Here is a 48,149-nt window from a genome sequence, read left to right as displayed (position 1 = left end):
CAATGCAAGTGGGGAGGCTATCCGCCAGAGCAATTCCAGCAAAAGTGCATAGCGGTTTTGCGTCCGGAATTGCGTGGAAACAAAGAGAGCATTTCCGTGCTTCGAAGAAAAATGGAAAGGCTCTAGCTATGCATGAAGCTCAGAATGTCGTCTACGAGAGCCGAATGGGCGTCCGTGAGGTTACCGTCTCCGCCGTGGCCTGCGATGCCGGCCAACTGGAGCGCATGTTGATCATAGAGAACATGGTCGACCTGTTGGGCGTCCGCCGTCCCACCGGCGGGAACGGCAATGTTGATGGGATGGAAATAGCCGAAATTGACATCGACCATGCTGCCGGTTGACGATCCGACCCCGTCACCGCCACCGCCGAGCGCATGGTTGCCGGTGAAAATCGTGTCTGACGACAGGTTGAAGCCACCGCCATTGCCGCCGATGCCTGCGATCTGCACAGCTCCCTGATCGAAAATGACATTGTTTGTCTGATGGGCCTCCGCCGAGCCGCCCGCGGCGCCGATGGCGATATTGATCGGCGAGAAGATGGCGATACTCACGTCAACCATAGTGCCGACGAAATATCCATCGCCACCATGACCTGCATAAAAGTCGCCGGTCAATGTGAGCGCAGTTCCCGGGCTCATCGACGGGCCATGGCTCGCGACGTTATGGTCTCCGCCCGAGCCGCCCATGCCGCCGATCTGGGTTGCGCCCTGTAGGAACAGGGCGTTGTTCGATTGGTCAGCGTGAGCCGTCGCGCCGGGGCCTGCAGCCACGGCGGTATTGACGGGGGCAAACAGCGCGACTTCGGTGCTTACGAGTCCACCGTAGAAAAGCCCACTGCCCCCGGTGCCGGCATGATTGGTGCCATCGCCGCTGCCGACGGCAACATTGCCGCTTCCGCCATTCCCGCCTATCCCGGCCATTTCGGTGGGATGCTGATTGATGAGCGCATCATTGCCCTGGAAAGCGTCGGCACCCGAATGAGGTCCCGCAATAGCGGCATTGGACGGCATGAAAACGGCCGACGCGTTGCTGCTGATCACGCCTTCGCTTATCCCGTCACCACCGCTGCCGGCTGAATTAGAGCTTGGACCGGAAGCGACATCCAATGGAAGCCAAGTCGGCACCAGCGCCAGATGTCCCGCGGCCACATTGGAGGCGAGGTGTTGATCGGTGCCCGCCTTGGGCAAGTCTTCCAATAAGGAACGAGTTTCCGCCATTACCGTCTCCATCCGCGGTCAACCGCACGTCCACCGAGCGTGCGGCGCCATGCAGCCTGAATTGTTCAGGCATTGTGCCTCTGAACGTCAGAAAAGCAGAGCCTGCAATTCGTCTACATCCCATCGGCTAGTTCTGTAGCCATTTGGCCGTCATGACCGCAGCGCCCGTTGTGCGAGTTTGCGAGCACTCAATCCCCGTTTGGGTTAGAGGCCCTACATCTTGCACCCTCGTTCTCGCGGCGGGTCATGAAAGCTTTTCAGCTCCAAGCGGGGGTCTCCTCCGCCAAGCGCAGCCTGATCAGAAGCCCGGAATGCAGTCGGTTCGCTTGGGCGGCCGTTGTTTCGAAAAGCGGCGTCGTTTCGACGAGGTCGCAGACATGATCATGACAATGCCATCCGGCCTCAAATCACTTCGTACTAATCAAAAATAACGCTTCGTCACCTGCAAGTATACATCCGAAGGAACATCACCGAATATCTAGATAGTTCACAGATTAAATCGCAGGCAGTATTTGACTGCGGTTGTATTGGCTGGCGGTGACATGCTGGATACCCACGCCGTAAAAGTAACACTGATGAAACGAAGTAGAAGGAGTGACATCAATGCCTATTCCACAGATATCCGACACGATTCATCTCAACAACCCGGATGCGGGTGACGCGAAGGCCGGCAACGGCGGAGATGGCCACAACGATGGGAACATCAACTACAACCCGGTTGCATATGTGGACCCCGTGCAAACGGTCTACGGGGCGGATACCCATCTGCACAATGGCGATCACGTTTGGCAGAAGGCAGGTTGGGACGCCGGCAGTGGCGGAGACGGTGGCTTTGCTCAGGCCAAGAACGGCTTCCTGGCGGCGGTCACGAACAGCGGCGACGGCGGCGCGGGGGGAGATTCCCACTCCAACGGCAGCCAAGGAAACTCGAGCGGCGGCGACACGGCTACCGTGAATGCGGCGACGACCGCGACACAATATACGCAGCTTCTGGCCGATCAGCATGCGACCATCCTCGCAGGCGTCGGCGGCAACGGCGGCAACGGAAACAACGCTCTGGGCGGCGATATCTCGTCAGCTCTGGTTCACACGGATCCCGAAACGACGACGGTGAACAATTCTCTCGATCACTTCATAAACGCCTTCGGCCATATCGACGTCGACCATCTCGGCTCCTGAACTCAGACCTCAAGGGCCGCTGGTTTCGGCCGGCGGCCCTCAAGGTAAGCAGCCTCTTCTTGTCAGTATCAAGTGCAGCGAGATCTGATAATGACAACAATTTCCATAAAGCCACCGCGCCCGCCGACACAGCTTGTTGTTGCGCTCCGGGCTTGTGCCGGGGCATTCGGGCTGGTCTTCCTCTATAGCTGCGGCTACAATCTCTTTCTTCTCGCGCCGTCCATCTATCTCCTGCAGATCTATGACAGGGTCCTGTCGAGCCGAAGCGCTGATACGCTCCTGATGCTGACGATGATCATCGCCATCGGCGTGATGGTCGGGTCCACGCTGGATATCGTGCGCAGAGCAGCTCTTTCGCGCATCGGCAGTTGGCTGGACCACAGGCTGCGGCCCATGGTGCTGACAGCATCGTTCGAATATGCCGCTCGCGCCGATACGGGAGCCGCCACGGAATGCTACAGGGACCTGGCCGCACTACGCCAGTTCCTCGATTCACCGGCTAGCTCGCTCTTTTTTGATGTTCCCTGGGCACCGGTATTCCTGTTCCTGCTCTTTCTTGTTCATCCGCTGCTTGGGACCATCGGTCTTCTGAGCGCGCTTGCACTTCTGCTGTTTGCGTTCCTGACGGACCTGGCGACGAGAGAGCCGCTTGCCTACGCCAATCTTGCCCTTTCGAGGAGCTATATCCGATTTGCGACCGCCCTCAAAAACATCGAGGTGATCCGGGCAATGGGCATGCAGGATGGCGCAGCGCTGATCGTCTATCGCGATGCGGAAATGGCAAGAAGGGCGCAGGACATCGCGATGCATCGAACGGAGATCATTCTTGGTTTCTCCAAATCGATCCGCACCCTCGCGCAGATCCTCATGATGGGATCCGCCACCTGGCTGGTGCTCGCAAACAATGGCAGTGCCGGGATCATCTTCGTTGCGAGCCTGCTGCTCGGACGCGGGCTTGCACCAATCGAGGGCGCAATAGGTGCATGGCGCTCCTTTACGTTTGCGCGCAATGCCTTCACTCGCTTGAACGGAATGCTGATATCAGTTGCATCTGAACACGATGCTCGAATGGTGCCGTTACCGGAACCCAATGGCCTCGTTCTCGATAACGTCAGCTATATCAAGCCATTCGCCGATCGGCCGATATTGACAGGCATCACATTGCGCCTCGCGCCCGGCGATTGCATAGCGCTCATCGGTCCTTCGGGATCGGGAAAATCGACACTCGGTCGCGTCATAGCAGGCGTTGTGCAAGCAACGAGCGGATGTGCTCTTCTCGGCGGGGTCGATATCTCAGCTCTGCGCCTTTGCGGGGGGACCCGCCACGTCGGATATCTGCCACAGGACATCGAACTTTTCGGCGGAGCGATCAAGGATGTGATCGGCCGGCTGGACGGAGGAGATCCCGGCAAAGCGATCGACGCCGCAAAGCTGGTTGGCTTGCACGACGCGATCATGCGGCTGCCCCAGGGCTACGAGACCGATATCGGTGAAGGTGGAAACCTGCTCCTTCGAGCGCAGCGCCAACAGCTGGGCTTGGCACGGGCGGCCTATGGAAATCCGTCTCTGATCGTTCTCGACGATCCGAATTCGAGCCTGGATTATGACGGCGAACGCATGCTGTTCACGGCAATCGAGCGCATGAAATCCAGGGGGATGACCGTCGTTATCATGACTCACCGGATGGGGATCCTACCGGTCACCAACAAGATTGCCATCATGCGTAACGGGACGGTGGCAGCCTTCGGCGACAGCGAGCGGATTTACGAAACCTATCTTCAACCACCGTCGCGAACAGGAACATAGGGAGAAACGCTGCCATGGCCCTTGTTCAACTGGACGCAACGCCGGCGAAATTTTCAAATTCGTCATTTCCAGATTCGTCGGGGACGGGTCGGCGGTTGGTTCCACGATCGACAGCGACGGCCAGGCAACAGACGGCCTATTTGCCGGTGATCGAGTCGAAACAGCGCGGACCCGCCCCCCCTTCGCCCATGCCGGGGCTCAGAGGTGTTGTTTGGACGGGGAACTTGTTGATCCTGGTCTTCATAGTCGGATTGGGAATCTGGTCGGTCCTGGCGCCGCTGCAAAGCGCTGCGATCGCATCCGGCGTTGTCGAACCGGAGTCCAGCCGCAAGACCATTCAGCATCTGGAAGGCGGGATTGTCCGACGGATACTCGTTAAAAACGGCGATGCGGTCATGGGCGGGCAAATCGTGATAGAGCTCGACGATACGAAGTCCCGCTCGGAGCGCGACAGCATTCAAGGGCAACTTTGGGACGCCGAAGGAAGCCGCGCCCGCCTGCTTGCGGAGCAGACGGGCGGCGACCATGTCGCCTATCCTGAGGATCTCAGGGCAGCAATGGACAAATATCCTTCGGTCAGCGCAATTCTGATCGGGCAACAGAAAATCTTCGAAGCCCGTCGCCGGGTCATGCAGGCGGAAATTCAGATCGCCAACGAAAAGATCGCGCAGGTGCGGCAAGAAATCGTCGGACTTGGCGCGCAGAAGGCAGCACTGGCCGACAGAGCGACAATCTCGAGCCAAGAACTGGATCAGGTTACGATCCTCAGCGCCAAAGGACTGGAAAGAAGGAGCAGACTTCTCAACCTCCAGCGGGAAAAAGCAGACCTTGATGGCCAGCAGGGTCAAGTCGAGGCACAGATCTCTCGCGCCTACCAGGTGATCAGCGGGTCGCAGGCCGATCTCGCAAAGCTGGAGAGCGACCGGTTGAGCGAAGTCGCCCAAGGCATGCGCGATACGGAGAGCCGGATCATGCAACTGCGCGAGCGTTTGCGGGCGATCGACGACCAACTCTCAAGGACCGATATCCGTGCTCCCGAAGATGGAACAATCATGAACCTGCGCATCCACACATCAGGTGGGGTGATCGGCGCGGGTGAACCGCTCGTCGATCTTCTGCCACGCTCCGATCGCCTTGTCGTGTCTGCCCACGTCAGACCGGAAGACATCAATCTTGTCCATGCCGGGCTCGAGGCACAGGTCCACCTCCTTCCATACAATCAGCGGCGCGTTCCACTCCTGAAAGGTCGAGTGGAGTATGTATCAGCGGACCGTCTCACCGATCCGCAGAGCGGCCAGCCCTACTTTGCCGCGACAATCCGTGTAACGGACGAGCGGTTGGCGAAAATGAAAGATGTCGAGCTGGTCGCCGGGATGCCCGCACAGACACTGATCGAAACCGGCAAAAGCAGCGTGGCGCTCTATGCTGTCAGACCACTCCTCGACAGTTTCAACAGAGCATTTCGCGAGGACTGAGACCGTGATGGGCAAGCGAAAATTCGACGATGATCAGATTACCGGTATTCTGAAGGAGCACCAAGCCGGAGTGACGGTGGCAGATGTTTGCCACAAGCACGGTATCAGCGAGCCGACCTTCTATCGGTGGCAATCCTTGCAGTTCGGAAATGTCGGTCTCCATGCCAAAAGGGTGAGAGCACTGGAGGAAGAGAACCAGAAGCTCAAGAAGCTTTTGGCCGAATCCATGCTCTCGGCGGCAACACTGAGCGAGATGCTGGCGAAGACATTGAAAGGGCGACACTAACCCTTCAAACTGAGGGGTTTGTTGGCCGCCTTCTGGCCCTGCATATCAGGAGGGCGGGATCATATTTTTGGACGAGGGAGCCTCCCCAAGTGGGGCAAAGGGATACGGCTCGAAAAACAGTAAGCTCGATCACAACGTGGCCGCCCGGCGCGTCTACGTCTTCAAGCGCAGGCTGCCGATCGTTACTTCCGGTGTAATGAACAGGTCCAACATGTTGCGGAATGCGGCATTCGCGAATTCACGATCGTCGGTGCTCATCAGTCCTCCCATGTGGGGATGCGTATGCATCAAGCCACATCGTCAAGGTCGACGTCCAGCGCGCTGGCGATCGACCTGAGTGCGTCCAGGGAGCCCTCCTTCTTTCCGGTCTCGATTTCGGAAAGGTAGGGCTGGGAGAGCCCGGACTTTTCAGCCAGCTCCTTGATACTCATGCCGCGATGCTTACGGAACACCCGGACAGGATCTTCACCGGCGATCAGCGCCTTGACGACGTCTTCAGGCCAGGTCTCTTCGCCAGCGTCGATACGCGCCTTTGCGGCACGCGCGTCGCTGACGTCGACAAGGTCCTGATAGTCGTCTTCGGAAAGCAGCACGTACCCCTTGCCGTCGATAGTCAGTTTCTGGATTTCACCCATGGTGGTCTCCTATTCGTTATAGACGTCGCCGCGTGGGCCGGCCTTGATGACGAGGACCTGCATGGTCTGATCGTCGATGATGACGCGGTCCTGCCCGACACGAATTCGAAAAAATTCGCTGCCTTGCAGCTTCTTGAGGTCGACCGTCTCGCCGTTGGCGAAGGCTTCGACCTTGGCGACGATCGCCGCTGCGCGCTTCGGCTGCATCTTGCGGAGTGCCTTCGCGGCAGCCTTGCTGTAGGCGATCCTTTTCATGAGCCAAATATAGCTGAAAGCGAATTATTTTTCAACAATAATATTGCCAATGGCGATATTTGTGAAATTCTGCAGGTTCTTTCGATCGGATGCCCGCGCGCACCGATGATGCGGATATAAAAAAATACAATGAAAACTACGTTGATAGCAGTGGTGCCCAGGACCGGAATCGAACCAGTGACACGCGGATTTTCAATCCGCTGCTCTACCAACTGAGCTACCTGGGCTAACCTGCTTCCGATGGTCCCTTTTCGAAAAAGAACCGTGGGGCCTTGGTTCACCCCGGAAGCGAGCGGGGTTATAGCATCTTGTTCGCCCATGGCAAGCGTCAAATGACTCTTTTTTGACGGTCTTGCCGGCTTTGCGGATTCATGAGGAAAAATAAGAGCTTCGCGGGCGGAATTCTCTAGTTTTCCTCATCCGGATAATCAGCCTTCGTCTCGTCGTCGGCAACCGGAATGGCATAGGCTCCGGTCAGCCAGCGGGAGAGGTCGGCCTCGCGGCAGCGGTTTGAGCAGAAGGGGTAATGCTCGCGGTGGGAAGGTTTGCCGCATTCGGGGCAAGGGCGCGTCTTGCGCAGCGGTTCGACCTTGGCGGCCGGTTTCTTGTCTTCAGGCATATCGGTCCGTCCTAAAGCATGTCGCGTAAAAGTGTGTAGCGGTCTTGCGACAACGACATGCGTAAAAACAAAGCCTTAAAGCGCGACGCGCGGATCTGAAAAATCGTGACGCACTTTAAGCATCGGCCGTCGGGCTCAGCCCTCGGGCCACCGGCTATGCACATCGAAGCCTTCGCCGGTCAAAAGCAGAATGGTTTCATAAAGCGGCAGGCCGACGACATTGGTGTAGGAGCCCACCATCTTCTGCACGAAGGTGCCGGCGAGGCCCTGGATGCCGTAGGCGCCTGCCTTGCCGCGCCACTGGCCGGAGGCCAGGTAATTCTCGATCTCGAAGCCGGAGAGACGCTTGAAGCGCACCTTGGTCTCGACGATCTTTTGACGGACCTTGCGATCCGGGGTCACCAGGCAAACGCCGGTGTAGACCATATGGTTGCGTCCCGAGAGGAGATGCAGCGAGTTCAACGCCTCGTCAGCGAACTCAGCCTTGCCGAGAATTCGCCGGCCAACGGCGACCACCGTATCGGCAGACAGGATATAGCTGCCCTTCCAGGTGATATCGCCCTTGATGGCGGCAAGGGCTGCTTCGGCCTTCTCAGCCGAAAGCCTGCGGGCGAGCGAACGCGGATGCTCCGACTTCTTCGGCGCCTCGTCGATATCCATCGGCATCAGGCGCGAGGGCTCGATGCCGGCCTGGTTGAGCAGGTCGACGCGACGGGGCGAGCCCGAGGCCAGAATGAGCTTGTATTTCAGCGCCATGGAACCTCGACCATCGGCAGACGGGAGCAAAAACCCTTGCAGGACCTTCGGGCGAACTTACTTGAAACGGTAGGTGATGCGGCCTTTGGTCAAATCGTAGGGCGTCATTTCCACAAGCACCTTGTCGCCGGCGAGAACGCGAATGCGGTTCTTGCGCATGCGGCCGGCGGTGTGGGCGATGATCTCGTGTTCGTTTTCGAGCTTCACGCGGAACGTCGCATTCGGCAGAAGTTCGGTGACGATTCCCGGGAATTCGAGGACTTCTTCTTTAGGCATATAAGTGTTTTCTTCCTGTGGGTTGAATAGGCAGCGCAGCGCGCGCCTTTAAAATTTGGGCGGAAACTACACAATCAACGCAGGTTTGTGAACCTCGTTGATCAGGCTTTCCTTTATTTGTTTTCATGCCGATTGCGCGGCAATGCCATTTCGTTTGAGTAGCCGGCTTTCGATGAGGCCGGCCAGATGATCGCGGACCTCGCGATAGCTCTCCAGAATCTGCTCGCGCGTTCCGATTGCAACCGTCGGATCCATGGTCGGCCAGTAGACGACATCGACCGCATTCGACCGGGTCAGCTCAAGTGCTGCATGATGGGCCTGCGGTGACAGCGTGATGATCAGATCGAAATAATCATCCTCGAGTTCTTCCAGCGTCTGCGGCTGGCGGCGCCCGAGGGAAAGCCCGATTTCATCGAGCACGGCATCCACGAAGGGATCGCGCTCGCCGGCGCGAACGCCAGCAGACCTGATATAGGTGTTGGCCGGCAGAATGCTACGGGCGATCGCTTCGGCTATCGGCGAGCGGATGGCATTCATCCCGCACATGAAGAGGATGGCGCCTGGCCGCTTTCCCTCCTCGACATCGGCGGCGCGCTCCATTGCCGTCATCCGCGCCAGTAGAGCACGCAGACCAGCGTGAAAAGGCGCCGGGCGGTATCGAAATCGACCTCTATCTTGCCGGCCAGCCTATCCTTCAGCGTCTGCGAGCCTTCATTGTGGATGCCGCGCCGGCCCATATCGATCGCCTCGATGCGGCTCGGCGTCGACGAACGGATCGCTTCGTAATAGCTCTCGCAGATCATGAAGTAATCCTTGACGATCCGCCGGAAGGGCGTGAGCGACAGGATATGGGTGGCGACGCCGCCGCCCTCTTCGGTGGTGATGGCAAAAACCAGTTTCGAATCGACCAGCGAGATGTTCAGCCGGTAAGGTCCGCCGACATGGCCGAGCGGCTCGAACTTGTTCTCCTCGATCAGATCGAAGATGGCGACCGCGCGTTCATGCTCGACATCGGGCGTCGAACGGCCGATCGTATCGTCAAGGACGACGTCGCAAAGCCGGAATTCGCCCTTCGCCATGCCCTCACCTTTCGAGGTTGAGGCGGATCGCGACCGATCGCGCATGGGCATCGAGGCCTTCGGAAACGGCAAGGGCGATCGCCGCCGGGCCAAGGGTGCGGAGCTGCTGGGGCCCAAGGCGCAGGATCGAGGTGCGCTTGACGAAATCGAGCACCGAAAGGCCGGATGAGAAGCGCGCCGAACGCGCCGTCGGCAGAACATGGTTCGAACCGCCGACATAATCGCCGATGACCTCAGGCGTATGGGCGCCCATGAAGATCGCGCCGGCATTGCGGATGCCGTCGAGCAGCCGGTCCGGATCGACGACGGCGAGCTCCAGATGCTCGGCAGCGATACGGTTTGCCAAGGGAATGGCCTGCTTGAGATCGGCAACGAGGATGACCGCGCCGAAATCCCGCCAGCTCGCTGCCGCCGTCTCGGCGCGGTTCAGCGTCTTCAGCTGGCGTTCGACCGCCTGCTCCACCGCCTTGCCGAATGCGGCATCGTCGGTGATCAGGATCGCCTGGGAACTGACGTCGTGCTCGGCCTGCGCCAGGAGGTCGGCTGCGATCCAATCCGGATTATTGTCCTTGTCGGCAATGACAAGCACCTCGGAGGGGCCGGCGATCATGTCGATGCCGACGGTGCCGAAGACATGGCGCTTGGCGGCGGCGACATAGGCATTGCCGGGGCCGGTGATCTTGGCGACCGGGGCGATCGTCTCGGTGCCGTAGGCAAGAGCCGCGATCGCCTGGGCGCCGCCGACACGATAAATCTCCGTGACGCCGACAAGCTTGGCGGCGGCAAGCACCGCCGGGTTGACGGCGCCGCCGGTGGCGGGAACGGCGATGACGATGCGATCGACGCCGGCAACCTTGGCCGGCACGGCGTTCATCAGCACCGAGCTTGGATAGCTCGCGGTGCCGCCCGGAACATAGAGCCCGACCGCTTCGATCGCCGTCCAGCGCGAGCCGAGACCGACTCCGAGGTCGTCCTCGTAGATATCGTCCTTCGGCAGCTGCCGGCGATGGTGGGATTCGATGCGGAGTGCCGCGAGCTTCAACGCCCCCAGCACTTCCGAAGGCACCGCCTCGACGGCGGCGTCGATCTCTTGAGGTGTGACGCGCATCGGGACGGTGGCGTAATCGATGCCGTCGAATTTCAGCGAATATTCGGCCAGTGCCACATCGCCGCGGGCGCGCACGTCATCGATGATGGCGCGAACGACGATGTTCACATCCTCGGAGACTTCACGTTTCGTCGTCAGAAAGGCGGCAAAATGCTGCTCGAAACCTTCCGATGCCTGATCCAGCCAGATTGCCAAGGCCGATATTCCTTCTCAACTCGAAACTGCGATGTTCAAACTTTAGGGCGTCAAACACTCATTGTTTTATGCATGTCGTTATCCCGGAACCGCTGCACACTTCCGGGCGACATGCATTAGCGGTGACGAGGCTTGGAGGAAGCCTCCCAGGCACCGCCGATATCGGCCAGCTGGACCTCGATGCATTCGACATCGAGCGCAATCGAGGCCGTGCCGGACAGCGACAGCTCGATCGTGCCCTCCGGCCCCTCGCCCGTTTGCTCGAAGCGCAGCGCCAGCAGCGACAGCACCTCGTCGCGTTTGCCACGATCGATGCCGAGCGAGCGGACGGCCAGCACGCGCTTGAAGACCAGGGCAGCCCGGCGACGCTCGAAACCCTTGCGCTTGCGCTCGGCACCTTCCCAGACGAAACGATTGGCGGCAAGCGCGAACTGCGCGTCACGCGGCGACCAGTCGATGTCGCCGACCTTGAAGACGCTGTCCTGCATATGCGCGGACATGATCGCAAGATCCTCGTTATCGAGCGCAACAAGTTTCAGGTCGGTCATTCAGCCTCATCCCATTACCGGCCTAGGCCGGGCACCGCCGGAATGGCGATGCGTCAGACAAGGGAAATAAGGCGCGGCGACCAATTACGCAACCGGGATGAACGGTGCTTACTCGCTGATGCGCTCGACGATAGCGCCGCAGCGGGTCAGCTTCTCCTCGAGCCGCTCGAAACCGCGGTCGAGGTGATAGACGCGGGAGACCGTGGTTTCGCCCTCGGCCGCAAGGCCGGCGATGACGAGCGAGACGGAGGCGCGCAGATCGGTCGCCATGACAGGCGCACCGCGCAGGCGCTCGACACCCTCGATCTTCGCCGTCTGGCCGGACAGCGAGATCCTGGCGCCGAGGCGGGCAAGCTCCTGCACATGCATGAAACGGTTTTCGAAGATGGTCTCGGTGACATGCGAGACGCCGGAGGAGCGGGTCATCAGCGCCATGAACTGCGCCTGCAGGTCGGTCGGGAAACCCGGGAAAGGATCGGTGACGATATCGACCGGCCTGATGCCGGCGCCATTGCGCTTGATGCGCATGCCGTTGTTGGTCGACGAGATTTCCGCGCCGGCGCGGCGCAGCGTTTCCACCGCGGTCTCGAGCAGCGCCACGTCGGTATTTTCGAGCACAACGTCGCCGCCGGCCATGGCGACGGCCATGGCGTAGGTGCCGGTCTCGATGCGATCCGGCAGGACGCGATGGCGGGCGCCGGAGAGCGAAGTAACGCCTTCGATGGTGATCGTCGCAGTACCCGCGCCCGATATCTTGGCGCCCATGGCGTTCAGGCAGTTGGCGAGATCGACGACCTCAGGCTCGCGGGCGGCATTGCCGATGACAGTCGTGCCGCGGGCAAGCGTTGCCGCCATCATCATCACATGGGTGGCGCCGACGGAGACCTTCGGGAAAGTGTAGCGGGCGCCGATCAGGCCGCCGGCGGGCGCCTTGGCGTTGATATAACCGGCATCGATTTCCATGGTGGCGCCGAGCGCCGTCAGGCCTTCGATGAAGAGATCGACGGGGCGCGTGCCGATGGCACAGCCGCCCGGCAGCGAAACGCGGCAATGGCCTTCGCGCGCCAGCAACGGGCCGATGACCCAGAAGGAGGCGCGCATCTTCGAAACCAGTTCATAAGATGCGGTGGTATCGACGATGGTGCGGCAGGTGAAATGGATCGTGCGCGAATAGGCGTCTTCCTGGCGCTCGCGGCGGCCGTTGACGGCGACATCGACGCCGTGATTGCCGAGGATGCGCATCAGCAGCTCGACGTCGGCCAGATGCGGCACGTTTTCGAGCGTCAGCGTATCGCTGGTCAGAAGCGAGGCGATCATCAGCGGCAGTGCGGCATTCTTGGCGCCGGAAATCGGAATGATGCCATTCAGCTCATTACCGCCGACGATTCTGATACGATCCATGTGCGCTTACGGGCCGAGCCCGCCTTTCCTGAAAGTTCTGCCTTGGAATAAGGAGTGAGGTGTTTAGGGGATTTCTCGACACGCTTCAATTCGCGACGGACGGAACATTACGATTCGTCCATTTTTGCGGCGGGCAGCCCATTTGTTTCGTCGGCTTGGCCCGAACGGCGGGCGCGGACCTGCTGTTTGCGTCGCCCCAGATTTTCCCTGAGCTTTTCGGCGGCGCGCTCGCGGCGCAATTTCGCCTGCGCTTCGATCGCCTGTTTGCGGCTCTGCTGGCCGGTTTCGGTCTTTTCATTCATGCGACAGGATTAGCTGAATTCGCGCCAATCCAAAAGTCCCTTCATCCCAATCGACGCGAAGTTGGAATTTGCGGCTTGCGCTGGCCGCCAAGCTGTGGCAATAGCCCCCCGTTCTCGCGATTGAGCCACACGGCTCGCACGGGTCCTGGTCCTGCTGCCGTAGCTCAGTGGTAGAGCACACCCTTGGTAAGGGTGAGGTCGGTGGTTCAATCCCACTCGGCAGCACCAGTTTTCTCTCAACAAATTCAGTTGGAAGACTGGCAACGCGTCTGGCGCGATCTTGCACAAAACAGCATCAAGAGTACTCGTGGCGGCCCTGAATGGATATTCAGCTTGGGAAGGTTCGTGAACCCTTGAGCAAATTCAACGCGACGTTTCACTGCGATCAACGCCGAAGTCCCACATGAACTACTACGGATATCGGGCAATACTAAAATGCGATTGTGAAGAGAATTGCGGCAAATCAAACTCCGCCGCGCCCCTTGGTAAAACCATGACGTGGTTTCCCCCTGACTGGGATTTTGCCCATCTCTCCATGGTAGGCAAGAATTCATCTTCCGAAAAGGAGATATCGACCGTCACCCTCGGAGTTCGCCGTTTGGCGGACTTCGCAAAGCCGTCAAAATCATGAGCGGTTATGCGGTGGGTCTGGTTAAGATCGCACCATTTGCGGACCCACCATACCCACAGATCTGCTGCCTGCAGCGGAAGAGAGTTCTTGTCGCTTTCGAAGGTCGGTATTCCAGCGTAGCGCTCTCGCATCATGTCGCTTCGGTTCTGCATGTATTCTGGCCAAAGCTTATCAACCACTTTCCCGCTTGAGATTTGATCCATGTGAAACTGAACCGTTTCATCCAAGGGGATCAAGTCTGCAAGCTTCTCTCTTTCAAGATGGAATTTGTCCAACAGGCAGCGAAACGCGATCCAGTAATAGTTCGGGCGATCCCATTCCACGATCTTACCAGGAATATAGATCCGCCTCATCGCTCGTTCAAAATCAGACTTATTGAAGCGCACTGAAATGTACGCTGCGACATAAAGTTGCATTACGCAATAGAAAAAGCCGACCTCTTCAAGATTGTAAGCCATTTCTTGCATGTGAAAATATCGAAGCCCAGACTCGTCCACCCGACCAAATCGCGATAAGTAGGATTGCCACTCCGTAGAGAACGAAGCCCACTCCTCCTTGGTTGATATGCAGCCGCCAATAACGTAGGCATCCTTATCCGGTGAGTAGCTTTCATCAATGTATGCGTGCCAACCCACTACAAATCTCCTGCTCAGAAACAAGCAATTAAAAACCACCCCTTCAAGGGGCAATCAACGATGGGGACAATTGTCGACGGACCACAGGCGACCCTTGGTAAAAGTGAGGTCAGTGGTTCAATCCCACTCGGCAGCACCAGTTTTTCGGTAAGAATATGACCTCCCTTTGCGCCCCACGGCAAAGCTAGTGACAGCTGGGAAGCAGCACGCTGTTGTTTGCGCAGTCGGGAATCTCGGTTACCTCGAGATAGTAAGATATAAACGGCGAAAACTGCCACTGTTCAATCAGTTCTCTGGTGACCAACACTTCGTCTTTAATTGGCGCGTGAAGCCACGAAAAAGTTCCATCGAATATACCTTCGACATAACACCGATCAAAAGTCTTAGACAAAACATAGGCAGCAACATCTATCGCCGTGCCTTCATCCTGGGGTGTCAGGGTCGCCCGCAAATATTCCCGCTGGAGTCGTGGCACGGTTTCAATGGAGAGACGCGTCAGCAGAGCGTCTTCAGCAGACACCTCTGCCCCGCGGGCGAGGACCGGCATTGCCAAGGCCCCGCAGAGAAAAGCAGCCTGGATCAGATTTCGACCTAAACCCATGTGGAGCCCTCAGCTTCGAGAGCATGGTAGCTATGATGCCGCGCCGGCGCCATAGGAATGGTTGCACCCTCCAAAAATTCCCCTTGCGCTGGGGCGTCATGATTGCAAATCCCAACGAAATTCCTGGCCCGCGCACACCGGTCGCTTGGTGAATCTCATCAAGAGGACATTTCGCCTCATCAGCCGCAATGCATTCCACCATTGCTGACGGCAAAAATCAGGCTAGAGTATTAACTAACGCAAAGTCTCCCCGGAGGAACTGGGAGATGCTGCGCTCGTTTCTGTCGAAAATCGTGGAGGAGCGTCGATGGCAACTGAAAGATGGAACAGCCCGGTCAAGGTTGGTTTCGAAGATGCCGATGCGCGAACGGTCAATGGGCCGTTCGATGCGCTGAAGTGTCTGGCGGATCTCTGGCCGAGTATGCGCGGGCTTCGTTATATCAAGGCCCGCAGCACCTGCCGGGCAGCGCTCGATGGGCGCAAGAGCGTGGAAGAAGCAAGAGCCGAGTTTCTGGCGGCAGCCGAAGAGGCGAAGCTGAAGTTGCATTAGCAGTTCGGCAAGGAATTTCGGGCGATTTTCGCCTTCTGGGCGCGCAAGCGTGCCGGAACGGGACAATGCTTTAATTTTGGTTTAACCCTGCAAGAGGTGCGTGCCGGGTTTTGGTGCAAAGGGCGTTGCGCCTGGTACAGCTGCATCAATAAAAGATGCCCAGCCATCATGATGATGGTTAGAGGCTCGTCACCTCTGCGGAAACGCAGGCGAGCCTCGTCCGAGCAGGACCGCCTTTTTTCAGCAATCCGCGCCGCTCTCATTCTCGATCTCGACATAACCGACGCCGATGATCGTGCCGTCCGCCGCGCGAATGAAAGAGGGGAGATAGTGAGGCTCTACCGGCTGGCAGGCGACGGTCCCGGTATATTCGTTGAGGGCGATCTGGTCCTTCGGCAAAGCGGAATAATTCGTGCCGGTTTCCAGCGAAGCATGGGCGGAGCCGGCAAAGACACCGCAACCCACTATCAAGGTCGTTGCCCAGAGGCGAGGAAGCAACTGCATGAGAGTCTCCAGCGTTTAGGTCCGGCCTTTCAACACGCGAGAGAGCATTTTGGTTCCCTTCATGCATCGCAAAGAGATGAGCGCGAGCCGTCTAGCGTCGCAGCAAGCGAGCACGCACATAGCCCCGGCCGACGACGCCCTCGGCGATCTCGATCGCCCGCTCGACATCACCCCGCTGGCGCACGAAACCTTCCAGGATCACATAGGAGCCCGATATGCTGACGGTGATTTCGCCGGCTTCGATATCGGCGGCCGCATGAAGGGCGCTTTCCACCGAGGCGCGCGTCGCGGCATCGCTGTGGCCCTGCCGGCCGGGCTCGCCATGCCCCGTGAATGCTGGAAAGCCGAGCACCGTGAACGTTTCCTGATGTTGGTTGATGTCTGTTAACGCCGCAGCGACGCATTTCGTTGCGTCCCCCGGAAAAGAAGAGCCTGCTCGACAGCGATACCTGCGCGTTGGCATGGGCTACCCTTGGCGAAAGGCGCCGCGGCTTCCATATCTGGCTGCAATCGAAAGGGATGATGACGATGAAAGCGCTTTTGCCTGCCTTGTTTGCCGGGGCAATGCTTGCCGGCTGCTCCGCGGCCGATACGCCGGCACTGGAACCCATTCCCGGCAGCATTACCTATGGCGGCCAGCCGCGAACGAAGCTCACCAAATCGCCGGTCGGCAGCGCCGTCTACAACCAGTTCTACAACGGGACGGGCCAGCGCGTGGAGGAAACCTATATCCTTCAGCCCGACCGCAGCCTGAAGCTGGTACGGCGCGAGATCGGCCCGGATTTTCCCGACTGAGATGTTGCGCGCGCGCCAGATCGCTTGACAGGGACGGCAATCGCGAACATTCAAGGAACATCTAATCTTTCCCCAGTGATTCTGCGGGAGCCCGACCGGACGGCTGGATGTATCTCGAAAAGCTCAATCCGCAGCAGCGCATGGCCGTCGAGCACGGCACGCTCATCGACGGCAGCCATATTGCCGGGCCGCTGCTGGTCATTGCCGGCGCCGGCTCGGGCAAGACGAATACCTTGGCGCATCGCGTCGCCCATCTCATCGTCAAGGGCGCTGATCCCCGCCGCATCCTGCTGATGACCTTCTCGCGCCGGGCAGCCGCCGAGATGGCGCGGCGTGTCGAGCGCATCTGCCGCGATGTGCTTGGTGCGAATGCCGGCGTGATGGCGGATGCGCTTTCCTGGTCCGGCACCTTCCACGGCATCGGCGCGCGGCTGTTGCGCGATTATGCGGAGCAGATCGGTCTGGATCCTGGGTTTACCATCCACGACCGCGAAGACAGTGCCGATCTGATGAACCTGATCCGGCACGACCTCGGCTTCTCGAAGACGGAAAGCCGTTTTCCCACAAAAGGCACGTGCCTTGCCATCTATTCCAGGGCGGTGAATTCGGAAACCGCGCTCGACCTCGTGTTGCGCGACGTCTTTCCCTGGTGCGCGACGTGGGAGAAACAGCTGCGCGAACTTTTCGCCTGTTATGTCGAGGCCAAGCAGAGCCAGAACGTGCTCGATTACGACGATCTGCTGCTCTACTGGGCGCAGATGGTCGGCGAGACTGTCATTGCCGAGGATATCGGCAGCCGTTTCGACCATGTGCTGGTCGACGAATATCAGGATACCAACCGGTTGCAGGCCTCGATCCTGCTGGCGCTGAAACCCCAAGGCCAGGGGCTGACCGTCGTCGGCGACGATGCGCAATCGATCTATTCCTTCCGTGCCGCGACCGTGCGCAACATCCTCGATTTTCCCGCCGCCTTCAGCCCGGCCGCCAATATCGTCACGCTCGACCGCAACTACCGCTCGACGCAGCCGATCCTCGCCGCCGCCAACGCCGTCATCGATCTCGCCTCGGAGCGCTTCACCAAGAATCTCTGGACCGAGCGGCAATCGTCCGAGCGGCCCCGCCTCGTCACGGTGCGCGACGAGGCCGAGCAGGCGCGCTACGTCGCCGACATGGTGCTCGACAACCGCGAGGAAGGCCTCACGCTCAAGCAGCAGGCCGTGCTTTTCCGCGCCTCGCATCACAGCGGACCGCTGGAGGTCGAGCTGACCCGGCGCAACATTCCCTTCGTCAAGTTCGGCGGGCTGAAGTTTCTCGACAGCGCGCATGTGAAGGACATGCTGGCCGCTCTTCGCTTCGCGCAGAACCCGCGCGACCGGGTGGCGGGCTTCCGGCTGATGCAGATCCTGCCGGGGGTCGGACCGTCGACGGCGCAGAAGACGCTCGACCTGATGGCCGAGGATGCCAGCCCGATTTCTGCTCTTGCTGCCATGCCGGCGCCGGCGCGCTCCGGCGAGGACTGGACGACTTTCGTTTCGGTGCTGCAGGAGCTGAAGACCGGCAAGGCCGGCTGGCCGGCGGAAATCGGCCTGGCGCGGCAATGGTACGCGCCGCATCTGGAACGGCTGCACGAGGATGCAGCGACGCGGCAGGCCGACCTGCTGCAGCTCGAGCAGATCGCCGGCGGTTATGCCTCGCGCGAGCGCTTTCTGACCGAACTCACCCTCGATCCGCCGGATGCGACCAGCGACCAGGCGGGCGTGCCGCTTCTCGACGAAGACTATCTCATCCTGTCGACCATCCATTCCGCCAAAGGCCAGGAATGGACGAGGGTCTTCATGCTGAACGTCGTCGACGGCTGCATACCGAGCGATCTCGCCGTCGGCACCACTGCCGAAATCGAAGAGGAACGCCGGCTGCTCTATGTCGCGATGACGCGCGCCAGGGATGGTCTCGACCTCGTCGTGCCGCAACGCTTCTTCACTTACGGGCAGAACTCGCAGGGCGACCGGCACGTCTATGCCTCGCGCAGCCGCTTCATTCCCGCGACCCTGCTGCAGTTCTTCGAGGCCTGCAGCTGGCCGCAGGGGAAATCGGAGGCCGCTCAAGCCCAAGCGCGGCAGGTGCGCATCGATGTCGGCGCCCGCATGCGCGGCATGTGGCGATAACCGGATCGAGTTTAGAGTGAAAGCGGCGGCTCGGCCGGTTTCAGGAAATTCTCGACCGTTGATGCCTGCACGGCATCGACTGATGCCGGCGACCATTGCGGATTGCGGTCCTTGTCGATGACGGCGGCGCGAATACCCTCGAAGAAATCGGGATTATCAAGCATCTGCAGGCAGGCACCGAGTTCGCGGCCGAGGCATTCGGCAAGCGAGGCGCTGCGGCGCCCGGCTCGCAACAGCCGCAAAGCGAGCTTCAGGCTGGTCGGTGAACGCGTGTGCAGCACCCGGCGAGTCTCGGCGGCGAATTCGCTCTCCTCCTCGGCGAGTGCTGCCAGGATCTCCTCGACGCTGTCGAAACGAAATGCGCGATCGATCGTCGCCGCGTTCTGCCGCAGCCGACTTTCTCCCGCGGGCTCAGAAAGCGCCTGCAGCACGGCATCGACATCGCCGGATGAGCTGGCGTGGGGCAGGTTCGAGAGAGCATCGATCGCTTCGCCCAGCCGCGACGAGGCGATCTGAAGGTCGGCAAGCCCAGCGTGGATCGCATCGGCCGCACCGATATCGAGCCCTGTCAGGCCGAGCCATGTTCCGGCTTCGCCGGGGCCACGCGGCAGCAGCCAGGTGGCGCCGACATCCGGGACATAGCCGATGCCGGTTTCGGGCATGGCCAGCCGGGTGCGCTCGGTGACGACGCGGTGGCGGCCGTGCGCCGACATGCCTACGCCGCCGCCCATGGTGATGCCGTCCATCAGCGCGACATAGGGTTTGGGATAGGCGGCAATCATATGGTTGAGGCGGAACTCCTCGCGCCAGAAGCTTGCCGCCAGGCCGTCGCCGGCGCGGGCACTCTCATGCAGGGCGCGGATATCGCCGCCGGCACAGAAGCCGCGTTCGCCCTCTCCCGTCGCCACGACGCTCGCCACCTCGGGATCACCGGCAAAGTCGTGAAGGGCCGCAGTGATCGCCCGGATCATCGGCAGGGTCAGGCTGTTCAGCGCTCGCGGCCGGTTGAGCCGGATGACGCCTGCGGTACCCCGCCGTTCAATGATGACTTCGTCTTGCCGTTCGTTGTCCTGCATGTTCACCTCATCTATTACGACCATGAATAGACGACGATGACGGATCGCTCCAGTCGATTTAAGGTCGGCTCAGGCAGACAGCGAATTGCGGGCGGAGGCTGCAGCTTCGCACCGGGCGGCGTAGTCGATGGCAAGTTCCAGCGGCAGCGGCCGCGAGAAATGATAGCCCTGCGCCAGACGTACGCCCATCGCCTTCAATCCCTCGGCGATCTCTTCGCTTTCGACGCCTTCGGCGACGGAGGCGATGCCGAGATTCTGGCAGAGATTGGCGACCGAGCGGGTAATGTTCATGCAACGGGCGTCACGATCGAAATTCATCACGAAGGACTTGTCGATCTTCAGCTTGTCGAAGGCGAGACGATGAATATGGCTGAGGCTCGAATAGCCGGTGCCGAAATCATCAAGCGCGATCGAGATGCCGGCAGCGCGCAGCATTGATATCACCTGGTCGGCGGTGTCGAAATCGGAGAGCAGCGCCGTCTCGGTGATCTCGAATTCGATGCGCCTGGGATCGATGCCGGAGCGGGTGATCATGGCCAGCAGCGCCATCGAGGTTTCGTGGTCGCAGATATCGCGCGCCGAGAGATTGAAGGACAGCCTGAGATGCCGTGGAATGATCGCCAGCGCTTCGAGCGCCTTGGCGAAGAGGATGCGGGTTATGCGGCCGATGACGGCCGTGCGCTCAGCAGCCGGAATGAAGGCGTCTGGACTGATGCGGCCGAAGCGGGCGCTGTCCCAGCGGGCAAGCGCCTCGTAAGCGACGACGCGGCCGCTCCTCAATTCGACGATCGGCTGATAGTCGAGTTTCAATTCCTTGGCGAAATCGTTCGCCTGCAGTTCGAGTTCGATCAGGTGGCGCTGCGTCAGAATCTTCTCGTGGTCGGCCGAGAAGAATTCGACGCCGCTGCTGCGCTTGCTCTTGACCTGGTAGAGGGCGAAATCCGCTTTCTCGTAGAGATCCTCGGCGGTGTATGCGCCGATATCGGGATAGACTATGCCGCAGGAGCCGAAGACGCGGACCGAGCCGTCGGGGATTTCGAAAGGGTCGCGGACGGCAGCACAGAGCGCCTGGCCGAGATCGGCGATCGCCTGGCGTGTCATTGAGCAGGGAAAGATGATACCGAACTCATCACCGCCGAGACGGGAGACGATGCCCTCTTCGCCGACCAGCGCGACGAAGCGGCGGGCCGTCTCCTTGAGCACGAGATCGCCGGCGGCATGGCCGAAGACATCGTTGACCGGCTTGAAGCCATCGAGATCGAGAATGCCGAGGACGGGCGGCGAGGACGGATCTTTCTGCAGCCGTTTTTCCAGCGAGAGAAAGAAGCTGCGGCGATTGGCAAGGCCGGTCAGCTGGTCATGCAGGGCGTTGCGGCTGTTGACGAGGTTCAGCTCCTCGGCTTCCGCCTGCTTCTGCTTCAGTTCCTCGGTCAATTGCACGAGACCGACGAAATTCTGGAAATAGCTGTTGATCACCCGGAGGAAGGGCAGGATCAGGAAGAGACCGCTGACGGCAGTCGCGACGAAAACGGGATTGCCCGAAAACATGAAGGTCGCGACCATGGCCGAGAAAGTGATGACCGTGGTCAGCGCCGCCGCCATCGGCAGATGCATCAGGCAAAAGATGCAGGAAATGCCGGTGACAACGAGGAAATAGGCGATCTGGCCCTGCTGGGAGGCATCGCCATACTGGTAAAGCGCAATCGCCCAGCCGCCGAAAGCGACGGTCAGGATACCGGCCCCAGCCATCGTGAGCTTCATCAGCCTGTAGGCCCGCTCGGCGGTCACATCTTCCTTGCCCCTGATCTCCCACCAGCAGAGACGGAAGACACAGACGACGCTCAAGGTCACAGGAATGTAGAGCGAGAGCCAAAGGGGGGCGGATTTGAGGTGGGTGATCGCCACTGCAAGGGCGTTGATGATCAGCAGGACATAGAGAATGGGGATCTGCGACGACAGGGCCTGGAACTGCGCCAGCAGAAGCGTCGGATTGTCTTTTTGCAGCTGCAATGAGGCCAGAAAGTTCTTCATCGTCTCTTTTCCGTTGGCCAGAGCCAGCCAGACAAAGCTTGATTTTCCTTATTCACGTCACGCCATGCGGCCCCGCAGCCGCGGGGATGATAAACAGGCTATTGCATCAGGCGCCTGAAGCGCTGCGCACTTTTGCTGGACGTGCTCTAGAAAGAAGCGGCGGCCAGTGCCCGGTGGATGCTGTGCAGGTCGTCGACACTCTTGTTCGACAGGAACAGTTCCCAATCGAGCGAGCTCTGGACGATGGTTTCCAGCGAATCGTATCTGGGCTTCCAGTCGAGCACCTGCCGGGCGAGCGAAGCGTCTGCGACGACGCTTGCCGAATCGCCGGCGCGCCGCGGCGCCATGTGGATCTTGAAGGAATGCCCGTGCAGGCGGGTGACCATGTTCAGCACGTCGAGCACGGAATAGCCGCTGCCATAACCGCAATTGGCAACGAGCGAGCCCTTGTCCCTGCGCAGGTGCTGCAGCGCTTTCAGATGCGCATCCGTGAGATCGCTGACATGGATGTAGTCGCGAACGCCGGTGCCGTCATGGGTGGGATAATCGATGCCGTAGACATTGACGCTGTCGCGCCTGCCGAGTGCTGCCTCGCAGGCGACCTTGATGAGGTGCGTGGCGCCTGAAGTCGACTGGCCGGCGCGATGATGCGGGTCGGCGCCGGCGACGTTGAAGTAGCGAAGCGCGACATAGTTGAAATCATAGGCGGCGGCGGCATCGCGCAGCATGAATTCGGTCATCAGCTTCGACTGGCCGTAAGGATTTTCCGGATTGAGAGGGGCCGTCTCCTTCACCGGCAGGTCGGTCTTTTGCTGACCGTAGACGGCCGCCGTCGAAGAGAAGACGAAGTTGCGGATACCGGCCTTGACCGAAGCGCTCAGCAGCGCCCGGGTCTTGCCGGAATTGTTGTCGTAATAGGAAAGCGGATCTGCGACCGAGACCGGGACGACGGCGGAGCCGGCGAAATGGATGATCGCCTCGATGTCGTTTTCGATGAAGACCTTTTTCAATATGTCGGGATCGGCAATGTCGCCGAGATAAAAACGCGCCGCCGGCGCCACGGCCCAGCGAAAGCCCGTGGAGAGACGGTCGAGCACGACCACATCCTCACCCGCATCGAGCAGCGCCCAAACCATGTGACTGCCGATATACCCGGCCCCGCCCGTCACCAAAACCGCCATGTCCCGCGTCCCTGCTTTCGTTTTTATAAGCAGGGGCATCAGGCGCCGGTTTTTCTTTCCAATTTTCTTATCGAACGGCCATTGGAAGGCCTTTGAACGGGTATGTTTGGAGTCGTGGTTAGAGGCCGATTTCGGGCTTTGCTAGAGTTTTATCGATCCGGCGATTCCGGCACAAAATCGCGGCGTTCGCGGCTGATGGCTGCCCCTCACCCTAACCTACCGGGGTCGAGCCACTCGTCTCGACCCGTCCTTCGGACCCCCGTAAAAACGGGGCGAGGGGACGTGCCATGCGGGACGTTGGCGAGGGACGGAGAGGGCGCGGCATATCCCCTTCGCCCCGCGAGCGGGGAGAAGGTGGCGGCAGCCGGATGAGGGGCAGCCCTCGCCGATCTCCTGGGCCGTGGATGACGCTCCTTTTCGCAGCAGGCCGACTGATGTCAGAGCTTGAGGATATAGTCGCAGAGCCGCTCGGCGGCGGTCGCCACCTGCGCGGGGTCACGCAGGAAGCAGGCGCGTAGGAAGAGTTCGCCGCCTCGGCCGAAGGCCGTTCCGGGAGCGAGGCCGACGCCTGTCTTGTCGACGATGTCGAGCGCTGCCCTGCGGCTGTCAGCGACGCCGTCGATCTTCAGGAAGGCGTAGATCGCGCCGTCCGGCTTCAGCGTCTCGACGCGGTTGGTGGCGACAAGCGCATCGCAGAGGATATCGCGGGAGCGGGCCGCCTTGGCGATATTGGCAGCGACGAAATCGTCGCCGTGATCAAGGGCTGCGACGGCGCCCTTCTGCATGAACTGCGCCACGCCCGATGTCGAATACTGGATGAGGTTTTCGAGCACCTGGCCCATCTCAGGGGGTGCTACAATCCAGCCGACGCGCCAGCCGGTCATCGACCAGTTCTTCGAGAAGGAATTGACGAAGATGACCTTGTCGCCCTCTTCCATCACGTCGAGGAAAGAGGGCGCGCGGCCGCCGGCAAAGTAGTAGCGGGCGTAGATTTCATCCGCCATGATCCAGAGATCGTGCCGGCGGGCGAGCGCCAGGATATCGCCAAGATCCTGCTTCGTTGCCGTCCAGCCGGTCGGGTTCGACGGCGTGTTGATGAAGATGCCCTTGGTCTTCGGCGTGATCGCGGTTTCGATGCGGTTCAGATCGACCGCCCATTTACCACCTTCGAACTGCAGCTCGACACCAACGGAGCGCGCACCGGATATTTCGAGAGCGGCGGCGATGTTCGGCCAGGAAGGCGAGAGGTAAACCAGTTCGTCACCCGGCGAGGTCAGCGCCTGCACGGCGATCTGGATCGCCTGCATGCCGGAGCCGGTGACGTAGAAATGCTCGACCGGAAGCCGGATTCCGAAATGTCTGGTGTAATAATCCGAAAGCGCCTGGCGAAGCTCCGGAATGCCGCGCTGCCAGGTGTAGAAGGTCTCGCCGGCGGCAAGCGCGTCCATCGCCGCCCGGCTGATGAAATCGGGCGTCGCCAGATCGCCCTCGCCCACCCAGAGCGGCAGCAGACCCTCGCGGCCACGGGCGTAATTGACGACTTCGACGATCCCGCTTTCGGGCGCCGCTACTGCGCGCGGGCTAAGGCTGCTGACGATCGACATGCATATCTCCGGTTTCCGCCTTCATAGCGGATTTGTACCGGCAAATCCCATGACATCCAGTGATGGCTTATCGATTTTCATGATGATTGAGCCCGGCCGCAGCGGACGGGATCAAGCCGTCGGGCGCTTGGCGAGAAGATCGCGGATTTCCGTCAGCAGCTGAACGTCTGCCGGCGGCGGGGGCAGCTCTTCCGGTGCCGCCTTTTCCTGGCGCTCGATCTGGGCACGCATGGTGTTCACGCCCTTGACCATCAGGAAGATGATCCAGGCGAGAATGAGGAAGTTGATGAGCACGGTGAGAAAACTGCCATAGGCAAAGACCGCTCCCTGGGCGCGGGCGGCGGCAAGCGTCGGCGCGTTGACGGCCGACGACAGTGGAAAGAAGTAATTCGAAAAATCGAAGCCGCCGAAAATGGCGCCGACGATCGGCATAATGAGGTCATCCACCAGAGATTTGACGATGCCACCGAAGGCGCCGCCGATGATAACGCCGACCGCAAGATCCATGACATTGCCGCGGGCGATAAAGGCCTTGAACTCATTGAGCATCGGATCCGTCTCCCTCTGATACAATTGTTTTTATTAGCTACATCTTCATTGCAATTAATCAATCGGCAATCGTAATTATTTGGGGATACCCCGTGCGGTCTTTGACTTAAGGCCTAGACCGGCGGGAATTCTCAAAGTGCTCGAAATAACTTAAGCTGACCCATGTTGCGGGAGGTCCCGGCGGGTTTTCCGCCGGCGGAGGGTCAATGCTTCCAGGCTGGGTCATATTCGCGTCTGCCTTCGGCTATCTGCTCCTGCTTTTCGCCGTGGCGAGCTATGGCGACCGCAAGAACCGCGGCCCGGGCACGCGGCAAGGCGGCCCCGGCACGCTGGAAGGCGGATGGCCGGTAGTCTATGCGCTGAGCCTTGCGATCTACTGCACCTCCTGGACCTATTTCGGCAGCGTCGGGCTTGCGGCGCAGCGGGGCCTGGAATTTGCCGGCATCTATATCGGCCCCATCCTGGTCTTCACGCTCGGTATGCCGCTGCTTCGCCGTATCATCGAGCTCGCCAAGGCGGAGAAGCTCACATCGGTTGCCGACTTCGTCGCCGCCCGCTACGGCAAGAACTCGACGGTCGCAACGATCGTCGCATTGATCTCGCTGATCGGCGCCATTCCTTATATTGCGCTGCAACTCAAGGCGATCTCCAGCACCGTCAGCGCCATGGTCAATCCGTCCGATTACGGCATCGGCAGCGGCAACCTCTATTTCCTCGACCTGCCGCTCGTCGCAACGCTGGTGCTTGCCTGCTTCGCCATCATGTTCGGCACGCGGCATACAGATGCGACGGAGCATCAGGACGGCCTCATCCTCGCCGTCTCGATGGAATCCCTGGTCAAGCTCGTCGCCTTCCTGACGGCCGGCGTCTGCGTCATCTGGTTTCTCTTCGATGGCCCGACCGATCTCTGGCGCAAGACCGTCGACAATGAGCTGGTCATGTCGGCGCTCAGCTACCATACGCCGATCAGCCGCTGGATCACCCTGATCATCTTGTCGGCCTTTGCGATCATCCTGCTGCCGCGGCAATTCCACGTGACGGTTGTCGAAAACCGAACCCCGAAACAGCTGAAACTCGCCGGCTTCCTGTTTCCCACCTATCTCATATCAATCAATCTCTTCGTGCTGCCGGTGGCGATCGGCGGGCTGCTGACCTTCGGCGGCAGCGGCAATGCCGATTTCTACATGCTGTCGCTGCCGCTTGCCGGCCAGATGCCCGTTATTTCGCTGATCATCTTCATCGGCGGTTTCTCCGCCGCAACGGCGATGGTCATCGTCGATTCCGTCGCGCTGTCGATCATGGTGTCGAACGACATCATCATGCCGATCTTCCTCAGGCGCAAACTCGCCGGCCGCGCCAGCCAGCGCGACAATTTCGCCAAGACGCTGCTGAACATCCGCCGCAGCGCCATTTTCGCCGTACTGCTGTTCGGCTACGCCTATTACCGTTCGACCGACAGCACCGCCGGCCTTGCCTCGATCGGCCTTCTTTCCTTTGCCGCGATCGCGCAAATCGCCCCAGCGCTGTTCGGCGGGCTGATCTGGCGGCGGGCGAACGCGCGCGGCGCGATCCTCGGGCTTACCTCCGGTTTCGTCATCTGGATCTACCTGCTGTTCCTGCCCTCGCTCGGCGGCCCCAATTATTCCTATGTGGCGAGCGCCGTGCTCGGCTTCATCTTCCCCGGCACGACATTGTTCACCGCAGCCGACGCCGATCCGCTGGTCAATGCGACAGCGATGAGCCTGCTCGTCAACACCGCCTTCTTTATTGTCGGCTCGCTCACCCGCAACGCCAGGCCGCTGGAACGCATCCAGGCCGGCATCTTCGTCAAGCGGCATTCGCGCTCGCAATTTGCCACGCGCGGCTGGAAGACCCGCATCAGCGTCGGCGATCTCAAGGCGGCGATCTCGCGCTATCTCGGCGAAGAGCGCATGCAGCGCTCGTTGACGACCTACGAACAGAGCTCCGGCCGCAAGCTGGAGGACGAACAGCCGGCGGACATGGCGCTCATCCATTTCAGCGAACAGCTCCTCGGCAGCGCCATCGGCTCGTCTTCGGCCCGGCTGGTGCTGTCATTGATCCTGCAGAAGATCGAGGATGCCTCTTCCGACACGGCCTGGCTGCTCGACCAGGCGAGCGAGGCACTGCAATATAACCAGGACATGCTGCAGACAGCACTTTCGCAGATGGACCAGGGCATTGCGGTCTTCGACAGTTCCAACCGGCTGACGATCTGGAACCGGCGCTTCCGGCAATTGCTGGATCTGCCGGAAAGTGCCGGCCAGGTCGGTTTTCCCCTGTCCGATATCGTCACTACGCTCAGCCAGCGCGGCGATATCGCGCCCGGCGATCTCAGCCAGACGGTGCGACATTTCCTGACGCTCGACAAACCCTTTTCGCTGGTGCTCGGGGGCGGCGAGCGGATCATCGAGGTGCGTTCCAATGCCATGCCCGACAAGGGCATCGTCGCCACCTTCACCGACATCACCCAGCGCGTGAGTGCCGACCAGGCGCTGAAACAAGCGAATGAGACTCTGGAGCAGCGCGTTGCCGAACGTACGGCCGAGCTTACCCGCGTCAACCACGAACTCGGCGAGGCACGCGCCGCTGCCGACGAAGCGAATATTGGTAAGACACGTTTTTTTGCCGCCGCCGGCCACGATATCCTGCAGCCGCTCAATGCCGCCAGGCTCTATTCCTCGGCGCTGGTCGAGCGCATGGCGCAATCCGACAACAGCCTGATCGTGCGCAACATCGATTCCGCGCTGGAATCGGTCGAGACCATTCTCGGCGCGGTGCTCGATATCTCCAGGCTCGATACCGGCGCCATGCGACCGCGGCTTGCCTCCGTCGCGCTCTCCGACCTGCTGAAGCGTATCGAGACCGATTTCGCGCCGATCGCCCGCGAAAAGCAGCTGAAGCTGGTGGTCATGCCGACGTCGCTCAGGGTCCGCTCCGACCCCAACCTGCTGCGCCGGCTGGTGCAGAACCTCGTCTCCAACGCCATCAAATACACGATCAGCGGTAAGGTGCTGGTCGGCGCGCGGCGGCGCGGCAACCAGGTGATCATCCAGGTGATCGATTCCGGCATCGGCATTCCGCCATCGAAATTCCGCACCGTGTTCAAGGAATTCGCGCGGCTGGACGAGGGCGCGAAAACCGCCTCCGGCCTCGGGCTCGGCCTTTCGATCGTCGACCGCATCGCCCGTGTGCTCAACCATCCGGTCGAGCTGCACTCGACGCATGGCAGGGGCACGGAATTCCGAATCGCCATGCCGCTCGACGTCTCGCGCCCGGCCGAGGCCACAGCGGCCGTCACGCCCGCCGACCGTCCGGGACAGCCGCTGAGCGGGCTGAAAATCCTCTGCATCGACAATGAGCCGAAGATCCTCGAGGGCATGCGGCTCTTGATCAGCGGCTGGGGCTGCGAGGTGGCGGCGCTGGATTGTCTTGCCGACGTGATATCAATCGACGGTCGGGACGGACCGCCAGATATCGTCATCGCCGATTATCATCTCGGCGACGGCACCGGCATTGCCGCTATCCTGCATCTGCGCCGGCAATTCGGCGCCGATATTCCCGCTTTGCTGATCACGGCCGACCGCACGCCGGAGGTGCGCAGCGAGGCCGAGCGATACGGCATCGCCGTTCAGCACAAACCGGTGCGGCCGGCGGCACTGCGCGCCTATATCACCCAGATTTCCGGCCTCAAGCGCGCAGCCGCGGAGTAGCGGAGTAGCGGAGTAAGAGATCCGCTCAGTCCGTCGCGCCCATGACACGGGCGACCAGATCGCGCACGCGCGCTGCATCCGGCACGTCACCGAACAGGATGCGGTACATGATCGGCGCCACGACCTGGTCCATGACGCGGTCAACATCCGGAAAGACCTCGCCGCGGGCCTTTGCCCTCTCGGCGATGACGCCGATCTGCTGGCGGGTAAATTCAGCGCATTTGCAGGCATTTGCGCCCGCCTGCGCCGCCAGCACGTCGCGGATCATCTCGCGGCCCGGCCCGGAGGACATTTCCTCGGCATATTGCTCGGCCCAGGCTTCGAGATCGGCCTTGCCACTGCCGGCATCGACCGGCTGCATATCCGGGCGCAGCCGATCGACGGCGACATCGGCGAAAAGCTCCTGCAGGTCGCCCCAGCGGCGATAGATGGTCGATGGCGTCACCCCCGCCTTGCCGGCGATCAGGGGGATCGTCACGTCGGCGCGGCTCATCTCGGCCATCAGCTCACGGACCGCCTTGTGCACCGATGCCTGAACCCGGGCGCTTCTGCCGCCCGGACGGAGATTCTCTTTCACTGTCATGCGGGCAACCCGACTTTCTCTCCTTGATGCCGATGGTTCAAAATCTTTGACAGACCTATTAACGCAAAGAATTTGCTTTTACGAAATGCCTGCTCTACATAAGCTAACGCAACGGCTTAGCTTTAAGGAGCTTATATATGTTCGTCGCAGCCAAATCCACCGAGAATTCGCCGCGCGCCTCGATCGGCTTTCATGCGCTGACGCTCGCCACCTTCTTCGGCGCCTCCGCGGCGCCGACGCCGCTCTACCGGATTTATCAGGAAAACTTCTCCGTCTCGCCGGTGCTGATCACGGTGATTTTCGCGGTCTACGCCTTCGCGCTGCTGGCGGCGCTGCTGACCGCTGGCTCAATCTCCGACCACCTCGGCCGCAAGCCGGTAATCTTCTTCGCCCTTGTGCTCGAAATCGTCGCCATGGCGCTCTTCGTCGTCGCAAGCGGTCCCGGCTGGCTGATCGCAGCACGGATCGTGCAGGGGCTGGCAACGGGAATCGCCGGCGCCTCGCTCGGAGCGGCGCTCGTCGATGTCGACCGGGCAAAGGGACAGATCGTCAACTCGATCGCACCGCTTTCCGGCATGGCGGTGGGCGCGGTCGGCACCAGCGCCTTGATCCAATACGGCCCCTTCCCGATGCATCTGATCTATGCGCTGCTGCTCGTCGCCTTCACGCTGCAGGCGGCGGCCATCTGGCTGACGCACGAGACCGGCGGCACGCGGCCGGGCGCACTCGGCTCGCTGATCCCGCGGGTCACCGTTCCGCCGCAGGTGAAGCGACCGCTCTCGCTGGTGACACCGATCAACATCGCCAACTGGACGCTTGCCGGCTTCTATCTCTCGCTGGTCCCGTCCTTGGTCGCCACCACGACCGGCAGTCGGGCGCCGCTGACGGGCGGGGCCGTCGTCACCGCATTGATGGTGAGCGGAGCGATCGCCGTCTATCTCAGGCGCAGCAAGACGGCCTCGGCCAATCTCGCTTTCGGCGTATCGGCCAAGACGCTCGGCATCCTGACGGTCGTTGCCGGCGTGCATCTCGCCAATGTGCCGCTGCTGCTGATCGGCACGATTTTCACCGGTGCCGGTTTCGGCACCAATTTCCTCGGTTCGATCGGCACAATCATGCCGCTCGCCAAACCGGATGAGCGGGCCGGGCTGCTGTCGGCCTTTTATGTCCAGAGCTACCTCGCCTTCAGCCTGCCGGCGATCCTGGCCGGGTTCCTGGCGAAATCGGCCGGTTACGCACTGACGACGGACATCTATGCGACGGCGATCCTGCTTTTGATGGGCGTCGGACTGATGAGCATTCGCGCCGACCGGCGGAAGGTCGCGGGGAGTGCTGCCTGACAGTCTTTACGGTTTGAGGTCGAGCAGCGCCCGGCCGCTGCCGTCCATGGCGAAGGGCACCGAGGCGTGCTGATGGGCAACCAGCCAGCGGCCATCCTGCTTGACGAGGCCGAGGGTCTGGCGGAACCAGAGATCGACCGCGGTGCCATCGGTCTTGGTCCCGGTCATGCGCATGAGGCCGCTCCAGAAGGCGACATCCTCTCCGGCCGTCAGTCTGGCATCGCGCACCTCGCCGCCGATCGGGCCTTCCCAGGTATCGAACCAGACCTGCAGACCCGCTTCGTCCTGGCCGTAATAGACGAGCGGCGGCGCCAGCGAAAATTCGACGGAATCCTCGGCCTCATAGGAAAGCGCGTCGCTGGCGTTCTTCTCACCCAGCGCCTTGGCGCGCATCATCAGCATGGCGATGATCGCCTCTTCCTCAATCCTGGCGTTCTCTTCGTCTTTCACGATCGTTCTCCTTCTCCGTTATGGACAGAGGACGAAGGGGAGGACGACGATCCGACATCGACATCTGCACAATTCCAGCAAAAGCGCTGCGCAGTTTTGCTGGAATTGCTTTAGAGATAACTCGTCACTGTCGGTTCGTTCCACCAGGCATCGTGCCTGCCATCGGCATAACGGACAGGCAGTGCTGCCAGTTCCTCGGGCGTGATATTGTCGAGGCAGGCGATGTTGATCGAGACATAGGCGCCGCCGATCGCTTCGACATAACCGTCACCATAGGCCGGCACACCGCAAGTACGGCAGAAGCGATGATGACCGCTCATGGTGTTGAACTGATAGTCGGACGTTTCCGCCTGGTCGCACATCAGCCGGAAATCCTCCGGCTTGACGTTGGCGCCCCAATAGCGGCGCTTGGCGCAGATCGAACAATTGCAGCGGCCGGTGCCTTCCTCGAGGTCCATGTCCACCTCATAGTGCACTTTGCCGCAATGGCAGCTTCCCTTGTAGGTTTTCTTCATGGCGCTCTCCTCCTTCGACGTTGCCTTCAGTCTCCGTATATGACAATATGTTGTCATTATGGATGAGATACAAAATCGACAACATGTTGTCAAACAAAATCGACCGGAGCGGACAATGGAAGGGGATGCCTTTTCCGCTTTCGCCATCACCGCCCTTCGCCTCGCCGGCCATCTGACGGCGGCGGGCGACCAGCTGGCAAAGCCGGCAGGACAGACGAGCGCGCGCTGGCAGGTGCTGGCGGCGGCACGACGCAGCGACATGTCGGTGGCGCAGATCGCCCGCGCACTCGGCGTCGCCCGCCAAGGCGTGCAGCGGCTCGCCGACGTGCTGGAGAGCGAAGGGCTGATCGCCTATGCCGACAACCCGCAGCACCAGCGCGCCAAGCTGGTGCTGCTGACGGCAGAAGGGGCGGCGCGGCTCGGTGTCATCGAGATCGCGCAAGCCGGATGGGCCGACGGACTGGGCGCCGCGTTCACGCCAGCGGAACTCGATGCCGCACGTGCGGTGATGGCGCGAGTCATGGACAGGCTGGGGGGTGGCGAGGTGCCAGGAGATTGAGTATTCATGCTTCCGATGATGCGGCAAACATTCCTGCGGGCGAGCGGATAGAGCACAACATCAGCCAACCAGACACAAAAAAAGGCCGGGGTAACCCGACCTTCCCTGCTATCTCAACGAACCGTGCCAGTACATCCGTGGTCACGATCCGGAGATGATATTTAGAGCCTTGAAGGCTCAGGCCGCCTGGAGGCGGTCTGCCGACATCTTGCCGGACTTGTTGTCGCGGACGAGCTCGTAAGACAGCTTCTGGCCATCCTTGAGATCGCGCATGCCAGCGCGTTCAACGGCGGAGATGTGGACGAAAACGTCGGCTGCGCCGTCATCCGGCTGAATGAAGCCGAAGCCCTTGGTTGCGTTGAACCACTTTACGGTACCTGTGCTCATGACGATATCCTTTTCGAATCGTTCATAGAAGATTGCAGCTCGGATAAATGCCAAGCGGCGATGAAAACCGATTTTGGAGGAAGTTCGCCAGGAACGACGCGAGGCCGTTTCAAAGTTCATCTAGCAAGATCGATGCGCGAACATGTAATCGGAAATTGTGTCCGTGACAAGGCCGCAGCAAGGGAAAGTCGAATTCAAATGGCGAGGGTGAAGTCGAATAATTCTTGAACGTCGTAGCGCCGCGGCAGGATGGGTAAAGGCGGCCTAAGCCGCCTTCCCCAGCTTCGCATAGGGGTCGAACCGGCCGTAAAACGTCTCGCCCTTGGCGGCCATGTCCTTCAGCAGCGGCGTCGGCTTGAAGTGACTTCCGTAAGCAGTAGCTAACTTTTCCGCCAATTCCACGAAAGCCTGCGCGCCCATCCCGTCGATATAGCTCAGCGCCCCGCCGGTATAGGGCGCGAAGCCAAAGCCCAGGATCGAACCGACATCCGCTTCGCGCGGATCGGTGACGATGCCTTCCTCCACCGTGCGTGCGGCTTCGAGCGCGATGGTGACGAGGAAACGCTGTTTCAGGACGTTGACGTCGACCTCATCCGCCTGCTTCTGCGGATAGAAGGTCTTGAGGTCGGGCCAGAGGGACTTCTTGGCCGGCTTCGGCGGATAGTCGTAGAAGCCCTTGGAATTCTTGCGGCCGAAACGGCCCTCCTTTTCCACCATGCGGGAGATGAGTTCCATATGCCTGGGGTCGATGGCCTTTTCGCCGAGATCGGCGACCGTCGCCTTGAGGATCTTCAGCGAGAGGTCGATGGCGACCTCGTCATTGAGCGCCAGGGGACCGACCGGCATGCCGGCCATCTTGGCGGCATTCTCGATCATCACAGGCGGCACGCCCTCGATCAGCATGTCGTAGCTTTCCGACATGTAACGCAGCACGCAGCGATTGACGAAGAAGCCGCGGGTGTCATTGACGACGATCGGCGTCTTCCTGATGGCTGCGACATAATCAAGAGCGACGGCCAGCGCCCTGTCGCCGGTGTCGCTTCCGAGGATGACCTCGGTCAGCATCATCTTCTCGACAGGCGAGAAGAAGTGGATGCCGATGAAATCGGCAGGCCGTTTCGAGTTCCTGGCGAGACCTGAGATCGGCAGGGTCGAGGTGTTGGAGGCAAAGACCGCGCCTTCCGGCAAGACCGCTTCGACCGCCTCGATGACCGCCTTCTTCACCTCGCGATCCTCGAACACCGCCTCGATGACGAGATCGGCATTGGCGAGGTCGGCATAGTCTGCCGAGGGCGTGATGCGGGAGAGCAGTGTAGCCGCCTCGTCCTGCGTAAGACGTCCCTTACCGACCGAATCCTTGACTAGGCCTTCCGAGACGGTCTTGCCCTTGGTCGCCGCTTCGATGTCGCGGTCGATCAGCGTCACCGGAATGCCGGCGGCGGCCGTGACATAAGCGATCGAGGCGCCCATGAAGCCGGCGCCGACGACGCCGATATGTTTCAGCTCGGTCTTCGCGTGACCTGCCGGGCGGCGGGCGCCCTTGCCGAGCTCCTGCATGGAGATGAACAGCGAACGGATCATCGAGAAGGCTTCGCGGGTCTGCAGCACCTCGGTGAAATAACGCTGCTCGATCTTCAGGCCGGTATCGAACGGCACCTGGAGGCCTTCGTAGACGCATTTCAGGATGGCAAGTGCTGCCGGATAATTGCCCGATGTTTCCCGGCGCAAGATTGCCGGAGCCGCCGGCCAGAGCTGGGCGGAAGCCGGTGTCCAGATGCCGCCGCCCGGGGCCTTGAAGCCCTTCTCGTCCCAGGGGGCGACCGGCTTCAGGCCATCTTTGATCATCTGCTTGGCGGCGGGGATGAGCTGATCCGGCTCGACCACCTGATGCACGAGGTTCATCGCCTTGGCGCGGGAGCCGGTCAACGACTGGCCCGTCGTCATCATCTGCAGCGCATCCTGGGCGTTCGCCAGCCGTGGCACACGCTGCGTGCCGCCGGCGCCGGGGAAGATACCGACCTTCACCTCGGGCAGCGCGATCTTGACGCTCTTGGCATTGGAGGCGACGCGGCCGTGGCAGGCGAGCGACAGTTCGAAAGCGCCGCCCATGCAGGTGCCGTTGATGGCGGAAACCCAGGGCTTGCCGGACGTTTCGAGCTTGCGGAACAGGCCGCTCATGCGGCCAACCAGCCCGAAGAGGTTCTGCACCGCCGTCTCTGGGCTCTTTGCCTTCTCCTCCTGATAGGAACTGAACATCGACTTGATCATCGACAGATCGGCGCCGCCGGAGAAGGAGGACTTGCCCGAAGTGAAGACGACACCCTTGATGGCGGCATCGGCGGTCGTAGCGTCGATGATGGCGTCGAGTTCGGCCATCACCTCGGCGGTGAAGACGTTCATCGATTTGCCGGGCATGTCCCAGGTGACGACAGCGATGCCGTCGGCGTCGGTTTCGAGCGTGAAATTGGTGTAGGTCATTGGGTTTCCTCCCCGATCAGGCCGGCAAATGGCTGCGCTGCGCGTCTAAGGTCTTCGTCTTTTCGGTGACGACATCGCCGGTATGCTTGGTCTGCGACGGCTCGAAAAGCACGATCCAGCATTCCTCCTCGGCAACAGGATTATGCTCGACACCCCTCGGCACGACATGAAAATCGCCACTCTTGAGATGCACATGCGGGCGGTCGCGATATTCGATGGTCAGCGACCCCTTCCAGATGAGGAAAAGCTCGTCCTCGTCGCGGTGGGAATGCCAGGTGAGCTGGCCCTTAACCTTGGCGAGCTTGACGCTCTGGCCGTTGAGATCGGCGATGACGCGGGGCGACCAGTGCTCGGCGACCTCGGCATATTCGGTTTCGATCGTGCCGGTGTTAAAGCCCATCGTCAGACCCTTTCGATAACCGTTGCGGTGCCCATGCCGGCGCCGATGCAGAGCGTCACCAGCGCGGTGTTGAGATCGCGGCGTTCAAGTTCGTCGAGCACCGTGCCGAGGATCATCGCGCCGGTGGCGCCGAGCGGGTGACCCATGGCGATGGCGCCGCCATTGACGTTGATCCTGTCGTGGTCGATGTCGAAGGCCTGCATGTAGCGCAGCACCACGGCAGCGAAAGCCTCGTTGAGTTCGAAGAGGTCGATGTCGCCTAGGCTCATGCCTGATCGTTTCAACAGCTTCTCGGTGACGTCGACAGGCCCGGTCAGCATCAGGGCCGGATCGGAGCCGATATTGGCGAAAGCCTTGATGCGGGCGCGCGGCTTCTTGCCCATGCTCTCACCGCCGGCTTTGGAGCCGAGCAGGACGACGCTGGCGCCATCGACGATGCCGGAGGAATTGCCGGCATGGTGGACATAGTTGATGCGCTCGATCTCGGGATGGGCCTGGATGCCGACGGCCTCGAAGCCGCCCATCTCGCCGGGCATCTGGAAGGACGGATTGAGGGAGGCGAGCGCCTGCATATCCGTGCCGGAACGCATGTGTTCATCCTTTGCCAGGATCGTCAGGCCGTTCTGGTCCTTGACCGGGATGACCGACTTGTCGAACCAGCCCTTTTCCCAGGCATGGGCGGCACGCTTCTGGCTCTCGACCGCGTAAGCGTCGACATCGGTTCTGCTGAAGCCGTATTTGGTGGCGATCAGATCGGCCGAGACGCCCTGCGGCATGAAATAGGCCGGGAAATTTACCGAAGGGTCCATGAACCAGGCGCCGCCCGACATGCCGAGGCCGACGCGGGACATGCTTTCGACGCCGCCGGCAATGACGATATCGTCGGCCCCTTGGGCGATCTTGCCGGCGCCGAAATTGACGGCATCGAGGCCGGAGGCGCAGAAGCGGGAGATCTGCATGCCGGGCGCCTTCGTGGAGTAACCGGCTTCGAAGGCGGCGGCCTTGGGGATGACGGCGCCGGCATCCATGACCGGATCGACGCAGCCCATGATGATGTCGTCGACCGTGCCCGTGTCCAGCCCGTTGCGGTCGCGGATCGCTTCCAGCGTCTTTGCCGCAAGCCGGACGGAAGGCACTTCATGCAGGGCGCCGTCCTTCTTGCCGCGGCCGCGCGGCGTGCGCACGTGGTCGTAAATGAAAACCTCGGTCATCGTCTCATCTCCCTGACGGCGCGGCGGCGCCGGTGAATGCGTATCTTTTCTTTTCTTCCCAGCGAGGGTCCGAAGGACGGGTCGAGACCCCGTGCCAGCGGCGCGCGCCCTCATCCGGCCCTTTGGGCCACCTCTGCCTGGGTCGAGCCACCGGTCTCGACCCATCCTTCGGACCCCCGCTGGGGAGAAGAGGGATTTCGTCTCAAAACGCTTCGGCGGCCAGTTCCATCATCGTGTCGGCGCCGGCTTCGATGCGGGCCTTGCGAAGCGCGGTTTCCGGCATAAGGCGTTCCATGAAGAAGCGGGCGGTGACCAGCTTGTTCTTCAGGTAATCCTCGCGGGCGGCATCGCCGGATGCAAGGCCATCCTCGGCGGCTTTCGCCATCTTTGCCCACATATAGCCGAGAATGACGAGGCCGAAGAGGTGCATGTAGTCGGTCGAGCCGGCGCCGGCATTATCGGGCTTGGCCATGGCGTTCTGCATGAACCACATGGTCGCGCCCTGGACGTCGTTCAAGCCCTTCTTCAGATGCTTGGTGAAGAAGGATAGCTTTTCGTTGCTGCGGTTCTCCTCGCAGAAATCGCCGATCTCCTTGAAGAGGGCCATGGCGGCGCGGCCGCCGTTCAAGGCGAGCTTGCGGCCGACGAGATCGAGCGCCTGAATGCCGTTGGCGCCTTCATAAATCATGGCGATGCGGGCATCGCGCACATACTGGCTCATGCCGTGTTCTTCGATATAGCCGTGGCCACCGAAGACCTGCTGGGCCATGACGGCATGATCGAAGCCCTTGTCGGTCATCACGCCCTTGAGGATCGGGGTGACGAGGCCGAGAATATCGTCGGCCGTCTGGCGCTCCTTCTCGTCGCTAGCGCGGTGGGCGATATCAGACTTGAGCGCGGTCCATAGCAGGAAGGCGCGGCCGCCCTCGTTGAAAGCACGGATGGTCATCAGCGTCCGGCGAATGTCCGGATGGACGATGATCGGATCGGCCTTCTTGTCCGGCGCCTTGGGGCCGGACAGCGAGCGGCCCTGGATGCGATCGCGGGCGTAGCTGGCGGCGTTCTGATAGGCGATCTCGGAAATGGCGACGCCCTGCAGGCCGACCATCAGGCGAGCCTCGTTCATCATCACGAACATGGCGTTGAGGCCGCGGTTTTCGGCGCCGATCAGGAAGCCGGTCGCCTCGTCGTAATTCATCACGCAGGTGGCGTTGGCGTGGATGCCCATCTTGTGCTCGATGGCGCCGCAGGAGACGGCGTTGCGGGCGCCGACCGCGCCGTCCTTGCCGACGAGGAATTTCGGAACGATGAAGAGCGAGATGCCCTTGGTGCCCTCGGGCGCACCCTCGATGCGGGCCAGCACCAGATGGATGATATTGTCGGTCAGATCGTGCTCGCCCGCGGAGATGAAGATCTTCTGGCCGGAGATCTTGTAGCTGCCGTCAGCCTGCGGCACCGCCTTGGTGCGCAGCATGCCGAGATCGGTGCCGCAATGCGGCTCGGTCAGGTTCATGGTGCCGGACCACGTGCCGTCCACCATCTTCGGCAGATAGGTGGCCTTCTGCTCGTCGGAGCCGTGGACGAGGAGCGCTGCGATCGCACCCTGCGTCAGGCCCGGATACATCATCAGCGACATGTTGGCGGCCGAGGTATATTCGCCGACGGCGGTATGCAGCGTGTAGGGAAGCCCCTGCCCGCCGAATTCCTCCGGCACCGCAAGGCCGATCCAGCCGCCTTCGCGATAGGCTTTATAGGCTTCCTTGAAACCCTTCGGCGTCGAGACGCTCGCATCGTCGTGGCGCGTGCAGCCTTCCTGATCGCCGGAATAATTCAGCTGAAAGAGAGCTTCCTCGGCAACCCTTCCGGCCTCGCCGAGGATCGCTTCGATCATATCGGGGGTCGCGTCGGCAAAACCCGGCAGATTGTTGTAGCGTTCGAGGCCCAGCACATCGTTCAGGACGAAGATCGTATCGTTCACCGGGGCCTTGTAGACTGGCATCTCTCAAATTCCTCCCATTCGACTGACCGGATCGCTCCAGCCTCGGGCACTGTCTTACAAAATATTGACGTTTGCGTAAACGTCAAAATTTGCAACATTGGCCGTCTTTTCATGAAAAAAATTCGAACGCGCGAATCCGTAGGGCGATGAAAGTGCGACGCGTGATGCGTCACGCGTGGGAGGGAAGAGACGCCATCTCATCTTCCTTGTCCATCGCAGAACGGCGTATAAACGGAAGCGTCGTTCAAGCCGCCATCGGGCAATGTTTCAGGAGGGCCGCATGATCAGTTTCGAAGCGATAAGGCAGCGTGCGGAGGAACGAAAGGGCGGAGCGGCCGCGTTGCAGGCCTTGCTGGAGAATCATCGACCGGATCACGAGCGGCTGCGCGCCGTGCCCGACGATCGCATCCTGGCAGACATGACCCGGCGCATCTTCTACAGTGGTTTCGTCCAGAAGGTGATCGACAGCAAGTGGCCAGGTTTCGAGGCAGCGTTTTCCGGTTTTGATCCGGCGATGCTGAATATTGCGCCCGACGACTATTGGCACGCCCTCACCTCGGATGAGCGGATCATCCGCAACGGCGCCAAGATCATGTCGGTTCGGGCCAATGCCGCCTTCATCAGGGAATTGGCGAAGGAATATGGCAGCGCCGGCGTCTTCTTCGCCGACTGGCCTGGGGATGACCAGATCGGCCTTCTCGACCTTTTGAGCAAACGCGGCAACCGGCTCGGCGGCATGACTGGACAATATTTCCTGCGCGGCATCGGCCGCGACAGCTTCATCGCGACGATCGACGTGCTCGCCTGCCTCCGATCGGCCGGCGTGCCGCTCTCCTCCTCCGGCACGACAAAGAAGGACCAGCAACTGATCCAGCAGGCCTTCAATGACTGGGCGGAGGAAACGGGTCTTTCCTTCATCCATCTCTCGCGCATCAGCGCCTATTCGATCGATTCAGCACACTGAAATTCCAGTCGAGTGGTGGCGCCGGCCGTTCGGACTTCCTACGTCTTTGCGACGATCCATCGAGGAAGAGATCATGATCGATTTTCCCTATGAGAGCGCGCTGATTGTCGGCGCGGGCTCCGGCATCAGCGCTTCGCTTGCCCGGCAATTGTCGGCGCAGGGTGTCAAGGTCGGGCTCGCCGCCCGCAATATCGAGAAACTGCAAGGGCTCATCGAGGAGACCGGCGCCAGCGCCTTTACAACGGATGTCTCGCAACCTGCGAGCGTCGCAGCACTCTTCGAGGCGGCTGCCGCTGCGATCGACGGGCCTGACGTGGTGATCTTCAATGCCAGCGCCCGTCAGCGCGGCCCGCTCGCCGAACTCGATCCCGCCGATGTCGAGAAGGCGATTGCGACCACCGCTTTCGGCGGTTTCCTGGTGGTGCAGCAGGCGGCGCGGCGGATGATCCCGCGCGGCCGCGGCGCCATCCTCATCACCGGCGCGTCGGCAAGCGTGAAGGGCTTTGCGCAATCGGCACCCTTCGCGATGGGCAAGTTCGCGCTGCGTGGCCTTGCCCAGAGTGCTGCCCGCGAACTCGGGCCGATGGGCATCCATGTCGCCCATTTCGTCATCGACGGCGCGGTGCGGTCGCAGACCCGGCCGGACCGGGTGGAGAAGCCGGATGGCACGCTGCTGCCGGATTCGATCGCCCAGACTTATATCGACGTGCTTCGCCAGCACCGCAGCGCATGGTCGCTGGAGGTGGAAGTCCGGCCCTGGACGGAGAGCTTCTAAATCTCCCTCCCTGGCCGCGGGCTGCCGCCGCAGGGGAGCAACTTTCACGACGCCCTCAGACGGGTTAGGCTTTGCCGTCAACGCTAGCTGGGAGGACACTGATGCAGCGTCTGGACCATGTCACCATCGAGACCCGCGATGCGCCCGGGATGATCGGCTTCCTGGAGACCGTGCTCGGCGTTAGCGAGGGCTATCGGCCGCCCTTCGCCTCGCCCGGCCACTGGCTCTATCTGGACGAACGCCCGGTCATCCATCTCAGCCTGACATCGCGCAGCACCGATTTTCCACCCGGCGTCTTCAATCATGTCGCCTTCAGCCTCTACGAATTCGGGCCGGCGCTGGAGCGCATCAAGGCGGGCGGTTATCGCTACGAATATTACGATATCCCCGACACCGATCTCGGTCAGGTCTTCGTCTACGGACCCGAAGGCGTGAAAATCGAACTGCAATATCCCAGGCCCGCCTGAGCGCGCGAGTGGCCATTCGATGTGATGCGTTCGGGGGCAATTGCCGCCAAAAACGGCGTTTTGAACACAAACGTTAAAAAATTCCCATCGGCATTAACGGCTTGTTTACCACGTTTCGTGAAAGGTGCGGATTGAGCAGTAGCGATCCGCATTCCTTTTCCCAGTCTCGCGTTCCTTAAGGATGCCGCTACATCGTTCAGCTTGAGGAAAGTCTAATTGACTATCGTCTTATGAATGGTGCGCTCAGGTCCGCGTAAAGCGGGCAGCAGACGGAAAAGCCAAAGATCGAGCTCTGACGAGAGGTCGAACAGTCGAAGCGAGCAAGAACATGAACGGATCGCGATCAAATCCTTCCCGACAGTCCGACAGGACCTCGCTCGATGCGCTGAATCGCACGATCGAAGGGCTGGAGGCGCGCATCGAAGGGCTGATGGGCAGCGGGCGCGAACAGCGGCCGCGCACGGCAACGGCCGAGCGCGATCCTTATGCCGGCTCCCATGCTCCCCGGCCCGCAAAGGCCCCGCCTGAGCCGCGGCCCGATCCGCTCGCCGAAATCCGTCAACGCCAGCGCGCGCTCGAAGCCAGCCGCGAACGGCCCTACGCACGCGAACAGGCCCCGCAGCTTCGCGAACCTCTGCCGCGCGCCGCCGCTCCAGTGCCGGCGCCGGCCTTGCGCGCCGGCGACGATACGATGACGGAGATTGCCCAGGCCCTCGTCAACCTGCGGCAGGACCTGAAGCGCGACATTTCCGAGGGCGTCACCCGTGAGATGAACGCGCTGCGCGCCGAGCTGCGCGAGATCAAGACAAATGCTGGCGACGGCCGTTTCGCCGACGACATGCGCGCCGACATGGGCCGCCTTGCCCAGAGCATCACGCAGCTGACCGGCCGGTCCGCCGCGCCGGAGGCCACGGGCCTTCGCGAGGATTTCGAAGAGCTGCGCTCGCTGATGGACGGGCTGGCGCGCGAGGATTCGCTGCGCCATATGGAAAACCGCTGGGACGGTTTCGAGAACCGGCTTGCGGCGCTCGATACCGAAGGGCTGCAGGAAGAGCTCGTTTCGCTTGCCTATCGGCTCGACGACATCAAACGCCATATCGGCGGCATGGGCGAAAGCCCGGCGGTTCGGGCGCTGGAAGACAAGCTCATCTCGATCGCCACGGCGATGGAGCACTTCGGCAACATGATCCAGCCGCACGACCGGGTGATGTCCGAACAGTTCGCCGCCATGGACATGCGGCTCGACGAGATCAGCCGGGCGATCGCGGCAAGCGGGCGCACGGCCACTGCGAATGATCCGGGCCTGATGCAGCGGCTGGAAAACCGGCTGGAGGCGCTGGCCGATCAGATCGACCTGATGAGCCATGATGCGGCCAGCCGCGTGAACCCGGCCGACGAGCTGGCGATGCGGCTGGAGGCGCTGACGGGACGCGTCGAGGAGATGACGAAGGCGGAAGCGACGTCGCGGCTCGACGAACGGCTGGAACATCTTTCCTATCTGCTGGAGCGCACGCAGGAGACGGCACCGCAGCCCGACCTCACCGGCACGCTTTCCGACATTTCCCGCAAGATCGACGCGCTTGAGAATGGCGCCGTCAACGACGTGCTGGCGCAGCGGCTCGACCATCTCGCCCGGCGCATCGACGAGATGGCCTATCAGCAGCAGGCGCCGGCGCCCGCCGCTGTAGCCGACGACAGCGCCTTCCTGCGTCTCGAAGGACGGCTGAGCGACATTGCCGCCCGCCTGGAGGAAAGCACATCGGCAGCGCCGACCGATCCGCGCGCGATGAAGAACCTCGAAGACCAGATCGCCAATCTGTCGGCGCTGATGAGCGCGCCGCGCGAGAGCGCTGCGATACCCCCCGAATTCGACCAGCGCATGGGCGCGATCGAAGACTATATGGCGACGAGCGACGAATATATCATCGAGGCCGCACGCCAGGCGGCAGAGGCTGTCGTCGAAGCCTATTCGCGTCATGGCGGCCCGCAGGGTGTCATGCCCGCCGCCGACATGTCGGCGCTGACGGCGCTGGCCGAGGATCTGCGCCACCTCGAGGATCTCAGCCGCGACAGCGAGGAACGCACGCACAAGACTTTCCAGGCGCTGCACGAGACGCTGGTGCATATCGCCGACCGCCTCGACGGCATGGAAGATCGCGGCCGGCCGCTCGCCCAGATGCCGGTCGCCGACGTCGATTTCGATGTCGATCCCTATGCGCTGATGGTGGCCGAAGCCGAGATGGCCCGGACGCCGGCCGCTGCCCCGACAGCGAAGGCTTCTCCTGTTATCCGCACGGCCGAGGTCGCAACAGAGCCTGCCGCCCCGGCACAAGCCACCGCCATGAGCGGAACGAGCGCGATCGCCATCGAAGCCGCGACCAGGACGACAGAGGCTGCGACAGCGGCACGGACACAGGTCCCGGCGAAGGCCAGCCTGCTCGCCAGCCTCGGCAAGCGGCTGCTGCCCGGCAAGAAAGCCGAGAGCCGGGCGACCGAACGTCCGATGATCGATCCCGCGCCGTCGATCGATCCCACCGACGTGGTGCCAACGGATGCGGCAAACGAACTGCTCGAGCCGGGCTCAGGCGCACCTGACGTAAAGAAGATCCTTGAACGGGTTCGCGCCAGCCAGAGTGCGGCGCGCGGCAAACCTGCCGGTGAAACCGATCGCGCCGATTATATCGCTGCTGCGCGCCGTGCGGCGCAGGCGGCCGCGATGGAGGTGGATGCCAATCCGAAGCAGGCAGCCGGCAAGGCCGAGAAGAAGGGCGCGAATGCCGGCAAGGCCGGCAAGGCTTCTGACAAGACCGGCAAGACCAGCGCCTTTTCGCGCTACCGGCGGCCGATCCTGCTGGCGGTCGGCGCCGTGCTGCTCGCCATCATGGCCTTTCCGCTCGCCCGAACGCTGACGAGCGGCGAGCGCGCGCCGCAGCCGCCAGCGGAAGTCTCGGCGCTGACGGGTGCTGCGGAAAACTCGGCGCCGGCCTTGCCCGAAGCGACACCTGCCCAGCCGGATGCCGCCGCTCTCGGAGCGACCGCTCCGGCAGCGGAAGCTGTACCGCCCGCCGCCGAACAGGCGCAGCCGGAAGCAACCCCGCCGGTCGCCGGCGACCATCTGACCGATATGGTGCCGCTCGACGGCGAAGGGGCAGCGACTTTTGCCCCTCCCGCTCCGTCCGGCGCAGCGCAGGAGACATCGGGCTTCGTTCCCGCACCCGCACCGCAGGCCGCCATCACCATTCCAGACACCGTCCAGCCGAAATCGCTTGCCGATGCGGCGAGCGGCGGCGATGCGCTGGCGCTGTTCGAAATCGGCGCGCGTTATTCCGACGGCCGCAACGGCATGACGGTCGATCAGAAGCAGGCGGCGAGCTGGTACCAGCTTTCGGCCGACAAAGGCTTTGCGCCGGCAGAATACCGGCTCGGCAGCATGTACGAGAAGGGCAACGGCGTCGAACGCGACATCGCCAAAGCGAAGAGTTTTTACGAGCAGGCGGCAAACCAGGGCAATGCCAGCGCCATGCACAATCTCGCCGTCCTCTACGCCTCCGGCGCGCTTGGCCAGCAGGATTATGCAACGGCCGCCTCGTGGTTCACCAAGGCAGCGAACCTCGGCATCACCGACAGCCAGTTCAACCTGGCGATCCTCTGCGCACGCGGCAACGGGGTTCCGGAGGATCTCGAAGAGTCCTACAAATGGTTTGCGATTGCCGCCAAGGCCGGCGACAAGGATGCGGCGCAGAAGCGCGACGAAGTGGCCAAAGCCATGAAGCCCGACCAGCTCGAACGGGCGCGCGCCAAGGCCGATCTCTGGAAGCCGGAGCCGGTCGACCACCGCACGAACACCATCGACATTCCCGACGAATGGGCCGGCACCGGCGCGAAGACGGCGACCGTCGACATGAAGAAGGCAGTCCGCAACATCCAGGCGATCCTCAACAATAACGGCTTCGACGCCGGAGTTCCGGACGGCGAAATGGGTGCGAAGACCGTGACCGCGATCAAAAACTTCCAGAAGTCCGTCGGCCAGGAGCCGGACGGCAAGGTGACCGACGCGACCGTGAAGGCGCTGCTAGAACGCAACAAGCAGGGCAGCAAGGCGATCTGAGGCGCGTCGCATCGACGCGGGATCGTCTCGACTCTTTGTTCCGGGCAATGAAAAACGCCTGGCGGCACTATGCCGCAAGGCTTTTTCCAATTTTACCGCAGTCTGTCACAAAACCTGAAAAAAGCCGGATTATGCCCGGACATATCGATCCGCGCATCCGGCGAATCCTCTGCCACCGATCTCTCCGCCAATCTCTATGGCTAATCACGGGGCCGATCGAAAGCCTCTGGCAACGATTTCACAGTATGGTGCGCATTCGAACGGGGACGTGACAAGAAACCGCCCGGCAGGAGCGGTCATCATTCGGGGTCGGCTGTGACAATCTATCTGCCCATCGCAGAATTGTCGGTGAACATTTTCATCATTCTCGGCATGGGGGCGGCCGTCGGATTCCTGTCTGGAATGTTCGGCGTCGGCGGCGGCTTTCTCATCACCCCGCTGTTGATCTTCTATAACATCCCGCCTGTCGTCGCAGTCGCGACCGGCGCCAACCAGGTTGTGGCGTCATCGATATCGGGCGCGATTACGCATTTCCGGCGCGGCTCGCTCGACGTCAAGCTCGGCACGGTGCTGCTGGTCGGCGGTCTTACGGGTGCGACGGTCGGCATCTGGATCTTCTCGCTGCTGCGCGCCATCGGCCAGCTCGATCTCATCATCTCGCTGATGTATGTCGTCTTCCTCGGCACCGTCGGCGGACTGATGCTGCTCGAAAGCATCAATGCCATGCGGCGAGCAGCGCGCAACGAGCCGCCCGCACCGCGCAAGCCCGGCCATCAGCACTGGGTGCACAAGCTGCCGCTCAAGGTGCGTTTCAAGAAATCGAAAATCTATCTCAGCGTCATTCCAGTCGTCGCACTCGGCTTTGCGATCGGCATCCTCACCTCGATCATGGGTGTCGGCGGCGGCTTCATCATGGTGCCGGCGATGATCTACCTGCTGCGCATCCCGACCAATGTCGTCGTCGGCACCTCGCTGTTCCAGATCATCTTCGTGACCGCCTATACGACGATCGTGCAGGCGGCGACGAACTTCTCCGTCGACATCGTGCTTGCCTTCATCCTGATGGTGGCGGGTGTCATCGGCGCGCAATATGGCGTCCGCGTCGGCCAGAAGCTGCGCGGCGAGCAGCTGCGCGCCCTGCTCGGCCTGCTGGTGCTCGCCGTCGGCCTGCGTCTTGCGATCGCGCTGGTGGTGGCGCCGGCCGACGTCTATTCGGTGGTGATGGGAGCGGGCAACTGATGCGCTTGGCTGTTTTCGTCATCGCGTTGTTTTGCCTGCTGCCGGCTTCTGCCGGAGCCCAGTGGCTGCCAGGGCAGGCAACCGAGGCGGTGCGTGAAGGGTTGGAAATCGGCACGTCGACCAGTGAAATCGCCATCACCTCGGATTTCCACGGTGCGGATCTGACCATCTTCGGGGCGCTCTCGAACACCGACCAGCTGCTGCTCGCCGTCGGCCAATATGACGTGGTCGTGGTGTTGGAGGGCCCGCGCGAGGATGCGACGGTGCGCAAAAAGGAACGCGTCTTCGGCATCTGGGTGAACACCCGCTCGATGACCTTCGAAGCGGTGCCGCATTCCTATTCGATGTCGAGTTCACGCATGATCGACGACATCGTGACGCCGCTTGACCTGACCGATCAGGGGATCGGAATCGACCACATTCCGCTGACGCCGGTCGGCTTCGTCGGCGACGGCAGCAATCTCGGCGAGTTCCGCGAGGCGTTCCGGCGGCTGCAGCAGGGCGGCGGGCTCTACGACCGCAACCCCAGCGGCGTGCGGTTCGTTTCCTCCAACCTCTTCAAGGCGAGCCTGCGCTTGCCGGCGAACATTCCGAACGGCGTGCATAGCGTGCGCGCCTATCTCTTCAAGAGCGGTCTTTTCGTGACCGAGAAATCGCTGCCGCTGCGGGTCATCAAGACCGGCATCGAGCAGACGATCACCGATGCGGCGCATGATCAGCCGATCCTCTACGGCTGTGCGGCCGTGCTGCTCGCCGTGATCACCGGCTGGGGTGCCAGCCTGATCTTCCGCAAGGACTGATCCGCCGCCAAGGCGCGAGGCTCCATTTCCTCTATTGATTTCTGCGATCGAATTGGGTCGGGCGTCGAGCCCGCTGTGCGGGAGCTGCTACGCGGATGTTTTGGCGGCAGCTCATCCATGCCCCCAAAAACCGCTTGCATTTTGCTATCAGTCGATCTAGTTTTCAACCAGTTGCTAAACGCAATCGGTTTTATCTTGATTGGCAATTCAGAAGGAGGATGGAAATGAGGAAGCTTGTTGTCTGGAACCTGATGACGCTCGATGGTTATTTCGAAGGCACGAAGCCGTGGGATATCGACTTCCACAATCTCGCCTGGGGGCCTGAATTGCAGCGCTATGCCGAACAGTTCGGCAGGGAAAGCGATCTGCTGGTCTTCGGCCGCAAGACCTATGAGGGCATGGCCTCCTACTGGCCGACCGCCGAGGGCGAAGGTGAGATCAAAGCCTATATGAACGGCATCGCCAAGATCGCCGTGTCGCGGACGATGACCGAGCCCGGCTGGAACAATGCCCGCGTCGTCAGCGATCCGATCCCCGAATTGACGCGGCTGAAGCAGGAGGACGGCAAGACGATCTTCATCTTCGGCAGCGCCGAGCTTGCCGACAGCCTGCTGAAAGCGGGGCTTATCGATGAAGTCAGGGTTTGCCTGGTGCCGGTGATCCTCGGCGGCGGCAATCCACTTT

Annotated in this window: 46 protein-coding genes and 2 tRNA genes (1 of these 48 running past the window's edge); 18 read left to right on the top strand and 30 right to left on the bottom strand. The window is 61.4% G+C overall.

Going from position 1 to position 48,149, the window contains the following annotated elements:
• Positions 1-122: 122 nt before the first annotated feature.
• Positions 123-1,217 carry a hypothetical protein gene (locus C3Y91_RS14595; protein ID WP_168575499.1) on the bottom strand — a complete coding sequence of 365 codons (1,095 nt, stop codon included), beginning with the start codon at positions 1,215-1,217 and terminating at the stop codon, positions 123-125.
• Between the two features lie 603 nt (positions 1,218-1,820).
• Here C3Y91_RS14595 and C3Y91_RS14590 point away from each other — a divergent pair.
• The 4 genes from C3Y91_RS14590 to C3Y91_RS14575 all read left to right on the top strand — a co-directional run bounded on the left by C3Y91_RS14590 (position 1,821) and on the right by C3Y91_RS14575 (position 5,963).
• Complete coding sequence (locus tag C3Y91_RS14590; protein WP_018072494.1) at positions 1,821-2,396, top strand: hypothetical protein; 576 nt, start codon at positions 1,821-1,823, stop codon at positions 2,394-2,396.
• Between the two features lie 90 nt (positions 2,397-2,486).
• Positions 2,487-4,202, top strand: a complete 1,716-nt coding sequence (locus C3Y91_RS14585) for a type I secretion system permease/ATPase (RefSeq protein ID WP_024320988.1) — start codon at positions 2,487-2,489, stop codon at positions 4,200-4,202.
• A 14-nt stretch (positions 4,203-4,216) separates the two neighbouring features.
• A complete protein-coding gene (locus C3Y91_RS14580; RefSeq protein WP_024320989.1) occupies positions 4,217-5,677 on the top strand; it encodes an HlyD family type I secretion periplasmic adaptor subunit in 1,461 nt (486 codons plus the stop codon).
• A 7-nt stretch (positions 5,678-5,684) separates the two neighbouring features.
• Positions 5,685-5,963: a transposase gene (locus C3Y91_RS14575; protein ID WP_024320990.1), complete on the top strand. Its 279-nt coding sequence runs from the start codon at positions 5,685-5,687 to the stop codon at positions 5,961-5,963.
• Between the two features lie 287 nt (positions 5,964-6,250).
• Here the strand turns inward: C3Y91_RS14575 and C3Y91_RS14570 are convergent, their stop codons facing one another.
• The 12 genes from C3Y91_RS14570 to C3Y91_RS14515 all read right to left on the bottom strand — a co-directional run bounded on the left by C3Y91_RS14570 (position 6,251) and on the right by C3Y91_RS14515 (position 13,137).
• Positions 6,251-6,598 (bottom strand): helix-turn-helix domain-containing protein, encoded by a 348-nt coding sequence (locus C3Y91_RS14570; protein WP_003545376.1) that lies wholly within the window; start codon positions 6,596-6,598, stop codon positions 6,251-6,253.
• A 9-nt stretch (positions 6,599-6,607) separates the two neighbouring features.
• Positions 6,608-6,853: a type II toxin-antitoxin system RelE family toxin gene (locus C3Y91_RS14565; RefSeq protein WP_130671923.1), complete on the bottom strand. Its 246-nt coding sequence runs from the start codon at positions 6,851-6,853 to the stop codon at positions 6,608-6,610.
• 151 nt (positions 6,854-7,004) lie between these two features.
• Positions 7,005-7,080 (bottom strand) — tRNA-Phe (locus C3Y91_RS14560).
• Between the two features lie 179 nt (positions 7,081-7,259).
• Positions 7,260-7,472, bottom strand: a complete 213-nt coding sequence (gene yacG, locus C3Y91_RS14555; RefSeq protein WP_018072488.1) for a DNA gyrase inhibitor YacG — start codon at positions 7,470-7,472, stop codon at positions 7,260-7,262.
• A 135-nt stretch (positions 7,473-7,607) separates the two neighbouring features.
• Positions 7,608-8,228, bottom strand: a complete 621-nt coding sequence (locus tag C3Y91_RS14550; protein WP_003545339.1) for a Maf-like protein — start codon at positions 8,226-8,228, stop codon at positions 7,608-7,610.
• Positions 8,229-8,285: 57 nt separating this feature from the next.
• Entirely contained in the window at positions 8,286-8,504 is a 219-nt protein-coding gene (gene infA / locus C3Y91_RS14545; protein WP_003545338.1) for a translation initiation factor IF-1, read from the bottom strand.
• A gap of 123 nt (positions 8,505-8,627) precedes the next feature.
• Entirely contained in the window at positions 8,628-9,113 is a 486-nt protein-coding gene (locus C3Y91_RS14540) for an arsenate-mycothiol transferase ArsC (protein WP_018072487.1), read from the bottom strand.
• A complete protein-coding gene (locus tag C3Y91_RS14535; protein WP_018072486.1) occupies positions 9,110-9,583 on the bottom strand; it encodes a UPF0262 family protein in 474 nt (157 codons plus the stop codon). The genes C3Y91_RS14540 and C3Y91_RS14535 overlap by 4 nt, the downstream gene beginning before the upstream one ends.
• A gap of 4 nt (positions 9,584-9,587) precedes the next feature.
• Entirely contained in the window at positions 9,588-10,886 is a 1,299-nt protein-coding gene (hisD, locus tag C3Y91_RS14530; RefSeq protein WP_168575498.1) for a histidinol dehydrogenase, read from the bottom strand.
• A gap of 116 nt (positions 10,887-11,002) precedes the next feature.
• A complete protein-coding gene (locus C3Y91_RS14525) occupies positions 11,003-11,434 on the bottom strand; it encodes a DUF2948 family protein (RefSeq protein ID WP_018072484.1) in 432 nt (143 codons plus the stop codon).
• A 108-nt stretch (positions 11,435-11,542) separates the two neighbouring features.
• Positions 11,543-12,835, bottom strand: a complete 1,293-nt coding sequence (murA, locus tag C3Y91_RS14520) for a UDP-N-acetylglucosamine 1-carboxyvinyltransferase (RefSeq protein ID WP_018072483.1) — start codon at positions 12,833-12,835, stop codon at positions 11,543-11,545.
• A 107-nt stretch (positions 12,836-12,942) separates the two neighbouring features.
• Positions 12,943-13,137: a hypothetical protein gene (locus tag C3Y91_RS14515; protein ID WP_003556333.1), complete on the bottom strand. Its 195-nt coding sequence runs from the start codon at positions 13,135-13,137 to the stop codon at positions 12,943-12,945.
• Between the two features lie 153 nt (positions 13,138-13,290).
• On the opposite strand from C3Y91_RS14515, the gene C3Y91_RS14510 reads away from it, so the two are divergent.
• Positions 13,291-13,365: transfer RNA gene (locus tag C3Y91_RS14510), tRNA-Thr, on the top strand.
• Positions 13,366-13,548: 183 nt separating this feature from the next.
• Here the strand turns inward: C3Y91_RS14510 and C3Y91_RS14505 are convergent.
• Together C3Y91_RS14505 and C3Y91_RS14500 are read right to left on the bottom strand one after the other, a co-directional pair.
• A complete protein-coding gene (locus C3Y91_RS14505) occupies positions 13,549-14,403 on the bottom strand; it encodes a DUF3800 domain-containing protein (protein WP_168575497.1) in 855 nt (284 codons plus the stop codon).
• Positions 14,404-14,587: 184 nt separating this feature from the next.
• A complete protein-coding gene (locus C3Y91_RS14500; RefSeq protein WP_168575496.1) occupies positions 14,588-15,004 on the bottom strand; it encodes a hypothetical protein in 417 nt (138 codons plus the stop codon).
• Between the two features lie 307 nt (positions 15,005-15,311).
• On the opposite strand from C3Y91_RS14500, the gene C3Y91_RS14495 reads away from it, so the two are divergent.
• The gene (locus C3Y91_RS14495) at positions 15,312-15,554 is read left to right on the top strand and encodes a DUF982 domain-containing protein (protein ID WP_017990228.1); all 243 of its coding nucleotides are present in this window, start codon (positions 15,312-15,314) and stop codon (positions 15,552-15,554) included.
• Between the two features lie 240 nt (positions 15,555-15,794).
• On the opposite strand, the gene C3Y91_RS14490 is transcribed toward C3Y91_RS14495, so the two are convergent.
• Both C3Y91_RS14490 and C3Y91_RS14485 read right to left on the bottom strand, forming a co-directional pair.
• Positions 15,795-16,058 (bottom strand): hypothetical protein, encoded by a 264-nt coding sequence (locus C3Y91_RS14490; RefSeq protein ID WP_012755985.1) that lies wholly within the window; start codon positions 16,056-16,058, stop codon positions 15,795-15,797.
• Between the two features lie 91 nt (positions 16,059-16,149).
• Positions 16,150-16,410, bottom strand: a complete 261-nt coding sequence (locus C3Y91_RS14485) for a BON domain-containing protein (protein ID WP_138334478.1) — start codon at positions 16,408-16,410, stop codon at positions 16,150-16,152.
• 176 nt (positions 16,411-16,586) lie between these two features.
• On the opposite strand from C3Y91_RS14485, the gene C3Y91_RS14480 reads away from it, so the two are divergent.
• Both C3Y91_RS14480 and C3Y91_RS14475 read left to right on the top strand, forming a co-directional pair.
• The gene (locus C3Y91_RS14480) at positions 16,587-16,853 is read left to right on the top strand and encodes a hypothetical protein (RefSeq protein WP_130689285.1); all 267 of its coding nucleotides are present in this window, start codon (positions 16,587-16,589) and stop codon (positions 16,851-16,853) included.
• 107 nt (positions 16,854-16,960) lie between these two features.
• Positions 16,961-19,018, top strand: a complete 2,058-nt coding sequence (locus C3Y91_RS14475; protein WP_168575495.1) for an ATP-dependent helicase — start codon at positions 16,961-16,963, stop codon at positions 19,016-19,018.
• Positions 19,019-19,029: 11 nt separating this feature from the next.
• On the opposite strand, the gene C3Y91_RS14470 is transcribed toward C3Y91_RS14475, so the two are convergent.
• The 5 genes from C3Y91_RS14470 to mscL all read right to left on the bottom strand — a co-directional run bounded on the left by C3Y91_RS14470 (position 19,030) and on the right by mscL (position 25,459).
• On the bottom strand, positions 19,030-20,094 hold the full coding sequence (locus tag C3Y91_RS14470; RefSeq protein ID WP_168575494.1) for an enoyl-CoA hydratase/isomerase family protein: 1,065 nt from the start codon (positions 20,092-20,094) through the stop codon (positions 19,030-19,032).
• A gap of 69 nt (positions 20,095-20,163) precedes the next feature.
• Complete coding sequence (locus C3Y91_RS14465) at positions 20,164-22,125, bottom strand: putative bifunctional diguanylate cyclase/phosphodiesterase (RefSeq protein WP_024321000.1); 1,962 nt, start codon at positions 22,123-22,125, stop codon at positions 20,164-20,166.
• Between the two features lie 146 nt (positions 22,126-22,271).
• Complete coding sequence (galE, locus tag C3Y91_RS14460; protein WP_075224277.1) at positions 22,272-23,306, bottom strand: UDP-glucose 4-epimerase GalE; 1,035 nt, start codon at positions 23,304-23,306, stop codon at positions 22,272-22,274.
• A 437-nt stretch (positions 23,307-23,743) separates the two neighbouring features.
• On the bottom strand, positions 23,744-24,910 hold the full coding sequence (locus tag C3Y91_RS14455; protein WP_164567351.1) for a pyridoxal phosphate-dependent aminotransferase: 1,167 nt from the start codon (positions 24,908-24,910) through the stop codon (positions 23,744-23,746).
• A gap of 111 nt (positions 24,911-25,021) precedes the next feature.
• A complete protein-coding gene (gene mscL, locus C3Y91_RS14450) occupies positions 25,022-25,459 on the bottom strand; it encodes a large conductance mechanosensitive channel protein MscL (RefSeq protein ID WP_018072471.1) in 438 nt (145 codons plus the stop codon).
• A gap of 206 nt (positions 25,460-25,665) precedes the next feature.
• Between mscL and C3Y91_RS14445 the strand changes: the two genes are divergently transcribed.
• Positions 25,666-29,190 carry a PAS domain-containing hybrid sensor histidine kinase/response regulator gene (locus tag C3Y91_RS14445; RefSeq protein WP_164567352.1) on the top strand — a complete coding sequence of 1,175 codons (3,525 nt, stop codon included), beginning with the start codon at positions 25,666-25,668 and terminating at the stop codon, positions 29,188-29,190.
• 25 nt (positions 29,191-29,215) lie between these two features.
• Here C3Y91_RS14445 and C3Y91_RS14440 read toward each other — a convergent pair whose 3' ends face one another.
• Entirely contained in the window at positions 29,216-29,773 is a 558-nt protein-coding gene (locus tag C3Y91_RS14440; RefSeq protein ID WP_018072469.1) for a TetR/AcrR family transcriptional regulator, read from the bottom strand.
• 137 nt (positions 29,774-29,910) lie between these two features.
• Between C3Y91_RS14440 and C3Y91_RS14435 the strand changes: the two genes are divergently transcribed.
• Positions 29,911-31,113 (top strand): MFS transporter, encoded by a 1,203-nt coding sequence (locus C3Y91_RS14435; RefSeq protein ID WP_168575493.1) that lies wholly within the window; start codon positions 29,911-29,913, stop codon positions 31,111-31,113.
• A 6-nt stretch (positions 31,114-31,119) separates the two neighbouring features.
• On the opposite strand, the gene C3Y91_RS14430 is transcribed toward C3Y91_RS14435, so the two are convergent.
• Both C3Y91_RS14430 and C3Y91_RS14425 read right to left on the bottom strand, forming a co-directional pair.
• Positions 31,120-31,563 (bottom strand): nuclear transport factor 2 family protein, encoded by a 444-nt coding sequence (locus C3Y91_RS14430; protein ID WP_168575492.1) that lies wholly within the window; start codon positions 31,561-31,563, stop codon positions 31,120-31,122.
• 110 nt (positions 31,564-31,673) lie between these two features.
• Complete coding sequence (locus C3Y91_RS14425; protein WP_130654534.1) at positions 31,674-32,078, bottom strand: GFA family protein; 405 nt, start codon at positions 32,076-32,078, stop codon at positions 31,674-31,676.
• A 115-nt stretch (positions 32,079-32,193) separates the two neighbouring features.
• On the opposite strand from C3Y91_RS14425, the gene C3Y91_RS14420 reads away from it, so the two are divergent.
• Positions 32,194-32,637 (top strand): MarR family winged helix-turn-helix transcriptional regulator, encoded by a 444-nt coding sequence (locus tag C3Y91_RS14420; RefSeq protein WP_168575491.1) that lies wholly within the window; start codon positions 32,194-32,196, stop codon positions 32,635-32,637.
• A gap of 177 nt (positions 32,638-32,814) precedes the next feature.
• Here C3Y91_RS14420 and C3Y91_RS14415 read toward each other — a convergent pair whose 3' ends face one another.
• From C3Y91_RS14415 to C3Y91_RS14395, 5 genes are all read right to left on the bottom strand, one after another.
• Positions 32,815-33,024 carry a cold-shock protein gene (locus C3Y91_RS14415; RefSeq protein WP_003545273.1) on the bottom strand — a complete coding sequence of 70 codons (210 nt, stop codon included), beginning with the start codon at positions 33,022-33,024 and terminating at the stop codon, positions 32,815-32,817.
• 264 nt (positions 33,025-33,288) lie between these two features.
• A complete protein-coding gene (locus tag C3Y91_RS14410) occupies positions 33,289-35,502 on the bottom strand; it encodes a 3-hydroxyacyl-CoA dehydrogenase NAD-binding domain-containing protein (RefSeq protein WP_168575490.1) in 2,214 nt (737 codons plus the stop codon).
• Between the two features lie 16 nt (positions 35,503-35,518).
• On the bottom strand, positions 35,519-35,902 hold the full coding sequence (locus C3Y91_RS14405) for a cupin domain-containing protein (protein WP_018072462.1): 384 nt from the start codon (positions 35,900-35,902) through the stop codon (positions 35,519-35,521).
• A 2-nt stretch (positions 35,903-35,904) separates the two neighbouring features.
• Positions 35,905-37,113 carry an acetyl-CoA C-acetyltransferase gene (locus C3Y91_RS14400; protein WP_075224272.1) on the bottom strand — a complete coding sequence of 403 codons (1,209 nt, stop codon included), beginning with the start codon at positions 37,111-37,113 and terminating at the stop codon, positions 35,905-35,907.
• Between the two features lie 202 nt (positions 37,114-37,315).
• Entirely contained in the window at positions 37,316-39,112 is a 1,797-nt protein-coding gene (locus C3Y91_RS14395; RefSeq protein ID WP_168575489.1) for an acyl-CoA dehydrogenase C-terminal domain-containing protein, read from the bottom strand.
• Between the two features lie 280 nt (positions 39,113-39,392).
• Here C3Y91_RS14395 and C3Y91_RS14390 point away from each other — a divergent pair, with 280 nt between their 5' ends.
• The 7 genes from C3Y91_RS14390 to C3Y91_RS14360 form a co-directional block, all read left to right on the top strand.
• The gene (locus C3Y91_RS14390) at positions 39,393-40,076 is read left to right on the top strand and encodes a DNA-3-methyladenine glycosylase I (protein ID WP_024321012.1); all 684 of its coding nucleotides are present in this window, start codon (positions 39,393-39,395) and stop codon (positions 40,074-40,076) included.
• Positions 40,077-40,149: 73 nt separating this feature from the next.
• On the top strand, positions 40,150-40,851 hold the full coding sequence (locus C3Y91_RS14385) for an SDR family NAD(P)-dependent oxidoreductase (RefSeq protein ID WP_168575488.1): 702 nt from the start codon (positions 40,150-40,152) through the stop codon (positions 40,849-40,851).
• Between the two features lie 101 nt (positions 40,852-40,952).
• The gene (locus tag C3Y91_RS14380) at positions 40,953-41,318 is read left to right on the top strand and encodes a VOC family protein (protein WP_168575487.1); all 366 of its coding nucleotides are present in this window, start codon (positions 40,953-40,955) and stop codon (positions 41,316-41,318) included.
• A 328-nt stretch (positions 41,319-41,646) separates the two neighbouring features.
• Positions 41,647-45,426, top strand: coding sequence for a peptidoglycan-binding protein (locus C3Y91_RS14375; RefSeq protein ID WP_168575486.1), 3,780 nt, complete (start codon positions 41,647-41,649; stop codon positions 45,424-45,426).
• A 315-nt stretch (positions 45,427-45,741) separates the two neighbouring features.
• Positions 45,742-46,665, top strand: a complete 924-nt coding sequence (locus tag C3Y91_RS14370) for a sulfite exporter TauE/SafE family protein (RefSeq protein ID WP_018072454.1) — start codon at positions 45,742-45,744, stop codon at positions 46,663-46,665.
• On the top strand, positions 46,665-47,465 hold the full coding sequence (locus C3Y91_RS14365) for a TIGR02186 family protein (protein WP_064250736.1): 801 nt from the start codon (positions 46,665-46,667) through the stop codon (positions 47,463-47,465). The genes C3Y91_RS14370 and C3Y91_RS14365 overlap by 1 nt, the downstream gene beginning before the upstream one ends.
• Before the next feature lie 224 nt (positions 47,466-47,689).
• A protein-coding gene (locus C3Y91_RS14360; RefSeq protein ID WP_075224267.1) for a dihydrofolate reductase family protein crosses the window boundary here: on the top strand, positions 47,690-48,149 show its 5' portion. 98 nt of this gene lie beyond the right edge of the window; 460 of the gene's 558 nt are visible here — the first part of the coding sequence; its start codon is at positions 47,690-47,692; its stop codon lies beyond the right edge, outside the window.

Origin of the sequence: Rhizobium ruizarguesonis (genome assembly GCF_012349115.1) — a bacterium.
Classification (GTDB): Bacteria; Pseudomonadota; Alphaproteobacteria; order Rhizobiales; family Rhizobiaceae; genus Rhizobium; species Rhizobium ruizarguesonis.
Note: the sequence above shows the minus strand (reverse complement) of the source record. Positions and strands in the feature narration are given on the sequence as shown.

Bases quoted from the DNA above. Each gene is read 5' to 3' on its own strand.
- C3Y91_RS14595 (WP_168575499.1), bottom strand. From the start codon at position 1,217: ATGGCGGAAACTCGTTCCTTATTGGAAGACTTGCCCAAGGCGGGCACC.
- C3Y91_RS14590 (WP_018072494.1), top strand. From the start codon at position 1,821: ATGCCTATTCCACAGATATCCGACACGATTCATCTCAACAACCCGGAT.
- C3Y91_RS14585 (WP_024320988.1), top strand. From the start codon at position 2,487: ATGACAACAATTTCCATAAAGCCACCGCGCCCGCCGACACAGCTTGTT.
- C3Y91_RS14580 (WP_024320989.1), top strand. From the start codon at position 4,217: ATGGCCCTTGTTCAACTGGACGCAACGCCGGCGAAATTTTCAAATTCG.
- C3Y91_RS14575 (WP_024320990.1), top strand. From the start codon at position 5,685: ATGGGCAAGCGAAAATTCGACGATGATCAGATTACCGGTATTCTGAAG.
- C3Y91_RS14570 (WP_003545376.1), bottom strand. From the start codon at position 6,598: ATGGGTGAAATCCAGAAACTGACTATCGACGGCAAGGGGTACGTGCTG.
- C3Y91_RS14565 (WP_130671923.1), bottom strand. From the start codon at position 6,853: ATGAAAAGGATCGCCTACAGCAAGGCTGCCGCGAAGGCACTCCGCAAG.
- yacG (WP_018072488.1), bottom strand. From the start codon at position 7,472: ATGCCTGAAGACAAGAAACCGGCCGCCAAGGTCGAACCGCTGCGCAAG.
- C3Y91_RS14550 (WP_003545339.1), bottom strand. From the start codon at position 8,228: ATGGCGCTGAAATACAAGCTCATTCTGGCCTCGGGCTCGCCCCGTCGC.
- infA (WP_003545338.1), bottom strand. From the start codon at position 8,504: ATGCCTAAAGAAGAAGTCCTCGAATTCCCGGGAATCGTCACCGAACTT.
- C3Y91_RS14540 (WP_018072487.1), bottom strand. From the start codon at position 9,113: ATGACGGCAATGGAGCGCGCCGCCGATGTCGAGGAGGGAAAGCGGCCA.
- C3Y91_RS14535 (WP_018072486.1), bottom strand. From the start codon at position 9,583: ATGGCGAAGGGCGAATTCCGGCTTTGCGACGTCGTCCTTGACGATACG.
- C3Y91_RS14525 (WP_018072484.1), bottom strand. From the start codon at position 11,434: ATGACCGACCTGAAACTTGTTGCGCTCGATAACGAGGATCTTGCGATC.
- murA (WP_018072483.1), bottom strand. From the start codon at position 12,835: ATGGATCGTATCAGAATCGTCGGCGGTAATGAGCTGAATGGCATCATT.
- C3Y91_RS14515 (WP_003556333.1), bottom strand. From the start codon at position 13,137: ATGAATGAAAAGACCGAAACCGGCCAGCAGAGCCGCAAACAGGCGATC.
- C3Y91_RS14500 (WP_168575496.1), bottom strand. From the start codon at position 15,004: ATGGGTTTAGGTCGAAATCTGATCCAGGCTGCTTTTCTCTGCGGGGCC.
- C3Y91_RS14495 (WP_017990228.1), top strand. From the start codon at position 15,312: ATGGCAACTGAAAGATGGAACAGCCCGGTCAAGGTTGGTTTCGAAGAT.
- C3Y91_RS14490 (WP_012755985.1), bottom strand. From the start codon at position 16,058: ATGCAGTTGCTTCCTCGCCTCTGGGCAACGACCTTGATAGTGGGTTGC.
- C3Y91_RS14480 (WP_130689285.1), top strand. From the start codon at position 16,587: ATGAAAGCGCTTTTGCCTGCCTTGTTTGCCGGGGCAATGCTTGCCGGC.
- C3Y91_RS14475 (WP_168575495.1), top strand. From the start codon at position 16,961: ATGTATCTCGAAAAGCTCAATCCGCAGCAGCGCATGGCCGTCGAGCAC.
- C3Y91_RS14470 (WP_168575494.1), bottom strand. From the start codon at position 20,094: ATGCAGGACAACGAACGGCAAGACGAAGTCATCATTGAACGGCGGGGT.
- C3Y91_RS14465 (WP_024321000.1), bottom strand. From the start codon at position 22,125: ATGAAGAACTTTCTGGCCTCATTGCAGCTGCAAAAAGACAATCCGACG.
- galE (WP_075224277.1), bottom strand. From the start codon at position 23,306: ATGGCGGTTTTGGTGACGGGCGGGGCCGGGTATATCGGCAGTCACATG.
- C3Y91_RS14455 (WP_164567351.1), bottom strand. From the start codon at position 24,910: ATGTCGATCGTCAGCAGCCTTAGCCCGCGCGCAGTAGCGGCGCCCGAA.
- mscL (WP_018072471.1), bottom strand. From the start codon at position 25,459: ATGCTCAATGAGTTCAAGGCCTTTATCGCCCGCGGCAATGTCATGGAT.
- C3Y91_RS14445 (WP_164567352.1), top strand. From the start codon at position 25,666: ATGCTTCCAGGCTGGGTCATATTCGCGTCTGCCTTCGGCTATCTGCTC.
- C3Y91_RS14440 (WP_018072469.1), bottom strand. From the start codon at position 29,773: ATGACAGTGAAAGAGAATCTCCGTCCGGGCGGCAGAAGCGCCCGGGTT.
- C3Y91_RS14435 (WP_168575493.1), top strand. From the start codon at position 29,911: ATGTTCGTCGCAGCCAAATCCACCGAGAATTCGCCGCGCGCCTCGATC.
- C3Y91_RS14425 (WP_130654534.1), bottom strand. From the start codon at position 32,078: ATGAAGAAAACCTACAAGGGAAGCTGCCATTGCGGCAAAGTGCACTAT.
- C3Y91_RS14420 (WP_168575491.1), top strand. From the start codon at position 32,194: ATGGAAGGGGATGCCTTTTCCGCTTTCGCCATCACCGCCCTTCGCCTC.
- C3Y91_RS14415 (WP_003545273.1), bottom strand. From the start codon at position 33,024: ATGAGCACAGGTACCGTAAAGTGGTTCAACGCAACCAAGGGCTTCGGC.
- C3Y91_RS14410 (WP_168575490.1), bottom strand. From the start codon at position 35,502: ATGACCTACACCAATTTCACGCTCGAAACCGACGCCGACGGCATCGCT.
- C3Y91_RS14405 (WP_018072462.1), bottom strand. From the start codon at position 35,902: ATGGGCTTTAACACCGGCACGATCGAAACCGAATATGCCGAGGTCGCC.
- C3Y91_RS14400 (WP_075224272.1), bottom strand. From the start codon at position 37,113: ATGACCGAGGTTTTCATTTACGACCACGTGCGCACGCCGCGCGGCCGC.
- C3Y91_RS14395 (WP_168575489.1), bottom strand. From the start codon at position 39,112: ATGCCAGTCTACAAGGCCCCGGTGAACGATACGATCTTCGTCCTGAAC.
- C3Y91_RS14390 (WP_024321012.1), top strand. From the start codon at position 39,393: ATGATCAGTTTCGAAGCGATAAGGCAGCGTGCGGAGGAACGAAAGGGC.
- C3Y91_RS14385 (WP_168575488.1), top strand. From the start codon at position 40,150: ATGATCGATTTTCCCTATGAGAGCGCGCTGATTGTCGGCGCGGGCTCC.
- C3Y91_RS14380 (WP_168575487.1), top strand. From the start codon at position 40,953: ATGCAGCGTCTGGACCATGTCACCATCGAGACCCGCGATGCGCCCGGG.
- C3Y91_RS14375 (WP_168575486.1), top strand. From the start codon at position 41,647: ATGAACGGATCGCGATCAAATCCTTCCCGACAGTCCGACAGGACCTCG.
- C3Y91_RS14365 (WP_064250736.1), top strand. From the start codon at position 46,665: ATGCGCTTGGCTGTTTTCGTCATCGCGTTGTTTTGCCTGCTGCCGGCT.